Annotated in this window: 52 protein-coding genes and 1 tRNA gene (2 of these 53 cut by a window edge); 24 read left to right on the top strand and 29 right to left on the bottom strand. The window is 45.3% G+C overall.

What is annotated here, in order from left to right; translation table 11 throughout:
* The 10 genes in view from R7F67_RS13410 to R7F67_RS13365 are tightly spaced (at most 20 nt apart) and all read left to right on the top strand, a layout consistent with a single transcriptional unit that may run on beyond the window.
* A protein-coding gene (locus R7F67_RS13410) for a glycosyltransferase family 2 protein (protein ID WP_213965690.1) crosses the window boundary here: on the top strand, positions 1-1,384 show its 3' portion. Its footprint begins 323 nt before the window's first position; 1,384 of the gene's 1,707 nt are visible here — the last part of the coding sequence; its start codon lies beyond the left edge, outside the window; the stop codon is at positions 1,382-1,384.
* Complete coding sequence (gene hutH, locus R7F67_RS13405) at positions 1,368-2,921, top strand: histidine ammonia-lyase (protein WP_258629367.1); 1,554 nt, start codon at positions 1,368-1,370, stop codon at positions 2,919-2,921. The genes R7F67_RS13410 and hutH overlap by 17 nt, the downstream gene beginning before the upstream one ends.
* Positions 2,921-3,367 (top strand): acyl-CoA thioesterase, encoded by a 447-nt coding sequence (locus R7F67_RS13400; RefSeq protein ID WP_005388315.1) that lies wholly within the window; start codon positions 2,921-2,923, stop codon positions 3,365-3,367. Before hutH ends, R7F67_RS13400 begins: the two co-directional genes overlap by 1 nt.
* Positions 3,367-3,987, top strand: coding sequence for a LolA family protein (locus tag R7F67_RS13395; protein WP_025517803.1), 621 nt, complete (start codon positions 3,367-3,369; stop codon positions 3,985-3,987). The genes R7F67_RS13400 and R7F67_RS13395 overlap by 1 nt, the downstream gene beginning before the upstream one ends.
* Positions 3,959-6,301 (top strand): MMPL family transporter, encoded by a 2,343-nt coding sequence (locus tag R7F67_RS13390; RefSeq protein WP_318057216.1) that lies wholly within the window; start codon positions 3,959-3,961, stop codon positions 6,299-6,301. Before R7F67_RS13395 ends, R7F67_RS13390 begins: the two co-directional genes overlap by 29 nt.
* Entirely contained in the window at positions 6,298-6,909 is a 612-nt protein-coding gene (locus R7F67_RS13385; RefSeq protein ID WP_318057215.1) for a DUF3261 domain-containing protein, read from the top strand. The genes R7F67_RS13390 and R7F67_RS13385 overlap by 4 nt, the downstream gene beginning before the upstream one ends.
* A gap of 20 nt (positions 6,910-6,929) precedes the next feature.
* A complete protein-coding gene (locus tag R7F67_RS13380) occupies positions 6,930-8,117 on the top strand; it encodes a beta-ketoacyl-[acyl-carrier-protein] synthase family protein (protein WP_085569956.1) in 1,188 nt (395 codons plus the stop codon).
* Positions 8,110-8,574 (top strand): hotdog family protein, encoded by a 465-nt coding sequence (locus R7F67_RS13375; protein ID WP_005388322.1) that lies wholly within the window; start codon positions 8,110-8,112, stop codon positions 8,572-8,574. Before R7F67_RS13380 ends, R7F67_RS13375 begins: the two co-directional genes overlap by 8 nt.
* The gene (gene fabG / locus R7F67_RS13370; protein ID WP_206970922.1) at positions 8,571-9,296 is read left to right on the top strand and encodes a 3-oxoacyl-ACP reductase FabG; all 726 of its coding nucleotides are present in this window, start codon (positions 8,571-8,573) and stop codon (positions 9,294-9,296) included. The genes R7F67_RS13375 and fabG overlap by 4 nt, the downstream gene beginning before the upstream one ends.
* Complete coding sequence (locus tag R7F67_RS13365; protein ID WP_318057214.1) at positions 9,293-10,516, top strand: beta-ketoacyl-ACP synthase; 1,224 nt, start codon at positions 9,293-9,295, stop codon at positions 10,514-10,516. Before fabG ends, R7F67_RS13365 begins: the two co-directional genes overlap by 4 nt.
* Positions 10,517-10,701: 185 nt before the next feature.
* Here R7F67_RS13365 and R7F67_RS13360 read toward each other — a convergent pair.
* Positions 10,702-10,778: transfer RNA gene (locus R7F67_RS13360), tRNA-Arg, on the bottom strand.
* Positions 10,779-10,981: 203 nt separating this feature from the next.
* Between R7F67_RS13360 and folD the strand changes: the two genes are divergently transcribed.
* A complete protein-coding gene (folD, locus tag R7F67_RS13355) occupies positions 10,982-11,842 on the top strand; it encodes a bifunctional methylenetetrahydrofolate dehydrogenase/methenyltetrahydrofolate cyclohydrolase FolD (RefSeq protein WP_005382297.1) in 861 nt (286 codons plus the stop codon).
* Between the two features lie 67 nt (positions 11,843-11,909).
* On the opposite strand, the gene R7F67_RS13350 is transcribed toward folD, so the two are convergent.
* From R7F67_RS13350 to R7F67_RS13335, 4 genes are all read right to left on the bottom strand, one after another.
* On the bottom strand, positions 11,910-13,109 hold the full coding sequence (locus tag R7F67_RS13350; protein ID WP_318057213.1) for a NupC/NupG family nucleoside CNT transporter: 1,200 nt from the start codon (positions 13,107-13,109) through the stop codon (positions 11,910-11,912).
* A gap of 257 nt (positions 13,110-13,366) precedes the next feature.
* Positions 13,367-14,311: a LysR family transcriptional regulator gene (locus tag R7F67_RS13345; RefSeq protein WP_005382299.1), complete on the bottom strand. Its 945-nt coding sequence runs from the start codon at positions 14,309-14,311 to the stop codon at positions 13,367-13,369.
* 88 nt (positions 14,312-14,399) lie between these two features.
* A complete protein-coding gene (locus R7F67_RS13340; RefSeq protein ID WP_005388330.1) occupies positions 14,400-15,371 on the bottom strand; it encodes a lytic transglycosylase domain-containing protein in 972 nt (323 codons plus the stop codon).
* A 48-nt stretch (positions 15,372-15,419) separates the two neighbouring features.
* Positions 15,420-15,701 carry a YcgL domain-containing protein gene (locus tag R7F67_RS13335; protein ID WP_005382303.1) on the bottom strand — a complete coding sequence of 94 codons (282 nt, stop codon included), beginning with the start codon at positions 15,699-15,701 and terminating at the stop codon, positions 15,420-15,422.
* Positions 15,702-15,898: 197 nt separating this feature from the next.
* Here R7F67_RS13335 and minC point away from each other — a divergent pair, with 197 nt between their 5' ends.
* Genes minC through minE form a run of 3 tightly spaced genes read left to right on the top strand, consistent with a single transcriptional unit; the run spans position 15,899 to position 17,657 of the window.
* Positions 15,899-16,561, top strand: coding sequence for a septum site-determining protein MinC (gene minC, locus R7F67_RS13330; protein WP_054575214.1), 663 nt, complete (start codon positions 15,899-15,901; stop codon positions 16,559-16,561).
* A 17-nt stretch (positions 16,562-16,578) separates the two neighbouring features.
* The gene (gene minD, locus R7F67_RS13325) at positions 16,579-17,391 is read left to right on the top strand and encodes a septum site-determining protein MinD (RefSeq protein ID WP_005388331.1); all 813 of its coding nucleotides are present in this window, start codon (positions 16,579-16,581) and stop codon (positions 17,389-17,391) included.
* Between the two features lie 2 nt (positions 17,392-17,393).
* Complete coding sequence (gene minE, locus R7F67_RS13320; RefSeq protein ID WP_005388332.1) at positions 17,394-17,657, top strand: cell division topological specificity factor MinE; 264 nt, start codon at positions 17,394-17,396, stop codon at positions 17,655-17,657.
* A gap of 77 nt (positions 17,658-17,734) precedes the next feature.
* On the opposite strand, the gene rnd is transcribed toward minE, so the two are convergent.
* The 7 genes from rnd to R7F67_RS13285 form a co-directional block, all read right to left on the bottom strand.
* A complete protein-coding gene (rnd, locus tag R7F67_RS13315; protein ID WP_318057212.1) occupies positions 17,735-18,853 on the bottom strand; it encodes a ribonuclease D in 1,119 nt (372 codons plus the stop codon).
* A 79-nt stretch (positions 18,854-18,932) separates the two neighbouring features.
* Entirely contained in the window at positions 18,933-20,624 is a 1,692-nt protein-coding gene (gene fadD, locus R7F67_RS13310) for a long-chain-fatty-acid--CoA ligase FadD (protein ID WP_005382216.1), read from the bottom strand.
* A 106-nt stretch (positions 20,625-20,730) separates the two neighbouring features.
* Positions 20,731-21,585 carry an alpha/beta fold hydrolase gene (locus R7F67_RS13305; RefSeq protein WP_005382215.1) on the bottom strand — a complete coding sequence of 285 codons (855 nt, stop codon included), beginning with the start codon at positions 21,583-21,585 and terminating at the stop codon, positions 20,731-20,733.
* A gap of 6 nt (positions 21,586-21,591) precedes the next feature.
* Positions 21,592-22,149: a Slp family lipoprotein gene (locus R7F67_RS13300; protein ID WP_005382214.1), complete on the bottom strand. Its 558-nt coding sequence runs from the start codon at positions 22,147-22,149 to the stop codon at positions 21,592-21,594.
* Between the two features lie 41 nt (positions 22,150-22,190).
* On the bottom strand, positions 22,191-22,496 hold the full coding sequence (locus R7F67_RS13295; RefSeq protein ID WP_017819942.1) for a hypothetical protein: 306 nt from the start codon (positions 22,494-22,496) through the stop codon (positions 22,191-22,193).
* A 60-nt stretch (positions 22,497-22,556) separates the two neighbouring features.
* Positions 22,557-23,258 carry a tRNA (adenosine(37)-N6)-threonylcarbamoyltransferase complex dimerization subunit type 1 TsaB gene (gene tsaB / locus R7F67_RS13290; RefSeq protein WP_017819943.1) on the bottom strand — a complete coding sequence of 234 codons (702 nt, stop codon included), beginning with the start codon at positions 23,256-23,258 and terminating at the stop codon, positions 22,557-22,559.
* A 29-nt stretch (positions 23,259-23,287) separates the two neighbouring features.
* A complete protein-coding gene (locus R7F67_RS13285; protein ID WP_258476120.1) occupies positions 23,288-25,228 on the bottom strand; it encodes an ATP-dependent DNA helicase in 1,941 nt (646 codons plus the stop codon).
* 218 nt (positions 25,229-25,446) lie between these two features.
* Between R7F67_RS13285 and purU the strand changes: the two genes are divergently transcribed.
* From purU to R7F67_RS13270, 3 genes are all read left to right on the top strand, one after another.
* Positions 25,447-26,280, top strand: coding sequence for a formyltetrahydrofolate deformylase (gene purU, locus R7F67_RS13280; protein WP_005382206.1), 834 nt, complete (start codon positions 25,447-25,449; stop codon positions 26,278-26,280).
* 206 nt (positions 26,281-26,486) lie between these two features.
* A complete protein-coding gene (locus tag R7F67_RS13275) occupies positions 26,487-28,106 on the top strand; it encodes a S1 family peptidase (protein WP_005382202.1) in 1,620 nt (539 codons plus the stop codon).
* A 4-nt stretch (positions 28,107-28,110) separates the two neighbouring features.
* Positions 28,111-28,479, top strand: coding sequence for a hypothetical protein (locus tag R7F67_RS13270; RefSeq protein ID WP_005382200.1), 369 nt, complete (start codon positions 28,111-28,113; stop codon positions 28,477-28,479).
* A gap of 72 nt (positions 28,480-28,551) precedes the next feature.
* On the opposite strand, the gene R7F67_RS13265 is transcribed toward R7F67_RS13270, so the two are convergent.
* Positions 28,552-29,148, bottom strand: coding sequence for a VOC family protein (locus tag R7F67_RS13265; RefSeq protein WP_065274265.1), 597 nt, complete (start codon positions 29,146-29,148; stop codon positions 28,552-28,554).
* Positions 29,149-29,368: 220 nt separating this feature from the next.
* Here R7F67_RS13265 and argS point away from each other — a divergent pair, with 220 nt between their 5' ends.
* The 3 genes from argS (at position 29,369) to R7F67_RS13250 (ending at position 32,335) form a co-directional block, all read left to right on the top strand.
* Positions 29,369-31,102, top strand: a complete 1,734-nt coding sequence (gene argS, locus R7F67_RS13260) for an arginine--tRNA ligase (protein ID WP_005388349.1) — start codon at positions 29,369-29,371, stop codon at positions 31,100-31,102.
* Between the two features lie 132 nt (positions 31,103-31,234).
* Positions 31,235-31,663, top strand: coding sequence for an HIT family protein (locus R7F67_RS13255; protein WP_005446436.1), 429 nt, complete (start codon positions 31,235-31,237; stop codon positions 31,661-31,663).
* A 150-nt stretch (positions 31,664-31,813) separates the two neighbouring features.
* Positions 31,814-32,335 (top strand): YqhA family protein, encoded by a 522-nt coding sequence (locus R7F67_RS13250; protein WP_042523163.1) that lies wholly within the window; start codon positions 31,814-31,816, stop codon positions 32,333-32,335.
* 108 nt (positions 32,336-32,443) lie between these two features.
* Here R7F67_RS13250 and R7F67_RS13245 read toward each other — a convergent pair whose 3' ends face one another.
* The 5 genes from R7F67_RS13245 to znuA all read right to left on the bottom strand — a co-directional run bounded on the left by R7F67_RS13245 (position 32,444) and on the right by znuA (position 40,475).
* Positions 32,444-32,674, bottom strand: coding sequence for a FeoC-like transcriptional regulator (locus R7F67_RS13245; protein ID WP_005382192.1), 231 nt, complete (start codon positions 32,672-32,674; stop codon positions 32,444-32,446).
* A complete protein-coding gene (gene feoB / locus R7F67_RS13240; RefSeq protein ID WP_213871774.1) occupies positions 32,671-34,947 on the bottom strand; it encodes a Fe(2+) transporter permease subunit FeoB in 2,277 nt (758 codons plus the stop codon). Before feoB ends, R7F67_RS13245 begins: the two co-directional genes overlap by 4 nt.
* Positions 34,947-35,174 (bottom strand): ferrous iron transport protein A, encoded by a 228-nt coding sequence (locus R7F67_RS13235; RefSeq protein ID WP_005382190.1) that lies wholly within the window; start codon positions 35,172-35,174, stop codon positions 34,947-34,949. Before R7F67_RS13235 ends, feoB begins: the two co-directional genes overlap by 1 nt.
* A gap of 833 nt (positions 35,175-36,007) precedes the next feature.
* Positions 36,008-39,385, bottom strand: coding sequence for an AraC family transcriptional regulator (locus R7F67_RS13230; protein WP_054575218.1), 3,378 nt, complete (start codon positions 39,383-39,385; stop codon positions 36,008-36,010).
* Between the two features lie 202 nt (positions 39,386-39,587).
* Positions 39,588-40,475: a zinc ABC transporter substrate-binding protein ZnuA gene (gene znuA, locus R7F67_RS13225; protein ID WP_318057211.1), complete on the bottom strand. Its 888-nt coding sequence runs from the start codon at positions 40,473-40,475 to the stop codon at positions 39,588-39,590.
* 78 nt (positions 40,476-40,553) lie between these two features.
* Between znuA and znuC the strand changes: the two genes are divergently transcribed.
* Both znuC and znuB read left to right on the top strand, forming a co-directional pair.
* On the top strand, positions 40,554-41,342 hold the full coding sequence (znuC, locus tag R7F67_RS13220) for a zinc ABC transporter ATP-binding protein ZnuC (RefSeq protein ID WP_017634809.1): 789 nt from the start codon (positions 40,554-40,556) through the stop codon (positions 41,340-41,342).
* Positions 41,335-42,120 (top strand): zinc ABC transporter permease subunit ZnuB, encoded by a 786-nt coding sequence (znuB, locus tag R7F67_RS13215; RefSeq protein WP_005382183.1) that lies wholly within the window; start codon positions 41,335-41,337, stop codon positions 42,118-42,120. Before znuC ends, znuB begins: the two co-directional genes overlap by 8 nt.
* 119 nt (positions 42,121-42,239) lie before the next feature.
* Here znuB and sucD read toward each other — a convergent pair whose 3' ends face one another.
* The 8 genes from sucD to sdhC all read right to left on the bottom strand — a co-directional run bounded on the left by sucD (position 42,240) and on the right by sdhC (position 51,949).
* On the bottom strand, positions 42,240-43,112 hold the full coding sequence (gene sucD, locus R7F67_RS13210; protein ID WP_005382181.1) for a succinate--CoA ligase subunit alpha: 873 nt from the start codon (positions 43,110-43,112) through the stop codon (positions 42,240-42,242).
* The gene (sucC, locus tag R7F67_RS13205) at positions 43,112-44,278 is read right to left on the bottom strand and encodes an ADP-forming succinate--CoA ligase subunit beta (protein WP_005382179.1); all 1,167 of its coding nucleotides are present in this window, start codon (positions 44,276-44,278) and stop codon (positions 43,112-43,114) included. The genes sucD and sucC overlap by 1 nt, the downstream gene beginning before the upstream one ends.
* Before the next feature lie 213 nt (positions 44,279-44,491).
* Positions 44,492-45,700, bottom strand: coding sequence for a 2-oxoglutarate dehydrogenase complex dihydrolipoyllysine-residue succinyltransferase (gene odhB, locus R7F67_RS13200; protein WP_005382177.1), 1,209 nt, complete (start codon positions 45,698-45,700; stop codon positions 44,492-44,494).
* Positions 45,701-45,728: 28 nt separating this feature from the next.
* Positions 45,729-48,554: a 2-oxoglutarate dehydrogenase E1 component gene (gene sucA / locus R7F67_RS13195; protein WP_017634810.1), complete on the bottom strand. Its 2,826-nt coding sequence runs from the start codon at positions 48,552-48,554 to the stop codon at positions 45,729-45,731.
* Positions 48,555-48,725: 171 nt separating this feature from the next.
* Entirely contained in the window at positions 48,726-49,436 is a 711-nt protein-coding gene (locus R7F67_RS13190) for a succinate dehydrogenase iron-sulfur subunit (protein ID WP_005382174.1), read from the bottom strand.
* A 15-nt stretch (positions 49,437-49,451) separates the two neighbouring features.
* A complete protein-coding gene (gene sdhA / locus R7F67_RS13185; protein WP_005382172.1) occupies positions 49,452-51,218 on the bottom strand; it encodes a succinate dehydrogenase flavoprotein subunit in 1,767 nt (588 codons plus the stop codon).
* Positions 51,219-51,563: a succinate dehydrogenase, hydrophobic membrane anchor protein gene (sdhD, locus tag R7F67_RS13180; RefSeq protein ID WP_005382169.1), complete on the bottom strand. Its 345-nt coding sequence runs from the start codon at positions 51,561-51,563 to the stop codon at positions 51,219-51,221.
* Positions 51,557-51,949: a succinate dehydrogenase cytochrome b556 subunit gene (gene sdhC / locus R7F67_RS13175; RefSeq protein WP_017634811.1), complete on the bottom strand. Its 393-nt coding sequence runs from the start codon at positions 51,947-51,949 to the stop codon at positions 51,557-51,559. Before sdhC ends, sdhD begins: the two co-directional genes overlap by 7 nt.
* Positions 51,950-52,345: 396 nt before the next feature.
* Between sdhC and R7F67_RS13170 the strand changes: the two genes are divergently transcribed.
* Positions 52,346-53,635, top strand: a complete 1,290-nt coding sequence (locus R7F67_RS13170; protein ID WP_017819951.1) for a citrate synthase — start codon at positions 52,346-52,348, stop codon at positions 53,633-53,635.
* Positions 53,636-53,726: 91 nt separating this feature from the next.
* Here R7F67_RS13170 and R7F67_RS13165 read toward each other — a convergent pair whose 3' ends face one another.
* Positions 53,727-54,485, bottom strand: a complete 759-nt coding sequence (locus R7F67_RS13165) for a Nif3-like dinuclear metal center hexameric protein (protein WP_005382162.1) — start codon at positions 54,483-54,485, stop codon at positions 53,727-53,729.
* Positions 54,486-54,716: 231 nt separating this feature from the next.
* On the opposite strand from R7F67_RS13165, the gene R7F67_RS13160 reads away from it, so the two are divergent.
* A complete protein-coding gene (locus R7F67_RS13160) occupies positions 54,717-55,490 on the top strand; it encodes a DUF1853 family protein (protein ID WP_017819952.1) in 774 nt (257 codons plus the stop codon).
* 61 nt (positions 55,491-55,551) lie between these two features.
* Here R7F67_RS13160 and pgm read toward each other — a convergent pair whose 3' ends face one another.
* Complete coding sequence (gene pgm / locus R7F67_RS13155; RefSeq protein WP_005382154.1) at positions 55,552-57,198, bottom strand: phosphoglucomutase (alpha-D-glucose-1,6-bisphosphate-dependent); 1,647 nt, start codon at positions 57,196-57,198, stop codon at positions 55,552-55,554.
* 92 nt (positions 57,199-57,290) lie between these two features.
* On the bottom strand, positions 57,291-57,671 hold the 3' portion of the coding sequence (gene seqA, locus R7F67_RS13150; protein WP_005382149.1) for a replication initiation negative regulator SeqA. Its footprint extends 162 nt past the window's final position; 381 of the gene's 543 nt are visible here — the last part of the coding sequence; its start codon lies off the right edge, out of view — the gene reads right to left on this strand; it ends in the stop codon at positions 57,291-57,293.

The following is a 57,671-nucleotide window of genomic DNA, read 5'->3' as shown; positions in this document are numbered from 1 at the left end:
CGAAACAAAACCAGATAACCTGATTTCGGGCCAACCGATATACGACGAGAGCGTACCTAAATCCCGTTTGTATGGTCGCTACGCTACGCACGTGTGGGTGTGGATAGAAACCTTGTCACTGTCTATCAAAGACAGCATGTGCGGTTTTCGCGCCTACCCAGTGGCGAAAACGGTCGCCGTGTTGAACAAGTACAGTATCGGCAAACGCATGGATTTTGATATCGAAATTCTAGTGCGAATGTACTGGGAAGGCGTCGACATTGATTTTGTTCCAACGCGCGTGATCTACCCTGAAGGTGGCATTTCCCACTTCGACGCATTGTGGGATAACGTCAAGATAAGCTGGATGCACACTCGCCTATTTTTTGGCATGTTGCCGCGCATTCCTTCGCTACTCGCCAGAAAGCGCCAAAACACAGATGACAGTAATGCCCACTGGTCGAAACGAAAAGAACAAGGCACGATTTTAGGCATCAAAACCTTACTCGCGGTTTACCGCTTGTTCGGCAGAAAAGCGTTTGACCTGATTTTAAAATTAGTCATGCGCTACTACCACTTCACGGGTAAATCTGCCCGTGAAGCGTCTGAGATTTACCTGCAAAACTTGCAGTACTACGCAACGCAGCAGAGCATCGCACTACCAAAACAGTTGGACAGCTATCATCATCTGCTTTCTTTTGGGCGAACCATGCTCGACAAACTGGCAGCATGGCAAGGTGACTTTAACGTCGATAACCTAACCATTCACGGCCAGCATCATTTCGAAGAGATGGCGCAGAAAAAACAAGGCGTGCTCATTTTAGGCTCGCACCTTGGCAATATCGAACTCTGCCGTGCGCTTGGTCGTCGACACTCTCATGTCAAAATCAATGCCTTGGTATTTACCCAACACGCTGAACAATTTAATGCGGTAATGAAGGCGGTAAACCCAAATTCGGAACTGAATCTGATTCAAGTCAGCTCAATGGGACCAGACACCGCGATTCTGCTTCAACAAAAAATCGAGCAAGGCGAATGGGTGGTGATCGTTGGCGATCGCACTTCCACCAGCAAAGAAAATCGTGTCGTTTGGGCAGATTTTCTTGGTAAACCTGCACCATTCCCGCAAGGCCCATTCATGCTAGCCTCGGTATTAAAAGCGCCGGTTTACTTACTCTTCGGCCTACGCGACGATGAAGCGAACACTCCGCATTTTAATGTGTACTTTGAACACTTTAGTGACCAAGTCACGCTACCACGCAAGGAGCGTCAGCAGGCACTAGAACGCGTTGTTCAACAGTACGCACAAAGATTAGAACACCACACACTGCAAGCGCCGTTACAGTGGTACAACTTTTTTAACTTCTGGACTTTAAGTAATCAGCCACATGACAAACAACAATAATCACAACATCACTTTTGGTGCCCAATCTTTAACCATCGAAGATGTCGTTGCCATTGCTCAAGGTGCAAAGGCACACATGAACACCTCGCCAGAATTTACCGCGAAAATTGATCGTGGCGTGGCGTTTCTGGAACGATTACTGAAGGAAGAAGGCGTTATTTACGGCGTGACCACGGGTTACGGCGATTCATGTACTGTGGCGATTCCACCCGCTCTTGTGGATGAACTTCCGTTGCACCTTACACGCTTCCATGGTTGTGGCTTAGGTCAAATCCTTTCTCATGAGCAAGCTCGTGCGGTGTTGGCAACACGTTTATGTTCATTGTCGCAAGGCGTATCTGGCGTGTCTCACGATCTGTTGAACCAAATCGTTACGCTTATCAACCACGACATTGCGCCGCGTATTCCACAAGAGGGCTCGGTGGGCGCAAGTGGCGATTTAACGCCTCTGTCGTACCTAGCGGCGACCTTGATTGGCGAGCGTGAAGTGCTTTACAAAGGTGATGTGCGACCAACACAAGAAGTGTTTGCAGAGCTGGGCATTGAGCCAATTCGCCTAAAACCAAAAGAAGGTTTGGCGTTAATGAACGGTACATCCGTGATGACGGCCCTCGCCTGTCTTGCCTACAAACGCGCAGAATACCTAGCGCAGCTGTGCACCAAGATTACCGCAATGGTCTCTGTGGGTATGCAAGGTAACGATTTCCACTTTGATGAAGCGTTGTTTGCGGTAAAACCTCACCCTGGTCAACAGCAAGTTGCGGCTTGGCTGCGTGATGATCTCAATGCTGAGCGTCCGCCACGCAATAGCGACCGACTGCAAGATCGCTACTCGCTGCGTTGTGCACCACACGTAATTGGCATGGTGCAAGACTCACTGCCTTGGCTACGTCAATTGATTGAGAATGAACTAAATAGTGCCAACGACAATCCAATTATCGATGGCGACAACGAGCGCGTTCTGCACGGCGGTCACTTCTACGGTGGTCATATCGCAATGGCGATGGATACGTTGAAAGTGAACATTGCCAACTTAGCTGATTTGCTGGACCGTCAGATGGCGCAACTGATGGATTACAAGTTCAATAACGGCCTGCCGTTTAACTTAACCGGTGCAGAAGGCGAGCGTAAACCGATCAACCACGGCTTTAAAGCGGTTCAGATTGGTATCTCAGCTTGGACGGCAGAAGCGTTGAAAAACACCATGCCAGCGAGCGTTTTTTCTCGCTCAACCGAGTGTCACAACCAAGACAAAGTGAGCATGGGCACCATTGCGGCTCGTGATTGCTTACGCGTACTTGAGTTAACAGAGCAAGTTGCTGCGGCTTCACTCCTAGCAAGCGTTCAAGCGGTTGAGATTCGTCGCCGTCATAACGAATTGGACGAACACCACATGAGTCAGAGTTTGCGAGTAATTCGTGACGCCGTACTGAGCGAGTTTGAATTTGTGATTGAAGATCGCCCATTGGAACAAGATTTGCGTCATTTCATTGAACGCATTCAGCAACGTCATTGGCCACTCTACGTGGAGGTATAATGCAAGAGCAGGTTCTCTACCCATTAGAAGCGGAGGTGACTATGGTCACCTCTTTTCAAGATGCTGACCCGATGGGCGTGATTTATCACGGCAACTTCTTTCGATATTTTGAAGAAGCGCGTCGTGTGCTGATGGAGAAGATCCAATACAGCTATCGCGATATGCAAGACTCTGGGTACATGTGGCCGATCATCGACACGCGCGTTAAATACGTCAAGGCGATTCCGTTTAATCACACCATTCGTATTACCGCGCAACTCACTGAGTGGGAAAACCGCTTGCGTGTGGATTACGTGATTTACGACGCCGAAACGAATCAACGTATGTGCAAAGCGCATACAACGCAAGTCGCCGTATCCATTGAAAAGCAAGAGATGTGCTTTGTGTCTCCAGCAGTCTTTTTAGATAAAGTAGAGCAATGGCACAACCATGGGAGCCTGAACTAATGCAAAAGTGGTTACTCTCTTTTTTGTTGATATTTTCTGTTCCAGCACTGGCCACACCGACCGCAAACGTAACGGATTTGGCATCGCTTCAACAGCAGTTGTCTCAGCATGAAATCGTACGCGGAGATTTTACGCAGCAGCGTCATCTGGAAATGTTTAGTCAACCTTTAACCTCTAAAGGTCAGTTCACACTGAGCAAAACACATGGCTTGTTGTGGCAACAAACTGAACCTTTCGCAGTCAATTTGGTATTGACGGAAAACAAACTTCGTCAGACTTTTGCCGACCAAGCTCCGAAAACGATCTCTGCACAAGAAAACCCAATGGCGTTCTACTTTAGCCATGTGTTTTTATCCGTGTTCCACGGGGATACTTCTGCACTGCAAGAACAATTCACACTCGATTTTTCAGTTGAGAACAATCAATGGCAGCTCGTTTTAGTGCCAAAACAGTCGCCATTAAATGCGGTGTTTCAATCCATCACTCTTTCCGGTAAAACGCACATTGATCGCCTAACCCTACAAGAGCTGCGTGGCGATAAGACCGAAATCACGTTTACAAACCAGACCTCTCTACCTCAGGAACTCACGGATGCCGAAGACGCTCAATTCCGTTTCTAAACTCAGTCTCGGCACTCATACCTTTGCTCTGGTTTGGCTCAATCTCGTTGTTTTAGCGGGCGCGTTGCTACTCAAACAATGGGTTTGGAGTGCAGAATCTCCGATTGAGACCAACATTTTAAAACTGCTGCCGAAGAACCAACAAAACCCGGTGGCTGAGCAAGCCTTTGAGTCGGTCTCGGCAAGTATGAGCGACAAAGTCATTTTCGTGATCACAGCGCCGGACAAAAATGCCCTTTTTGCAGCGGCCGCTGAATTTGATAAGGGGTTACGCCAAAGTAATCATTTTCGCGATGTGGTAGGAAAAATCTCACCTCAAGAACAGCAAGCTTGGGCGAGTTACTACTTTAAGCACCGTTTCCAATTGCTGACGCCTGAACAACGAGAGCGTTTAAGCAAAAATCCAGAGCAGCAAGTGCAGCATGTAATTCAGTCTCTGTACAACCCGTTTTCTGGAGTGACCGGGCAAGAGTTACAAAATGACCCTTTCTTGTTATTTCGTGATTATTTAAGCCAAGTTACCCAGCAATCTTCCTCTTTCCGGTTGGATAACGGCTATCTATCCGTCGAAAAAGACGGTGCTCAATACTTGCTTATTACTGCTGAGCTAAAAGACTCGCCTTATAGCCTAACTGGGCAGCTTGCAGTCCCTGATATTCAAGCGCTAGAACAAAGCGTCGCTCAGAAATATGGCGCTGAAGTCGCACATACTGGCGTTCTATTTTACGCCGACTTTGGTACGCAAAGTGCCAAATCGGAGATCAGTACCATCGGTGTGTTCTCTCTGCTCGGTATCATTGCATTGTTCGTGTTGGTCTTTCGTAGTGTGATGCCACTGTCTCTGGCACTGCTTTCCATCACCATTGGTTTGCTCGTTGCGTTGTCCGTTACGACGTGGATTTTTGGAAAAGTCCATCTGTTCAGCTTAGTGTTTGGCGCAAGTTTAATCGGCGTGTCTATCGACTACGCATTCCACTACCTAACCGAACGCCTTGCGGCGGGAAATGAATGGGATAGCGAGCAAGGGTTAAAGCATATTTTCATAGCGATCACACTTGGCTTAATCACCAGTTTGATCGGCTATTTGGGCATGTTAGTGGCACCGTTTCCTGGTTTGCAGCAGCTTGCGCTGTTTTCATCCATTGGTCTGATTACCGCTTACATCACCGTGGTGGCTTGGTATCCGGTACTGGCTCGTAACCCATCGCGCTCCATTTCGAATTTACCGGGACAATCACTGTTGGCGAAATGGTTAACGCTTTGGAATCAACCTCGAATTAAAGTCGGATTACCGATGTTATGTGTGGTTGCGAGTGGCTTTTTCTTGCTGCAATTGAACTACGATGACGACATTCGTCTGCTGCAAACGATGCCGAAGGATCTCAAGCAACAAGAAACCTTGATTACGACGCTCAGTGGCATGCAATCTTCACAGCAAATGTTGGTCGTTACCGCCGACGATGACGAAAACCTAATGAAAAAGCTGGAGTCTTTGACGCCAACTTTAGAAGCGTGGAAAGCGGACAGCACCATCGAAAGCTACCAGAGTCTGAGCCGCTACTTGAGCTCAGTGGAACGTCAGCAACAAGACTATCAATTGATTCGCGATCTTTACGCGACACAATCCAGCCCACTTGCTTCCGGGCTGGGCTTAAGTAAAAAGCCCAAAATGGACGCCGACTTTATCCCTGTTACGGTTGAACAGTACTTGCAAAACCCGGTATCAGCGCCTGTACGTTTTCTTCATTTGGGTAAAATTAAAGAAAAATCAGCAACGGTTGTGGTGTTAAACCAATTGCAAGACTCCGCTGTTGTTAAGGCATTTGCCAAATCACAGTCTGATGTTGTCTACTTAAACAAAGCTGAAGAAATATCCGCCCTATTTGGTGAATACCGAATCAAAATCATGGAGCTATTGGCAGCCGCCGGTGCTTTGATCTTTCTGGTATTAATCAAGCGGTACGGTCTGCAACACAGTTGGCGAGTTTTACTGCCATCATTGATTGCTTGCGCCTGCGGTCTGGCAACTGCTGTCGCGATGGGAACAACATTAAACCTGTTCAACTTGCTTGGCTTGGTGCTCATTCTTGGTATCGGGATCGATTACACTCTGTTCTTTGCCGAGAAAGCCCGCAGTGTGAGTACACTATTGGCGATCACCCTTTCGGCAATGACCACTGTGTTGTCATTTGGGTTGCTGTCACTCAGCCAAACTCACGCGATTCACAGTTTCGGCATTACGGTATTAAGTGGTATTTTGGTCGCTTGGCTGCTCTCTCCGATTGCAATTAAAACAGAGGAAACGACGTCATGATTTTCAATCACGCCTTTCGCTACGCGACGTTCATCACACTGAGTCTGTTATTAAGTGCATGCAGCTTGGTACCTCACCAATCGACGCCTCAGGTCGACATTGACGAGCACACCCAAGTTAGCTTACCCACTCCCGCAAGCTTGGGCTATCAGTTGTCTGCCAGTCAGTTAATTACGGCTTCTTGGGCAATAGATGGTAAAACCACATCTGAGCAACTTCCGGTACAACTGCAAGTGACCAACAACGAAGTGGTGCTGGCAGGCTTCTCATCCTGGGGGACAAGAGTACTCTCACTGTCTTACGATGGAGAACAAATTCAAACCGAAGTGCTCAACGGTTTACAAGGTTCGCTACCGCAGCCAGAACAGGTATTATTTAACCTGATGATCACGCTCTGGCCGAGTTCCGCTTGGGAAGGATCGTTAAATGAGGTAAGGTGGCGAATTATTGATAAAAATAATTCTCGCGCCATCTTTGATAGCGACGGTGAAAAGATCATTGAGATTCAATACAGCTCTTCTAACAAGTTAGATGGTAAGATTGATTTTCACCACCTCAAGCATCAGTTTTCAATTTCTATTCAAACACTGCAACATCAGATTAATTAAGAACAATTTAGAATAACAATATGCCTATTCGCTCTTCTCAACCTTTGTATATTCAGGCCTGTGGCTTTCACTCTGCCATGGGACAAGATGATGCGCTCATCCACCAGTGTTTATCAGGAGCGAAGCCATCCAACATGGTGGTTGACCAAGATATTTTAAATTCAGGCCGCCAAACAGTAATCGGTCGAATCGCACAGGCGTTACCGCAATTACCACCCGTACTCAGCCAGTTTGATACGAGAAACAACCGCCTCGCACTTTCGGCTTTGCAGCAAATCGAAGGCGACGTGCGTGACGCCATTGCTAAATATGGTCGTGACCGTATCGCAGTCGTGATCGGCACCAGCACATCTGGCATTTCAGATGGCGAAATCGCATTTGGTGAAAAGCTGGCAAAGGGTAATTTTCCTGCCGACTACCATTACACCAAACAAGAGCTTGGCAACTGCAGCGATTTTATTGCCGCCTACTTTGATTTGAGCGGCCCACATTACTCAGTTTCAACCGCCTGCTCTTCTAGTGGTCGTGTTTTTTTAACCGCGCAACGCCTGATTCGCTCTGGCATTGTTGATGCGGTCATTGTGGGTGGTGTGGATACCATTTGTCGCCTAACACTAAACGGCTTTAACGGTTTAGAAGCTCTATCCGATACCCTTTGTAAGCCGTTTGACCAACATCGCAACGGCATCAATATCGGTGAAGCAGCAGCATTAATGTTGCTAAGCAAAACACCTGCGCCCGTTGCTCTTCTCGGAGCTGGCGACAGCTCAGACGCACACCATATTTCCGCACCACATCCAGAAGGGTTAGGCGCAGAAGAAGCGATGAAAAAAGCGTTGGCCAATGCAGGACTTACAGCGCAAGACATTGGTTACATCAACGCACATGGCACAGCAACGCCGTTAAACGATGCGATGGAAAGCAAAGCCATTCATCGCTGCTTTGGAGACTCCGTTCCCGTAAGCTCGACAAAGCCACTTACCGGACACACATTAGGCGCAGCAAGTGCTACGGAAGCCGCGATTGCTTGGCATATTCTCAAGTACAACCTTGATTTGCCAATACAACACTGCGAAACCAAAGCAGACGATATCCATATATCGTTAGTTGAGACGCCAACCAAACTGGGTAACAAAGCGATTCTCAGCAACTCTTTTGCTTTTGGTGGCAATAACATTAGTCTTATTTTTGGTTACGCTCATGACTAAACTTCCTCCCATCGAACAACTTTTGCCACACGACAAACCAATGATCTTGGTTGATCGTGCTTTGGATGTTCAACAAGATACGATTCACTGCCAGGTTGATATCGCAGAACACAACCCGTTCTTCGACTCGACCTCTCAAACCGTGCCAGCTTACGTTGGCATTGAGTTTATGGCGCAATCTGTCGCGGCGTGGTCTGGTTACCACGCATTAATGAAAGAACAAGCGCCACCGATTGGCTTTTTGCTTGGTAGCCGTCGATACACGTCTGAATGCGATACGTTTTCTCGCGGACAGGTGCTCGATGTGTATGCTGAAAAAGTTATGGAAGATAACGGTATGGCGGTTTTTTCAGCCCGTATTGAGCTACAAGGAACTGTTGTAGCGACTTGCCAATTGAACGTTTACGTTCCATCAGAAGAAAAATTACAAGAAATGAAAATCAGGAGTCAACAATGACCCGACAAGTCCTCGTTACAGGTGCCAGCAAAGGCATCGGCAAAGCCATTGCCGTTCAATTAGCCAAAGATGGTTTCCAAGTCATTGTCCATTACATGGGCGATCAACAAGGCGCGCAAGACACCCTAAACACCATCGAACAGCATGGTGGTAGCGGTCGTCTTATCCAATTCGACATCAGTGACCGTGCAGATTGTCGTGAGAAGCTAGAAGCCGATATCGCCGAACACGGCGCTTACTATGGCGTCGTAAACAACGCTGGCATCACAAAAGATACCGCTTTCCCTGCGATGACCGAAGAAGAATGGGATGGTGTGATTCATACCAACTTAGATAGCTTCTACAACGTTCTTCACCCTTGTGTTATGCCAATGGTGCAAAAGCGCAAAGGCGGCCGAATTGTTACGCTTGCATCAATCTCTGGCCTAATGGGGAATCGTGGTCAAACTAACTACAGCGCAGCGAAAGCGGGCGTAATTGGTGCAACAAAATCACTCGCGCTTGAACTGGCAAAACGCAAAATCACCGTCAACTGCGTTGCTCCAGGGCTTATCGACACAGGCATGGTAGACGAACACGTGAAAGAACACGCGATGCCGCAAATTCCTTTGCGCCGCATGGGAGAGCCAGAAGAAGTTGCTGGTTTAGTCAGTTACCTTATGTCTGACATCGCAGGCTATGTAACTCGCCAAGTCATTTCGGTAAACGGAGGCCTAGTATGAGCCATCGAGTTGTTGTAACCGGAATGTCAGGCGTGACTGCGTTTGGTAACGATTGGCAATCTGTCGAACCAAAACTGCGTGACTGCCAGAACGCGACGCAATACATGCCTTCTTACGAACAGTATGATGGTTTGAACACCAAGCTCGCGGCACCAATTTTAGATTTTGAACTGCCAAAGCACTACAAGCGCAAGCAAGTACGCGGCATGGGGCGTGTTTCCAAATTGGCGACCGTCGCAACAGAAAACGCACTGAGCCAAGCAGGTTTGATTGGTAACGACGTACTCACCAATGGTCAAACGGGTATCGCATACGGCTCATCAACAGGCAGTACTGATGCAATCGGTGCATTTGGTGTCATGCTGAATGAGAAAACCACCAAAGCGATCACCGCAACGACTTACGTGCAGATGATGCCGCATACCACAGCAGTGAACGTTGGTCTATTTTTCGGTTTGAAAGGCCGAGTGATCCCAACCAGCAGTGCATGTACCTCTGGCAGCCAAGCAATCGGCTACGCCTACGAAGCGATCAAACATGGCTACCAAACGGTAATGGTTGCTGGTGGCGCTGAAGAATTGTGCCCAACGGAATCCGCTGTCTTCGATACCCTTTTTGCCACCAGTCTGAAGAATGAAGACCCGAAAAGCACACCAAGACCTTATGACTCCGATCGCGATGGTTTGGTGATTGGTGAAGGTGCGGGAACGCTAGTTCTGGAAGAGTACGAACACGCCGTCGCTCGTGGCGCGAAAATCTATGCAGAAATCATCGGTTTTGCCAGCAACTGTGATGCCGCACACGTCACTCAACCACAGATGGAAACCATGCAAATCTGTATGGAAATGGCTTTGCAAAACGCGGGCATTCCTGCGGAGAAGATCGACTATGTATCTGCTCACGGCACTGCCACCGACCGCGGTGATATTGCAGAAAGCAACGCAACAGCGAATGCTCTGGGCAAAGTGCCAATCAGTTCACTCAAGAGCTACTTTGGCCACACACTAGGCGCGTGTGGCGCAATTGAAGCGTGGCTAGGTTTAGAAATGATGCACACAGGCTGGTTCAACCCAACGCTCAACCTAGAAAACCTCGACGAGCAATGTGGCGATTTAGACTACATCGCCGGACAAGGCCGAGAACTGGACGTGAAATATTTGATGAGTAACAACTTCGCCTTTGGCGGCATCAACACCTCCATCATCTTTAAAAAGGTGTAATGCCCTTAGTAAATGCAAAAGCGCTGGTTAACCAGCGCTTTTTTGTTGGTGGCTATCCAGATTGCTAGAAATTGCAATGGCTAGAATGCCATTCAAAAGTTGTAGATAGAGTGGCAATTACAGCCAAAAACCTAAAAACGACAAAGCCCCGACAACTCAAAGAGTTATCGAGGCTTTTGAATAAATGGCACGCCCTATTGGATTCGAACCAATGACCACATCCTTAGAAGGGACGTGCTCTATCCAGCTGAGCTAAGGGCGCGCTACAGGGACAGGATTATACGAGTTCAAACGGGTAAATCAACGGGTTTTCATAACATTCTGATCTGAATGCCTAAAAAAAGTCCATTAAAACGCTTAATGTTCAAAAACACCACAAAGCAAACGTTTGCGTATGGATGTTGATAAGAAATTCTGCGACAATGCGCCGCAGATAATCTGCCTTCTTAATTTATAAGGAAAGTCATGACTGCTCAAAATATAGACGGAACTCTCATTTCCCAAACTGTTCGATCCGAAGTGGCTGCACGTGTTAAAGCACGTGTTGAAGCTGGGCTACGTGCTCCTGGTTTAGCAGTGGTTCTAGTTGGTGAAGATCCTGCTTCTCAGGTTTATGTCGGTAGCAAACGCCGTGCATGTGAAGAAGTTGGGTTTGTTTCTAAGTCTTTTGACCTTCCTGCGTCTAGCTCAGAAGAAGAGTTACTAGCTCTGATTGATGAATTAAACAACGATGATGAAATTGACGGCATTCTAGTGCAATTACCCCTTCCTGCGGGCATAGACACAACACATGTTTTAGAGCGCATTCACCCAGAGAAGGACGTGGATGGCTTCCACCCTTATAACGTTGGCCGTCTTGCGCAACGTATTCCAAAGCTTCGCTCTTGCACGCCAAAGGGCATCATTACCCTACTCGACCGTTACAACATTGAGCTACGTGGTAAACATGCGGTTGTGGTTGGCGCATCAAACATTGTTGGTCGTCCAATGACACTTGAGCTGCTGCTTGCGGGCTGCACAACAACAACATGTCACCGTTTTACCAAAGACCTAGAGAGTCATGTGCGTCAAGCTGACGTTGTCGTGGTTGCGGTTGGTAAGCCTAACTTCATCCCTGGTGAGTGGATTAAAAAAGGCGCAGTGGTGGTCGATGTCGGTATTAACCGTCTTGATTCAGGCAAACTAGTTGGCGACGTGGAATACGACAAAGCACGTGAAAGTGCGAGCTTTATTACTCCTGTTCCTGGTGGCGTTGGCCCAATGACCGTCGCAAGTTTAATTGAGAACACGATGCTCGCTTGCGAACAGTTCCACACAGACAAATAACGTAAATTTCAGATACGAAAAAGGCTCCGCAAGGAGCCTTTTTGCTAATTGTTGATATCTATTTCAATTACAGACTTAAAATCACGCCCGCAATAGAAGCGCTCATTAAGTTCGCCATGACACCAGCGATAATCGCACGGAAACCATGCTTAGAAACAAATGCACGCTTTTCTGGTACCAAAGAGCCCAACCCACCAATCAGCATCGCCATGCTTGAGATATTTGCAAAGCCACACAAAGCAAACGTCACGATTGCTTGTGAGTGTTCACTAAGTTGAGACTTCACTTCTGCAAGCTGGATGAAAGCGACGAACTCATTCACCACAATCTTGTTACCAATCAGCGAGCCTGCTGTGGTTGCTTCTTGCCATGGTATACCCAACAACCAAGCGACTGGCGCAAACACAAAACCTAGGATGAGCTCAAAACTTAATGATGTCCCAATCAGATCACCTATCCAGCCTAACATGCCGTTTAGCATTGCAATGACACTAATAAACGCCAGTAACGTACCACCGACCGATACAGCAATGCGTACACCCGCCATGGCACCATCGGCTAATGCTTCTACTACGTTGGTTGCACGTGGAATTTCAACTTGGCTAATGTCGATATCTGCTGCTTTATCCGTATCTTCTGGCATTAAAATTTTTGCCATCAACAAGCCGGCAGGTGCTGACATAAATGCAGCAGCAATAAGATAGTTGAGATCGACACCCAGTGATGCGTAACCAACCAACGTTCCGCCAGCAACTGACGCTAAACCACCTGTCATAACTGCAAAGAACTGCGAGTCAGTCATGTGTTTTAGGTAAGGCTTTACCATTAATGGTGCTTCAATGGTGCCAACAAAGATATTCGCCGTAGCAGACAAAGACTCAGCACGACCGATACCTAGCAGCTTTTGAATACCACCACCGATAAAGTTAATGATTTTTGGCATCACACCAATGTGATAAAGACCTGAGATAAGAGAGGAGAAGAAAACGATGATACCCAGAACATTGATCGCAAAGGTGAAGCCCCCTGTCGCCAAATTACCGAATAAAAACGCAATGCCCTCTTGACCATAGTTGATCAAATTCGACACAACACTGCTCACTGAATTCAGCGCATCTCGTCCTGCTGGTACATATAAAACCAACAACGCAAACAGTACCTGCAAAGCAAACGCAAACGACACTGTTCTCAGCTTTATATTTTTTCTATTTGTAGAAAGTAGCCATGCTAGGAATAGTATGGCTACGATACCAATAATTGAGTTCATAAAATGAATCCGACAGAAGGGGGATATGGAAGGCACCGGATTGTATAGCGGACTCAAAATGCTGCAAGTTGAGGATGTTAACAGTGTGAAAAGTTTAAGCGACCAATAACTGACCAACAAAATAACCAATTGAATTTATTAAAGATAAACGTTTGCTTATTTTAATTATTTCCATATGGAAAATATGTTTCTGGTTCAGGAAAAATTTTTGTGAAGTGAATCACCTTATGTGTCGTTCTACAACGTCATTGATCCTGTTATTTAGGAATAGAGATGTAAGGCGCCAAACGTTGGTCCCAATGACAAGGGTTGCCGATCTTCTGTTTGATAAAGTTAATCACTGCGGATATTTTTTTTGGCATATGCTGCCGGCTTGGGTATACCGCATAAAACGGCATCGACTGGCTGGCTTTCCAGTCAGGTAACAGCTGTATTAACTTACCCGTTCTAAACTCATCCCCCAGCAAGTAAGTGGCAAGGTAGGCAATACCCCAACCTGCAATAGCCGCATCCCGAACGGCTTCTGCCAGATCCACTGAATAGTTACCCGAGACTTTTACGTTCAATTCTTGCTGATCTTTGGTAAACGCCCACCCCGTATAGTCACGCTCCCAGCTTCTGTATATGAGGCAGTTGTGAGCAGATAGGTCATCCGGTTCTGCTGGCGTGTCATGTTTCAATAAGTAATCTGGCGATGCCGCAACAACAAACTGGCAATCCGTCAAACGCTGCGCAATGTAACCTTCAGGCAAATGCTCGTTGTTGGTTACCCATAAATCGAGCCCTTCGGCTAACATATCGACCTTATAGTCAAACAGATGTACTTCCACTTGAAGTTGAGGATACAGTTCGCGTAACTCTTGAATCGCTGGAATAATGTGTAAGGTACCAAATGATTGCGACAACCCAAGACGTACCAAACCTGCTACTTCATCCCGCTGGGTTTCCATCTCTAATGTGGCGCTGCTCACCGCTTGTACCACTTGCTCACAGTGATGAAAAAAGGTTTTCCCTGCCTCAGTCGGCGTAAAGCTTCGCGTAGTGCGTTGAACAAGCTTGATACCAAGAGACGCTTCTAACTGACTTAACTGTTTACTCACATGAGACACCGACACGCCTAAGCTCTTTGCAGCAGCTGTGAAGCTTTTGTGTTTAAGAAGAGCGGAGAAAATCACCATTTGTGCGGCACGTTCAGATAACACGCTTTACCTCGATTTGGTTATAGAAAAAACAAAGGGCTCCGAAGAGCCCTTGTATTGAAGACTGGATGCCAAATTGTTTGATGGCAGATCAGTATTTAATGCGGTCAGCCAAGTGACTCACAGCAAGTGCGAAGTAGTAAGAGCGGTTCCACTTCATCAATACGTTGTAGTTATTGTAAACCAGATACGTACGACCATTCTCGTCGTCCGGCATGATCAACCATGCTTTGATGTCTTCATCCAGTTTTGGCAACGGGCTACCGTCATATTTTGTGATACCTAATTGGCTCCACTCTTGAAGGTATTTGCCTTTTTCAGCCGTGCGCCCTTCTAGACTGCGATCAATATTTTTAGGAACCTTAACTTGGCGACCCCAAGTATATTTATCATCCCAACCAGACTTGCTCAAATAGTTAGCGGTTGATGCAAACACGTCCGCTTCAGATTGCCATATGTCTTTTTTACCATCCCCGTTGCCGTCAGCAGCAAAACGAAGGAAAGAGCTTGGCATAAACTGGCATTGACCCATCGCACCAGCCCATGAGCCTTTAAAGTTCTCTAGCTCAATATGGCCTTGATCGAGGATCTGCAGTGCCGACATGGTCTCTTTACGGAAAAACTCTTCACGACGGCCTTCAAATGCCATTGTGGATAGTGCATCAATCACTTTAAAGTTGCCGGTAAACTTACCAAAGTTACTTTCAACTCCCCAAAGTGCCACAATAAAGCGCGGGTGGACACCGTACTCATCGCCTATACGCTTTAGCTCAGTGTAATGCTCTTTGTAGAGTTGTCTGGCTTGCTTCACCTTCCATTCAGGCACCGCGCGAGGAATGTACTCATCCAATGTCAGTTTCTTTTCTGGTTGGTTTCGGTCCGCTTTTACTGCTCGCGGCTTGTACTCAACATTAGCAAAAGCAGCACTAATGACCTGCTCTGAGATACCTTTATCACGAGCTTCAGCACGCAGCTTATTCAAGTATTCATCAAAACCCTCGCTACTTGCAAAAGCCGAGGTACACATACCAACGCTAAGCATGGTAGCCAGTATCTTTTTCATATTGCCCTCCTTGAGCAAGGCAGAAATCCCAGATGAAAAACGATGACGTTATTCGCCTTTCTGCTGGGCTTTTTGTTCTTTGTACTTTTCTAATAGGTTCTCCGGCGGCGGTGGAACCTGAAGAAAGAAGCCATCATTTTGTAATGAAGCCTTCACTTTTTCGATATCAACTTGTGCCAATTTACGGCCATCAAGTTTAATCGTCATGACAGCGATAGGCTTACCGAACATCTGCATTAAGGTGTCAGGAACCTGTGAAAAATCATCCTTTTTCGGAATATAGAGATAAGTACCTTCTTTTTTCGAGCTTTTATAAATAGAACAAAGCATGACACGCCTTTTATGCTGATTTAGCCGCGTTGAGTGCGGATTAGGTTGTAAACGTCAAATTCTCGCAAACTTAATAGCAAATTTGAGATTAATTCACCTATTTGCCCCCGAGAGAACTTGCTGCGTCAAAGGATGAAATATAACATGACATACCTAGTTTAAGGCAACGCTCTTTCAATAAAGGCAAGAAGTCCACGATGACCCATTCACCAGACCTTAAAGGTAGCAGTTTTACATTGTCAGTTTTACACCTTTCTGACAATGAGATCGCAAAGACTGTCGAATTTTTGCAAGAAAAAGTTTCTCAAGCACCTTCTTTTTTTGCATCCGCGCCTTTGGTAATCAATATAGCAAAAGTACAAGGCGACATTGATTTCCCTAAGCTTAAACAAGGCATCTCAGATGCTGGTTTTATTCCGGTCGGTGTAACGGGCTGTAAAGACAAGCGTGTACAAAACCTTGCTTCCGAAGCTGGCTTCGCCATTATGTCGGCGAGCAAATCACCAAGCCAAGCACCTGCCAAAATGGCACCAACGAAAGTAGTTCGTACGCCTGTCCGCTCAGGACAACAGATCTACGCAAAAGATGGTGATTTGGTGGTGCTAGCGCACGTCAGTGCAGGTGCTGAAGTCATTGCTGACGGCTCTATTCATATCCATGGCACACTTCGAGGTCGTGCGATTGCAGGAGCAAGTGGTCAGCAGGAAGCGCGTATTATTTGCCACGATTTACAAGCAGAACTGGTATCCATTGCGGGTAACTACTGGTTAAGCGATCAAATTGAAAGCGAGTACTGGCAAAAGAAAGTAATGATCAGTAAAGCCGATGAATCATTACATTTAGAAGTTCTCGCGATTTAATCTAAAAAGGAAAAAAAATGGCACGCATTATTGTAGTAACGTCTGGTAAAGGTGGCGTTGGTAAAACCACTTCAAGCGCAGCCATCGCCTCTGGTCTAGCTCTTAAGGGAAAAAAGACCGCGGTGATCGATTTTGACATCGGTTTGCGTAACCTCGATCTAATCATGGGCTGTGAGCGCCGCGTCGTGTATGACTTTGTGAACGTCATTAACGGTGAAGCGACATTAAACCAAGCGCTGATCAAAGATAAGCGCACGGACAACCTATTTATTCTTCCTGCTTCTCAAACTCGTGATAAAGACGCACTGACAAAAGATGGTGTTCAGCGCGTATTCGGCGAACTTGATGAAATGGGCTTTGATTTCATTATTTGTGATTCACCAGCAGGTATCGAGCAAGGCGCGTTAATGGCCTTGTACTATGCCGATGAAGCCATTGTCACAACGAACCCAGAAGTCTCTTCTGTACGTGACTCTGACCGCATTCTCGGTATTTTAGATTCTAAGTCACTGCGTGCAGAACAAGGGCTAGAGCCAGTAAAACAGCATCTGTTACTGACTCGCTACAACCCATCTCGCGTCACTCAAGGCGAAATGCTAAGCGTTGAAGACGTTGAGGAGATCTTACATATTCCACTACTGGGCGTGATTCCAGAAAGCCAAGCCGTGCTTAACGCGTCAAACAAAGGTGTGCCAGTCACTTTTGACGATAACACCGATGCGGGTATGGCTTATTCTGACACCGTTGATCGCTTATTAGGCAATCAGGTTGAATTTCGTTTCCTTACTGAGGAGAAGAAAGGACTCTTTAAACGACTCTTTGGAGGCTAGACATGTCATTATTAGAATTTTTCCGTCCACAGAAGAAAACTTCTGCGAATCTAGCTAAAGAGCGTTTGCAAATCATTGTCGCAGAGCGCCGCAGCCAAAATGATCCTGCGCCGTCTTACTTGCCTCAATTAAAAGAAGACATCTTGAAGGTGATCAGCAAGTACGTGGCAATTGATCCAAATATGGTTGACTTAACATTTGAGCACAAAGACGACGATATCTCAGTTCTTGAGCTAAATGTGAAGCTACCAGACGAAGAAAAGTAATCAGTTTCTCTCGCAAGACGAATACTCTAATTAGAACGAAAAAGGTTGGCATCGAGGCCAACCTTTTTCATCTTTCATTACTTTAATGCTTTGTTCATCTTGTCGCCGAGTAAATCCAAACGCCACCCTTGCATCAAATCAGGCAATACTTCTGGGTCACGATCTTTTTTCCAAACCCAACTGATCAACTGATTGATCTGCTTTTTAGAGGCAAGGAACTCCGTGGCTAAACCTGACTTCTGCGAAGCCGATTTCACCAAGTCTTTCATATTTTTGAAGACCTGCTTGTAACCCGGATAGTCCATTAAACGCTCAATTTTCGCAGGATACTCTTCAGAAGGTGTTTGCTTCGCTTGCTTAACAATCGCGGCAATCTTCGCGCCATGGCGGTTAATCGCTCGGATATCAATATCTTCTGCTTCCATCTTCTTAAAGTTCGTTAAACCAAGACGAGCGACCGTTAATAGATCACCTTCTTTGAAGATAAAGTTCAGCGCTAAATCTCGTTTGATTGCTTCACGATAACGCCACGTCGCCAATGGCTTTAAAGTCGCCAGCTCAGAAGGTTTTAATTGCCAAGCGCCCTTAATATCAAGGTAGGCATTCTCTTCATTGGTTACGCGAATACGTTTCGAAACGAGTAAATCACTTTCTTGCTGTACAGCTTCCCACCAACCTGCTTGCGTCACCTTATCGAACAGCTTTTCGTATAAGGGTAACAAGTAATGAACATCTGCGGCAGCATAATCTAATTGCTTTTGTGTCAGTGGACGAGCCATCCAGTCGGTACGTGATTCACTTTTGTCGAGCTCTACGCCTAAATATTCTTCCACCAGCGATGCGAAGCCTGTCGATAGGCCGTGACCGAGAAAAGCGGCCATCAGCTGCGTATCCACCATAGGGAATGGTGTACAACCAAAAGCGTTTTGGAAAACTTCTAAATCTTCACCACATGCGTGCAGCACTTTTAGCACAGAAGTATCTTTTAATAGCGCTACAAACGGCGTCATATCCGTTAATTCAGTCGGATCAATCAGCGAGAGGCGATTACCATCGAAAAGCTGAATCAGACCTAACTGCGGGTAGAAAGTGCGAATACGAACGAATTCGGTATCCAGCATCACTACGTCTGCCTCTCGGGCATGAGTGCAAACATCTTCTAGGTCTTTGTTTTTAGTAATAATTTGATAGTTCACATACTTCTCGCTATAAAAAATGCCAGCAAAACGCTGGCATTCTATCATTTTTTAAATCTCTCGACTCGACGAAATCGGCTTATGCGCTTTTCTTCGCAAGTTCAGCGTCATTCTCTTCGCGTAAAACACGACGCAAGATCTTACCGACATTGGTTTTAGGTAAGTCTTCGCGGAATTCAACCAACTTCGGAACTTTGTAGCCAGTTAGGTGTTCTCGACAATGCGCGATCACTTCGTCTTTGGTCAAGCTCGGATCGCGTTTCACGACATAAATCTTCACTAATTCACCAGACACTTCATGCGGCTGACCAATAGCAGCAACTTCAAGTACTTTGCCGTGTAGTGCTACAACGTCTTCGATTTCGTTCGGGTAAACATTAAAGCCTGATACTAAGATCATGTCTTTCTTACGGTCAACGATATGCAGGAAGCCTTCGTCATCGAACTTAACGATGTCGCCAGTTGATAGCCAGCCGTCTTCGTTAATCGTATCTTTCGTTGCTTCAGGTCGTTGCCAGTAACCTTGCATAACCTGAGGACCACGAACTTGAAGTTCACCAGTTTCAGTATTCGCAAGAGCGTTGCCTTCTTCGTCCACGATACGAACTTCTGTTGATGGTACCGGCAGACCAATAGAGCCATTGTATTCAACAAGATCATGCGGATATGCCGCCACCAACGGAGAACACTCTGTTAGACCGTAACCTTCGAGCAAGTAGCAACCCGTGGTCTTTTGCCATCTTTCTGCCACTGAGCGCTGCACTGCCATGCCGCCGCCAACAGCTAAACGTAGATTACTGAAATCCAACTCGTGGAAATCTTCATTATTGACCAATGCATTAAATAAGGTATTCACGCCCGTAATCGCAGTAAACGGATGCTTTTGTAGCTCTTTCACGAACCCTGGAATATCTCTAGGGTTGGTAATAAGTAAGTTACGACCACCCATTTCGACAAACAGCAGACAGTTTACGGTAAGAGCAAATACGTGATACAGCGGTAACGCTGTTACGACTAATTCACGCCCCGGAGATAAAACCGGTCCGTACGCGCCTTTTGCCTGTAGAACGTTCGCAATCATGTTGCGGTGAGTCAGAATCGCACCTTTCGCGACACCTGTCGTCCCCCCCGTATATTGCAGGAATGCAATGTCATCCCCAGACATAAACGGTTTAACGTATTGTAGACGACGACCTTTACGTAGAGCCTGACGCATTGAGATAGCACCAGGTAAATCGTACTTAGGCACCATGCCCTTAACGTACTTCACGACAAAATCGACAATCGTACCTTTCGCTCGTGGCAGCATTTGACCAAGACTGGTTAACACTACGTGTTTGACTGGTGTTTTATCGACGATTTGTTCTAGCGTATTCGCAAAGTTAGACACAATCACAATCGTCGTCGCACCTGAGTCATTCAATTGGTGTTCAAGTTCACGAGGAGTGTAAAGTGGGTTAACGTTTACGGCGATACAACCTGCACGCAAAATACCAAACAACGCCACTGGGTATTGCAGTAGGTTTGGCATCATCAGAGCAACACGGTCACCCTTTTGCAGTTTTAACTCGTTTTGCAGATACGCTGCGAATGCGCGACTACGCTCTTCCAATTTACGGAAGGTCATAACCGAGCCCATGTTCATGAATGCTGGTTGGTCTGCATATTTTTGTACAGACTGTTCAAACATTTCTACCAAAGACTCATATTGCTCTGGATTAATGGTTTCAGGTACGTCACTTGGATAACGTGAAAGCCATGGTTTATCCACGATGTTACTCCTCGTTTATAACTGGCTAAAAAATAGCGTCCTTTTTATTTTGAAAGCTATTACAGCACAGCGAACGTGCTTGAGCACGCAACTCTCAAACACTTGTTTAAATTTTGTTAACTACACCAAGAATTCGCGTTGCGACCTCGAGTATTTGCTCTAAATGACAGTGATGACCACCCTTGACAGAAACCACTTGCGGTGGGTTCTCTCCCCAATCAGCTTGGTTAGATGGTAAATTCTGAAATCCTTGATCGCCTAATACAATCAAATGAGGACAACGTATTTGGCTGGTAATCGAGTTAGCATGCGCTTGCGCCATTCGGTAAAGCGACGCACATTTTAACTTGGCGTCATGCCGCCAATACCATTTATCTCCTCGCTGCTCTGTTCCACGCTCTACTATCGGTAGAAGCTGCTCAGCGGTTAATTGGTTGGCTTGCATGCGTAATTTTAACGCCAGATCGAAGGAGGCAATGGCTCGCTCTGGCTTGTTTTGCTGTCTTATTCGACTTAAAACGCCATCGCGAAGACGAGGCAAACTGTTAGTAGGATCCTCATGAAGAGGTCCTGCTCCCTCAATTTGCACAAGAGCTTCGACCTGCTCTGGAAACGCTGCACTATAGCAACTTGCGATTAAAGCACCAAGTGAATGCCCTACTAATATCAGTCTGTTTGGTGATAATTCGTCCAAAAACTGATACAAATCGGCAATATAGTCGTGAAAGGGGTAATAATTATCGTGAGATTTATGACTCGATAAACCGTGACCAAAATGATCGATGGCTAGGAGGTGTAAGTGAGGATTAAGTTGATTCAACTGCTCCATGAGCGCTTTAAAGCTGCCCGCATTATCTAACCACCCATGAAGAAAAACGACTGACAAGTCAGCCGTTTTCTCGTTCCCTATCTCAAGGGCTGCCATTTTGCCGGCAGGAAGCTCGAATTGACGCTCATGCATCGCAGATTATTTGACCTGTTTTATCACTTTACCGTCTTGCGGGAAATCATTACGCCACATGCGGCAGTTAATCGAGTAACATGGGTAAAAGTAGGTTGGCGAGTCATACATGCGTACACGTTCTTCAATTTTCCATAAACGGTACCCTTCCCCCTTAATTACTGGGAAGATGTAACCGTGCTCACCGATCTTTCCTTCTTCTTCCCCTGCTCCTTTGCCTACAACCGTCACCAAACGGCCTTCACTAAAGGCGACAGGCTCTAAATAGCCATCAAAATAGGCGACAAAACGCCCCGTAGGCTCTTCATCAATATCAGGTTTACCAGACTTACTGATAGGAAGGTTTACAATCTCTAGACGCGTTTTATCTTTAAAGTTATCCACTTTAGCGATGATTCCACCAAGGCGAACATCTTCACTCACTTGCCCCTGAGACTCAGCAAAAGCTTTATAGTCTGTAACGACCAACTCTGTGCTTGCATTTAGCTCCTCTGGCAACGAGCTACACGCAGACAAACCAACCGTAGCAAATAATGCGAGAAAAAACCGTCCAAAAACCTTCATAAACCACCTTTCAATATTAGTAACCCCAAGCTGGGGAGATCTCACACGTAAATATCGACACCAAGTAATTGAGCCAGTTCCTCTTTTTTAGCTCGATTCATGACATCCATGTACTGCTCCATTGCTTTACGTGCGCCCCCTTCAGGAAGGTCATATTGCACTTGAGCTCGGTGAATTTGGGACTCATCCACGTGTTTTATGGAGTGCGCCACGGCGTTAGCAACCTTTGAAGGCTGACCTACAGGCTGCTTTGTTTGTGATTTATTTACCTGCTTCTTTTGACTGGCTTTATGAGTGCGATTTGCACCGGGAATCAAAGAAGGAGGCAAGCCATTAATCGACGCCATAGCACTCCATAAAAATACAGGGCAAACGCCCTGCTTTTTGTCAGGTTAATGAAAAACGGACTATTCGCGACCAGGAAGTTTTTTCCATGTCACATTATCACGTAAATAAACAGGGCTCGAATCTTCGACCGGCACGGTATTACCCTTTTTAAATTCTTGTTCAGCAAGAATCACAATGTCTTGTGAATCAGGGTACAGAACGTCACTATGCGTCAAATTAAACGGTAGGTCTGCTAATACTTCTTGGTAAGCATCCCAACCAGTACCTGCTGTCGTCCACGTTTTGTCGTCTGCTTGTGCTTCTTCAACTAGACGTGCTGGTGGAATTACGCACTCTGCATCCATCTCTGCCCACTCACCGTTTGCTTGGCGAGTGTAACGTGCCCAGTAAACTTCACCCATACGTGCATCAATGGCCACAGCGACATCGGTCACACCATGTAAGCGATAGCTACCTTGAGCCATTGCAGCCAGCGTTGAAACGCCGATCATAGGTAAGTCAGCACCGAACGCCAAACCTTGTGCGATACCAATACCGATACGAACGCCAGTAAAGCTACCTGGACCACGTCCAAACGCTAACGCATCCAGCTCTTGTAGAGTCAGGCCAGCTTCTTTGAGTACTTCATCAACCATTGGCAGTACTTTTTTGGTGTGATCGCGTGGTGCAACCGCGCTACGTGAAATCACTTGATCATTAGCCAACAACGCAACTGAACAGTTTTCAGTCGCTGTATCGATAGCAAGAATTTTTGCGCTCATTTAACTCTCTACAACTCTCATTTATTGGGTTATGCCTCAGCACTTGCGTCTGTGACAGATTGTTCTGCTTTCAGGAATGCTTTGATTCCATCTAAGTCTCGCGTCCTTGGGATAGGTGGTAGGCTTCCGAGGAAAATACCACCATAGTCTCGCGTGACAAGGCGATTATCACAAATGATCAACGCACCGTGATCCTTCTGATCTCGAATTAATCGCCCGACTCCCTGCTTTAACGTAATCACTGCATCCGGGATTTGTACTTCAGCAAATGGTTCACCGCCACGTAATCGACAATCCTCGATACGGGCTTTGAGTAACGGATCGTCAGGGGCGGTAAACGGTAATTTGTCGATAATAACACAGCTCAGCGCATCACCTCTAACATCAATCCCTTCCCAGAAGGCGCCTGTCGCCACGAGTAAAGCGTTACCCAGTTCCATAAACTCCGCCAAGGTTTTCTGCTTACTCATCTCCCCTTGCATTAACACAGGCAGCTCAAGTACTTCTCGGAACTTCTCACCTAGTTCACGCATCATGCTGTGCGAGGTACATAAAAAGAAGCAGCGACCATCATTTTCTTCAATCACCGGAGCAAGCATTCGGACTAACTTATCCGCTAAGCCGTTACTGTTTGGCTCTGGCAAATACCTTGGCACACAAAGGCGCGCTTGTTTTTGATAATCAAAGGGGGACGGCAGAGAAAATTGCTTTGTAGGCTTGAGGCCAAGGCGATCAGTAAAGTGCTTGAAGTCGCCCGATACGGCTAGGGTTGCTGACGTGAAAATCCACGCGCCTTGTTTAATCTCTATTTGCTCATGGAACTTGTCCGCGACAGAAAGAGGCGTAATGTGCAGAGCGAAATGACGAGGCGAGGTATCGTACCAGTATGAGTAACCGGTAATATCGACATCACATACCCGGTCGATACGGCCTTTGATCAAATTGGCTCGTTCAAAGGCGGTATCCAGTAATTGACTGCGCCCTAAGGCTATTTTGAGTACATCAATCGCCAATTCGAGGCTGTCAGTTAAGCGCAATAATTCTCGCTTAATAGAACCTGATTGCAACGCCTCACGCCAGTTGCCACGAAAGCCTGGCTCACCCAATACAATCCGCATGTCCATTGCGCTTTGCATGAGTTTGTCGCCCACTTTTTGCAATTGACGCATATCTTTGGCTTCGGTGCGATAGGCTATTTCAATGTCTTTGGCAAGATCGTGAATTTGGCGGCTTGAAACTGACTGGCCGAAATATTCGCTCGCAATATCTGGCAACTGATGAGCTTCATCAAAAATAAACACATCGGCTTCTGGAATCAGTTCACCAAATCCTGTTTCTTTAATCGCTAAATCAGCAAGAAACAAGTGATGGTTCACTACAACAATGTCGGAATCCATGGCTCGCTTACGCGCTTTCAATACAAAGCAATCAGTGTAGCTCGGACATTCTTTACCTAAACAGTTATCATTGGTTGAGGTGATGGTCGGAATGATCATGCTGTCTTCTGGCAGATCATCACAATCCCCAAGGTCACCTGTTTTGGTTTCTGATGACCAAGCACGCACTTTAACCAGTTGAGTTAATAACGTCGGGTCAGATTCATTAGTGTGGCTTTCGACCATTTGGCGGCTCAAACGATCCAAACACAGATAATTAGAACGCCCTTTTAATAACGCCACTTGGCCATAAAAACCAAGCGCATTGACCATGAGCGGTAAGTCACGATGGTACAACTGCTCTTGCAAGTTTTTCGAGCCTGTACTGATGATCACTTTTTTACCGCTTAACAGCGCAGGGACTAAGTAGGCGAAGGTCTTACCGGTTCCGGTTCCTGCCTCCACCACCAACTGGGTTTGATCTTTGATCGCACTGCTGACGGCTTCCGCCATATCGATTTGTGGCTGACGAGCTTGAAAGCCAGGAATGGCCTTACCTAACGCGCCATCAGAGGAAAAAGTTTTTGCGATCATGCTTGGTATTGAGTTTGAAAAATTATCGAGAGTATATCAGAGGAATAGGAGTGACATCAGCCCACAATCTGACCAGCTTGCGGCGACACGCGGATATTTTGTTGAAACCAACGTAAGAATAGATTATTTATGGTGAAACATGGCAGTACAGTTACACCCGCCAGGGAATAATAACAAATTCGTACGCTAAAATATTAATGCATGGAAGTACCTGATTTATGGAAAAGAAAACACTGTTGACCCACTGTTCTGACGCCCCGGGTCTCATCTCGAAAATTACTAATATCTGTTACAAGCACCAACTCAACATCGTTCACAATAACGAATTTGTTGATAATACCAGTGGCCACTTTTTCATGAGAACGGAGTTGGAGGGGTACTTCAACGATCAAACGTTTCTTGCCGACTTGGACCAAGCTCTCCCGCAAGGTGCTAAGCGTAAATTGGTTGGCTCTCGCCGTAAGCGCATCGTCATTCTCGTCACAAAAGAAGCGCATTGTTTAGGCGATATTCTGATGAAAACCTACGATGGAAGCCTAGATGTTGAGATCGCCGCTGTGGTGGGGAATTACGACAAACTGCAAACTCTCACTGAACGCTTCGACATTCCTTACCACCATGTGACCCATGAAAACCTTAGCCGTGAAGAACACGAGCAGAAGATGCTAGAAGTGATCGATCAATACGATGCTGACTTTTTGGTGCTAGCTAAATACATGCGCGTATTAACGCCGACGTTTGTTGAGAAATATCACCACAAAATCATTAATATTCATCACAGCTTCTTACCTGCTTTTATTGGCGCGAAGCCATATCAACAAGCTTACGATCGCGGTGTGAAAATCATCGGTGCAACAGCACACTTCGTGACTAATGATTTAGATGAAGGGCCGATCATCAAGCAAGACGTAATTCCTGTCGACCATACATTCAATGCCCAAGATATGGCGCAAGCGGGACGCGATGTAGAGAAGAACGTATTGAGTAAGGCTTTGAATAAAGTGATCAATGACCACGTCTTTGTTTATGGGAATAAGACAGTGATCCTGTAATCCCTCCGTACTAGTTACAACGATAGTGAAACCCGTCCAACTTGGCGGGTTTCATCTTTTCAGAAGATCCCCCCTCCAATTCTAACCATCAAAGTTAAACCGATACGTTATAATTTTTCATTTCTCCACAACTATTTACTGAGAGAATGATTCCGTTTATCATTTGCCCTCCTTATAATAAACCACGTTAATATTACGGAATTAAAATGAAAAAAACGTTAGTGGCTTTTCTGATTGGGCTGACTTTACCAGCAACCACAATCGCAGATACTCTTGAGCCTGTTCAGAATGATGTATCCACTCGCATTATCGGCGGCGAACCTGCCAACACTTCCGACTGGAAATTTATTGCTTCACTGGTACGTAAAGGACAACCTACATCTATTGGTCACTTTTGTGGTGGCAGTTTCCTAGGTGGAAAATACGTATTAACTGCTGCGCACTGTGTGGAAGGTCTTAATGCGGACGATCTGGATATCGTTCTTGGTCTTTATGACAAAAACAGAGAGTCTCAAGCACAGCGCATCGCCATTAAAAATATCTATTCACATGATGAATATAACAACATAACAACGAACAATGACATCGCTCTTATTGAATTAGAACGCAATATCGATAGCGCAACTATTGACCTGGCAACGCCAGAACTTTTAGATAGCGTACGCGTAGGAGACAAGTTGCACGTGGCTGGATGGGGAAATACGTCCACGACAGACCGAATATACCCAACCGTTTTACAACAAGTAGATTTGGAATACGTAGATCGAGCTACCTGCCAAAACCTACCAGGAAACTACTCTAATGTATCAGATGACGGTATTTGCGCCGGATACTATTGGGGAGGTAAAGATAGCTGCCAAGGAGATAGCGGCGGTCCACTCATCGTTGATGATAACGGTATCAACAAATTGCTAGGCGTGGTCAGCTGGGGGGATGGATGTGCTCAACCAAACGCTTATGGTGTTTACGCCAACGTCGCTCATTTTCAACACAATGGATGGATAGATAGCCATCGCAATACTATCAGCTTCACTAAGTACCGAGATCTTCGTTTCGTTGAGCGAAAAGCGCAGCAAGAGACCTTTACTATTCGTAATGACGATACTATCCCATTCAACATCTACCAAAGCACAATATCATACGGAAGTACCATCGAGAAAAGCACTTGTACTGGTACCTTAAAGCCTTCGCAAAGCTGTCAAATTACCGTCGGCTACCAACCTAGCTATTCGGGATCAGAAACAACGATAGAGCTCTTTACCGATCATCCGAAACTGTCCAGACTCACAACAACTTTCGAGTATTCAGGTGTAGATAAAGCAAGCAGATCAGTGCGTAATGCCATTCCGCTAGCAGACGCAAATGTTTATACCGGTCAAAACGCTTGGACGGCTGAAAATGGTGAACTGCAATCAGCGGATATGGGAGCTTATCCTGGTGTATCTGAGCTGGTTTTGACCGATCTTCCGAAGGGCAAACTTACCATGGATCTCAAAGTAATGTCCGATGGTTTTGATTACTTGTTCATCTTAGTTAATGGTGAAATTTACGATAGCACCAACCAACTCCTCGATTATAAAGAGATCCAGATCGATCTTTACAAAGCATCTAATACGATAACGTTTGAATACGTCCAACACCCGTTTTCAAGTGGCATTTACAGCGCGCAAGCATTTGTTCGCAACATAAATATGTCAGTCAGCACAGATAATACGGGCGATGCTGGTAACGACGTTAATAAAAAGTCTAGTTCAGGCGGCAGTTTATCTATTGGCCTACTGGTGTTAATGGCTGCAGGTTCATTCGTACGACGCAAAAAAAGGTAACGAGATGAAACATAGACTCAAGATATTCCTACTTGGTTTGGGCACTATCAGTTTAACTGCATGTTCAGCAAACGCAGGACTGCAAACAAACCAGACGTCTGAGCACCAAGCAATGATGGTAGAGACTTATAGGACAAGTGAGAGTCAAATTTCATTTATCACAGAGTCTAACGGCTGCAGTAAGAACGATGATTTTAGCCTAAAAATAGAGCAAAGCTCACAGACAGAAGCTCTTATTACTATCGTTAGAGACAAGGCGGATCATTGTAAACGAATGCCGTTTGCCAAAACTTTTACACTGCCTTTAGATGAAGAGTTGAAAGGCAAAAAACTTTCCATTACCAACCCAAAAAGCAAGTCACTGGCTAAATAGTGATTCGCTTACGAAAGGGAGCCTCGGCTCCCTTTTTGCCTATCGCAACTCAGCAATTCTCACCCTAGCGTTTTACGCCTGCTCAGACTCCACAATACGCTTAAGTGAATGCGGGTGCAGTTTGATACAAATGCCTTGGTACTTAAACGCCACTGTTGGGTTATTCAAGCGTTCGCCATCCCCTTTCGGGCTCGACAGTTTGATCTTCACACCCAGCTCTTCTAACTCATTAAAGCGTGCGCCAAACGCTGGATAAGTGTGTCTCAAATCAGCAAGAAACTCATCTGCGGTTTCGGCATGAGACGGAATCACAAACTCCACATGTTCCCAGCTTTCAGTTGGGTAGATTTTGCCTTCCGCAGGGTATGGCAGCTCCAGACACTCAATCTTCCAGCCACGACTTTCCAACGCTTTATCGAACTCAATAACAATAATTGGGCGACCGTTGATTTTCGCTTGTGAAATCACCTTACCGTATTGATTCCATGCTTCATGCGCGGCTTTTGCTGTTTCAGTATCATTAATTCGCAGCGCAATATGGTCAGCTTGAGCAAAGCTCAGATCCAGTTTTAACAGGGATGCAAGCTCTTCAATCTTCGCCATAAATGCATCCAGATCTTGGATCATCAATTTAGGCGCTAGGCGTTTTTCAACTAGTTGAGTCGTCATTGTGGTTCTCTTTTGGGGCGATTTATCTCATTACTCTGAGCGCAATAGTAAACGCAAACCAAACCACATTTCCATTCAATCGAAAAAGTATAAATTTCCCCAATTCCTCTCTGTATGAAAAGCAATAAAGTTGTTATCATTAGCCCCATTTTTGTGAACTCCAACAGAACTCGGCACTTACTTCGCCGAGTTCTTCGTCCTTGAATTGAAGGAAACGCGTGTGAATATCCAAGCACTTATTAATGACAAAGTATCTCAGGCTCTAGAAGCCGCTGGCGCACCTGCAGGCAGTCCTGCGGCAGTACGCCAATCAGCAAAGCCACAATTTGGTGACTACCAAGCAAACGGCGTAATGGGCGTTGCTAAAAAACTGGGTACTAACCCACGAGAATTTGCACAGAAAGTACTGGATGTTCTAGACCTAGATGGTATTGCAAGCAAGACAGAAATCGCTGGTCCTGGTTTCATCAACATTTTCCTAAGCGAAGAGTTCCTAGCAAAACAAGCGGAAGCAGCACTGGCTGACTCACGTCTTGGCGTTGCAGCAGACGAAGCTCAAACTATCGTTGCTGACTACTCTGCACCAAACGTAGCTAAAGAAATGCACGTTGGTCACCTACGTTCAACCATCATCGGTGATGCGGTGGTACGTACTCTTGAGTTCCTAGGTCACAAAGTGATCCGTGCGAACCACATCGGCGACTGGGGTACTCAGTTCGGTATGCTTATCGCAAACCTTGAACGTGTACAACAAGAGTCTGGCGAAGTTTCTATGGAGCTTGCGGACCTTGAAGGCTTCTACCGCGAATCGAAAAAGCTGTACGATGAAGATGAAGACTTCGCAGTAAAGGCGCGAAACTACGTTGTGAAACTGCAAAGCGGTGACGAGTACTGTGCAGAAATGTGGAAAAAACTCGTTGATGTAACCATGATCCAAAACCAGCGCAACTACGACCGTCTAAACGTGTCACTGACTCGTGACGACGTGATGGGCGAGAGCATGTACAACGACATGCTTCCTAAGATCGTTGCAGACCTAAAAGAACAAGGTCTTGCCGTTGAAGATGATGGCGCGCAAGTTGTATTCCTAGATGAATACAAGAACAAAGATGGCGAACCAATGGGCGTTATCGTTCAAAAACGCGATGGCGGTTTCCTATACACAACAACAGACATCGCATGTGCAAAATATCGTTATGAAGAGCTAAGCGCAGACCGTGTGCTTTACTTCATCGACTCACGTCAACACCAGCACCTAATGCAAGCTTGGACAATTGTTCGTAAGGCAGGCTACGTACCTGAGTCAGTATCTCTTGAGCACCACGCGTTCGGCATGATGCTTGGTAAAGATGGTAAGCCATTCAAGACTCGTGCGGGTGGTACCGTTCGCCTTGCCGACCTTCTAGATGAAGCAGAAGTTCGTGCAGCACAACTGATCGAATCTAAAAACCCTGAGCTAGATGCGGAAGAAAAAGAGAAGATCTCTAAAACAGTTGCAATGGCAGCGGTTAAATACTCTGACTTATCTAAACACCGTACGACTGACTACGTGTTCGATTGGGACAACATGTTAGCGTTTGAAGGTAACACAGCACCATACATGCAATATGCATACACTCGCGTAGCTTCTATTTTCGCTAAAGCTGGTGTTGCTATGGACGCTCTCCAAGGCGACATCAAAATCACTGATGAGAAAGAGAAAGCACTTATTGCTAAACTTATGCAGTTCGAAGAAGCGGTTCAATCTGTCGCTCGCGAAGGCCAACCGCACATCATGTGTAGCTACCTATTCGAACTAGCAGGTCAGTTCTCTAGTTTCTACGAAGCGTGCCCTATCCTAGTTGCTGAAGACGAAGCTGTGAAACAAAGCCGTCTGAAACTAGCTGCGCTAACAGCGAAGACCATCAAGCAAGGTCTGTCTCTACTAGGTATTGATACTCTAGAGCGTATGTAAGCGATTCGAGAATCGAGAATCGAGAATCGAGAATCGAGAATCGATATGATTTCAAAAGGTTGGCGTGAAAGCGTCAACCTTTTGTTTTATCTGGCGTATACTGATGTCATTCAATTCAAATCGGATAATATAATGAGTTTTGAACTGCACCCTCAATTGGCAAAAGACACTACCGTTATCGGTCACTTCCCACTGTGTGTGGCACTTCTGCATAAAGACAATGCCGTGCCATGGGTTATTTTGGTACCTAAACGTGCAAACCTAAAAGAGCTTCACCACTTGCCAATGAAAGAACAGCAACAGTTTTTGCTAGAATCTCAGGCAGTAAGCCAAGCACTGGAAGCAACATTCCGTCCAGACAAGTTAAACCTTGGCGCACTAGGTAACATGGTGCCACAGCTGCACATTCACCATATTGCTCGCTTCAAAGATGACGTCGCATGGCCGGGACCGGTTTGGGGTAACACCAAAGGTGAATTCCGTACAGAAGAAGAGCAAAACGAATTACTTGGTCGCATTAAAAACGTGTTGTCACTGAGCTCTATTTTCCAAAAAGCATAAGAACTGCAAGCGAAAATAATTCGCCTTTGAATACGGCTGAAATAGACAGAGAAAGATTAATACGTATTTGTAACAATCTTTCTCATTTTTCTGGGATTATCACTAAAATAAAACTTGTTTAGACTACCAGCTCAGTTAGAGAGGGTCATCATGAAACAAGTCTTCAACACATTCCGATACGTCAGCTGGATCGCCATCATCTGTTCCATGGCTGCTTCATTCTTGCTTTTTCTTATGGGTGCAGCAAAAACCTATTCGGCATTTGCGGTCTTCATTCTCAATCAAACACCTCCAGAAGCACTCGCACATTTAGATAAAGCAGACATCGCGATCGCTTATTTGATCAAGTCACTGGATACGTTTCTTGTCGCACTAGTTTTGTTCATCTTTGCTCACGGCATCTACACACTATTTATTTCCAACAAAGCTAAAGCGAAAACACAAGAGCAGTCGGTTTTGCATTGGATCAGAACCCCGAACATCGGCCATCTAAAAAACATTTTGGCTGAAGTCATCATCGTGATCTTGTTTGTGAAGTTCTTAGAGCTCGTGCTGATTAACTTCGACAGCTTAGATTGGACGATCTTAACATTACCTATTTCGATTTTAGTTTTAAGTCTTGGTTTGAAGTTCCTAGGGTTAGGCGCGACTAAACACTCTGAAGAACATTAATTTCGCTGTATTCACAAACAATAACCAGCAAAATAAAAGCCGCATCATTGCTGATGCGGCTTTGTCGTTTTTACGTGATAATTTTTAGGTGACTAATTTTGATAGTCGCTACATGGTGACTGTCAGAGACAAACCATCTTGTTTAGTCACTGAGTAGCGAACACGAGTCACGTCATGAGCTTTATTAGTGTCGACTAGGCGGCTAATTTTGCCCTTCTTAATCCACACGTTTAACATCGCGTCGGCGCCATCTTCACTCATCCCAAACTGTTTAGCCAGATCTGACTGGGAGACGGTTCCTTTGTCTGCAATGTATTGATAAAGCTCTTTTAAAATCATGCTACTTGCGCCTCTAATGCACCGTTTTGTTTCTTACCAACTTGTTTGAACACACGGTAGGTACCAAAGAAGATAGCAACGATCACAGCCATCCAAATGCCACTTGTCACTGGGCTATCTGCGAAATGCGTCAATTGGTTGTAGAACGTCGCACATAGGTAAGCCAAGCCCATTGTCCAAACCGCAATAAAGCGTGCGAACTTATGACCAAACTCACGTACGTAAGCCCCCATCGCCGCCACACAAGGTGTGTACAGTAGGATAAAGATTAGGTAAGCAAATGCGGCATTGCCAGAAGCAAACTGAGATTTAATGTTACCGAAGATAGAAGCATCGACTTCTTGTTCTTCGGCAACGGCATTTGAGTCAGTTAAGTCACCCACTTCAATGCCTAGTGGATCTGAGTAGCTCAAACCGGCTAAGTTTTCAGGGATACTCATTACTGCCTCTTCTAGGCTGCCCATTAGATCAAATTCTGCGTCTTCACCGTCGCTTGGCGTGGTGTACAGGCTGTTAAGCGTACCAACTACCGCCTCTTTTGCGAAGATACCGGTAATGATACCAACCGTCGCTGGCCAGTTATCTTCTTGAACACCGATTGGCGCGAATACTGGAGTTACAACTTGCGCAGCTTTAGAAAGCACCGAGTTTTCGCTGTCTTCATTACCAAAACTGCCATCAGTACCCAATGAGTTGAAGAAACTCAGAATAGCAACAACGATAACGATGGTTTTACCTGCACCAAGTACGAAGCGCTTTAGCTTTTGCCAAGTTTTGATCACCACGTTTTGTAGCGTCGGAAGCTCATAGTCTGGCATTTCCATTACTAGGCTATCACTGCTACCTGGGTAAAGCGTATGCTTAAGGAAAAGACCTGTGAAGATCGCTGCCACAATACCAAGTAGGTAAAGTGCGAATACAATGTTCTGGCCAGAACCTGGGAAGAATGCCGCAGCGAATAGCGCGTATACAGGCAGACGAGCACCACATGACATAAATGGCGCCATAGATGCAGCCAGTTTACGCTCACGTTCTTGGTCTAGAGTACGAGTTGCCATGATTGACGGTACGTTACAGCCAAAACCAAGAACCAACGGTACAAATGCTTTGCCCGGTAGGCCGATCTTCTGCATCACTTTATCTAGTACGAATGCTGCACGAGCCATGTAACCTGAGCTCTCAAGTACCGCTAGGAAGAGGTACAAACACGCGATAACCGGAATGAAGGTTGCAACCGTCTGGATACCACCACCGATACCATCAGCAAGAACCGTCACTAACCACACAGGCAAATGACCGTCTAACAAGTGATGCCCACCATCAACCAACAATGCGCCCACACCAATGTCAAAAAAGTCGATAAATGCACTACCGATGTTAATCGAGAACATAAACATCAGGTACATAACAACAAAGAAGAAAGGAATTCCAATCCACTTGTTCAAAATAAACTGGTCGAGTCCTTCAGTCACACTACGACTTAACTTGCCTTCGCTTCGGCGAACTTTTTTACACTGTTCATGCAGATGCGTGTACTTAGTATCCGCGACATGCAAATCGATATCCAAATCTAACGTCGTAATGACTTCCAATACTTTGCTTCTATCAATATCAGAAAGACTATTGAGCACCATTGTGTCTTTTTCAAGCGCACGAATCGCTAGTGCACGATGAGCGACGGTTTGGTCGTTAAAAAGTGCGGAAACCGTTTGAATTGCCGACTCCATCTTCTCACCGTAATGCAAAGACAATTCCTTAAGTGGCACTCCTTGAACGATGGATTTATGAAGCTTTTCTTTAAACTCTGCCACTTGAGTTTTATTGGTTGCAGATAAACTGACAACCGGACAACCTAACGTTTTCTCAAGCTCTGCAACGTTAATCATCTGACGTTCACGCTTTAGCGCATCCATCTTGTTGAGGACAACAATCATAGGGCGACCAAGTTCGCGAAGTTGCAGCGTCATATATAAGCTGCGCTCTAAACTTGTAGCATCCACCACGTTAATAATGAGATCAGCAGGATGAGTTAGAACCGCACGCGATGCGATGGATTCATCAATACTATTACTATCATTACCACTGTCTAATGAGTAAATACCCGGAAGGTCAGTGAGCAAAAACTCATCCCCAGCATGCTTGAATTGTCCTGTTTTCTTTTCAACCGTGACGCCTGCCCAGTTACCAACTTGCTGTTTTGCGCCAGTTAAACCATTAAATAGCGTCGTTTTACCACTATTAGGGTTACCTACGGTTAGCACTTGATATTGCATTACACTCGCTCCACTTCAATTTTCTGAGCAATTGTTTCTCGCAATGCGACAGACACACCACGGACTTCGACTTGTAAAGGATCGCCCATTGGCGCACGTCGAATCACTTTGACTTCTGTATTGGGAAGCAGCCCCATTACCATGAGTTTCTTTCTGATATCTGATGAAAGACCATCTAACAACCGAATCGTCACCGTATCGCCAGGATTAATCTCTGATAACTTCATAGTGGCCCTTAAGAGTATTGCTAATGAGAAATATTATTATTTAATAAGTTTAGGTTGCCAATATTACTCCCCTATACCCCTTCAATCCTTGTGTGAAATCAAAGATTCCGTAAATGTTTTCACGCTTTCAAACGTCAACTTCGTAAATTTCCTCTCGTTATTTACGTCAAAATTAACAATTAAAAATGACACCTAACGAAACAAAAATGTCACAAACCAAGATAGAAAACAAAAAATGCAAATTAAAACAGTGGGTTAATTAAAAAACAAAACGTTGTCGCTTTTCTCATATAAACATGGCGTTATTTTTATAAGAAAAATAAGTAACCTCTCGTATAGTTACTCCATCGAGAGGGCAACCTCTCTAATAAATTCCAGAGGTGGCATGGCAACATGTCACTCCGGCAGCAAGCGAAGGTGTCCTTGACACCCGTGGTATAGTCCCCCCGGCTATACCACGATATTTTTTTTCACCTCTTTCAAAACTTCTTTACCTTATTCATCTTTTCAACACAGTTTTCGTTTTCACGAATGTCGCACACCATCATTCACCCAAATGAACCACGCTCTTTTGATACAGCAATACAACTGTCATTTATTTGTTGCAACTATTAGTAAATCATTCTCTTGAAGCCATTTATGCTTATTGCTATGAACATCGCGACTAACAGATAGAACGTGATCGTGCTTACGTGTTGAGAATGGATTTGTAGGCTAGATGTGATGAAGAAACAATGAAACTCACTGCGTTAGCAACTGCAGCAATAATAGAGCACTGTATGCAGCTCCCCAGCATCTTAACTATTAACTAGGGAGCTTATAATGAAGGTTTTCTAGTTAATTTCTTGGCTTTCTTGAGTCAAAGCAAACTTGGAAGGGGGCAAACCAAAATGCAGCTTAAACTTTTGGCTAAAGTAAGATGGATCATTAAAGCCACAGTTAAAGGCGACTTCACTGATTTTCTCACCCGCCAATAACTTTTCACACGCCGTTTCCAAACGAACCTCTGTGACATAGTCTTTTAACGTTCTTGACGAGGCAGATTTAAAACGTCTCTGCAAAGAGCGTTCAGACATATACAGCATTTTAGCGGCTGACGCAGTGCCAAATTCAGGATCATGGTAATGCTCTGCCACTAATTGATAGACTTTTTGCAACCACTCTTTCTCTGGTGTGACTTGATCTTCTGCAATAGTTACAGGATTGAGTTCTTGCTGCGGTTCATCCAGATAACTCCTTTCCTTCGCAGATGGCCATGTAATCTCGACTTTGTTTTGAGCATCAGAAGAGAAGACAGCCAAATAACCACCACTCGTTGTCACTAGTTGGGCAAGGTGGTCAATACTCAACTCAGAGTGATTTAAGTTAGATGGAAGCCCAGTCGCGACTTTATTAGGTAATTGCGTCCCGTAATCAAGAAAGCTCAATGACACAATATCATGCCCCTCTTCTAGCATAATTCTAACCGTTTGACCTCGGAAAGAGCGCTTGATGATATTGGCAAAAATGCTATTGAAAATAACATCAAGATTAAAGCTTTCCAGAGCAACCCGGCTCTGCTTACTCTCATCTTCTAGCTCTACCAAAATACCCGCTTTTGCAAAGTCATCTTGCCATACATCAACCACTGACTGAGTTATCTGACTCAAGTTGTAGTTCTGACTCCCACCACTTACATCACTTGGAACGCTTTTGAGTTCATTTAACTGCCAATTCGTTTTAGCCAAATGATCCTCCGTCGCAGTATCGAGAGGCATAGGTAGTTTCGCCACAATAAAGTCGACGCTTGATTTTATGGATAGAGCTACATGGTCTACGAGTAGGTTTCTAACTTGAATCTGTTTACGTAATTGCTGGTTGCTCGTAAGCAACACTCTACTTTGATGTCTTAACTGATTCGTTTTGAGAGTCACTTGAGCTGCTAGATCACGGTTAGCCTGTACAACGTAGCGCGAGCGCCAGAATACGAGTACTGCAACGACCGCAATACTAGCTACGACAAAGCCTAAAATAGCAAATCGCGATAGATACCAAGGATGAAGGACGATAAAGTGAGATTCTAAACCAACGACTCCAGCGGCAACTTGAGACTCATTACTGACCTGCAAGTGATATTCACCGGAACTAAGGTGCTCGAGTGTCAGTTGGCCCCCCTCTAACGTTTGCCATGGGTCATCGTTGTTCAATCGATAGTACAAGTTTTGACTGTCTGGTTTTGGCATCACACCGAATAAAAAACTCAGCGAAGATCCATATGGCAGTGTGAGCCCATTCAGATCGGCACTACCAACTTGCAGAACTTCATTTTCAAGCACAACTTGGCTAACAATAAACTTAGACTCTGGGGGATTAGATACAAGCAGCTTGGATGCTTCTGCTTTTACGAGTCCGTACTTCGACCCCAGAACAAGCTCTCGCTCACCAACTTCTGTCTGCTGTATAACGCTACAAATACCAGGGAGGAACTCATTGTTCATTAAGCCTGATGACGATGAGTAATGTTTCACTAACTCACCCGAAAGGTGGTAATAGCTTAAACCGACAGAGGAAGCTAACCATACACCTTGCCTGTCTCTGATCAAGCAAGCAGGTCTGGCGTTGGGCTCACTCATTTCAACAACACGTTTTTCATCGCTTCGTGTATCAGTTTTAAACACACCATAAGATGAAGCAAACCACTGGCTGCCATCAACCGCCGTGGTCATGTCTAATGATTCACCAAACTTTTCTGAAAAACGGATAAACTGGATGTTGTCATTACTGTATTGGTATACGCCATGATCGGTGCCTATTAATAGGGCATCTTCAGTATCATATAGGCGCGTAACCTTAGCAGGCAAATACTGACTTACTAGCCACTCACTTCCAAAGTTTCGTACGCTTCGTGCAGCAGTATCAACATTGTAAAGATGGTATCCGCTTGATACCCAAAGACGGTCATCACCATCAACGGTCACATGCTCTACGGCATGTCCGGCCATAACCTGTAAATAAGGATATGTAATCTTGTTGAGACCATTTAGCTCAAATATTTCCAGCCCTTTTGAGGTCGCAAGCCAAAGCATACCGTTTTGAAACGCAAATTCATTGATCTGCGACTCCAACTCTAAGACTTGGTTAATCCCACTCTTTCCTGAACGATAAATCTTTCGGTCATCAGCAAACCAAAGCGCACCATCAGGACCTTCAATAGTTTGCCGAATTCGTCCTGACAGGGTGTGTGAGTCATAACTACTAAAGGTCACTCGTTCAAATTTTTTACTAAATAGCGAGTAATAACGAATACCTTGGTTAGTCGCAATCCACATCCCTCCCATATTGTCGCTCAACAACGAATAAATCTTCGTGTTATCTAACTCTAACTCAAGAAAACTTGCAGGCGCGACTTCGGTGACCTCACCTGAAAAAAATGAGTACAAATAAAGGCCATGCTCTGTCCCCACCCAATACTCTTGATTTGTCTCTGCGAATGTCAAAACATGTGAGCCGCCAATTCTAATCACTTCTTTATCAGGCTGGTAAATGTTGAAAATTAAAGCGCCACGCAATGTACCTATCAAAATTTCTCTTCGCGTGTGTGAATAATAGACTTTCTCAATGTAGTTTTGACCTGAGGCAGCGACATGGTCAAACTTATCACCTTCAGAAAGATAGAAGCCGGAAGTCGTTGCTAGTGCCCACTTCGTTTCAACTAGCACCGCATCATTAATGTAAACGTAGCTATTATTACTATGTTGATAGAGCTGCAATAGAGAGAAAGAGTTTAACTCGCTAGTGTCGATATTGTAGGTATAGAAATGCGCGCCATCACTCACCCAAATATAGTTCTTTGAAGACCCTATTTTTCTTATTTGTGAGCCTGGATTTAAACTAAAGACTAAACGTCGCTCCTGATTTGGATAAGTTCGATAGACCTCATTTTCAATAAAGGTCCAAAAAGCACCTTTATGATAGGCCAACTGCTTGGCCGACGTTTGTAGGAAGCTACCTGATTTAGGCAATATAGTTTGACCATCGTAAAACAGGACTCTCCCGTGTACGTCATGAATCCACAAACCGCCCTTTTCACCCAAGAACAACTTTTTAGCCGCGATAAAAGTACCCTTTGCCTGAGTTGGCAAAGGGTAAAAGATTGCATTTGCATTATGAAGCGCAAATGCTTGGTAGGATAAGACAAAGCCCAACAGAGCAAGGGCTAATTGGCGTAGCAAGACGAAAACCTTTTGTATCAATTTGTGCTCTGAAAGTGACCGTTCATCGTTTGTAAAACATGGATTGATACGGTTATTTTGAGCTGATAATTATTGGTAATGATATCTCAATTACTTTCTGAGAAAAGGCTCGCCTTACCAAAGGTTGTAATTCTTACTACTGGATCACGTTAAAAAGACTACTCCTACATTACGACAGCACTTAATCTGACTTTTTGTTCAAGCATTGCTCAAAACTATTCGCCATATTGTTGAGAAAAGTAAAGTAACTGCCAGGTTTTGCTTCAATTGTACTCCCTAACGGGTCAAGCTCGCCTTTAGCGACGTCACTGCCTCTCATTACGCTCTGAACGACAGCCGGGGTAAACTGAGGTTCAGAAAATACACAAGCCACATCTCCACCATTTAGCTTTTGACGAATTTGAATTAAGGTCTTCGCTCCTGGCTTTCGTTCTGGGCTCACAGTAAAATGCCCCATTTGATTTAGTTCATAACGATCTTCGAAATAACCGTAAGCATCATGGAATACAAAGTAACCTTTGTTTTTTACTGGTGCCAGCTTCTGCTTTATCTGTTGGTCAGTGTCTTTTAGCTCGAGTTCAAACTTTTTGAGGTTCGCTTGATATTGAGCTGCATTTTCCGGATCAAGTGATACAAGTTGATTCACAACAGCCTTGGCCACTTGTTGTGCTTGGCTTACACCTAGCCAAAAGTGCGGATCATGTGAGCCATGATCGTGCCCATCATGGTCATGGTTGTGCTCACTATCAAATTCACGCAATTCTAGATTTGGAATTTGACTAATAGTCAAAGTATTCGATCTATCCGAAACAACTTTCTCTAGAAACGGTTCAAGATCATGTCCGTACCAAATAACCAAATCAGCCGAAGCGACCTTTTTAACATCCGATGGACGCAAAGCATAGTCATGGGGTGATGTGTTAGACTGCAATAGCACGTCTGGTGAAGTTACTCCTTGAGTAAGCTCTGTTACTAACAACTGAATAGGTTTGATACTCGTCAGTACCGTTACTGCCTGTGCTGGAAGTGTTAACATTGCTGAGGCAGCAAGAATTAATGCTCTTTTCATAGTTTTACTTGGGATATGGCGTGGAAAGTGAGATAATGTTACATTATAACATTATTGATTTGCAAATGAGTTTCATTCATGTCTTCCTTAGTCCATCTTGAGCAGTTATGCGTCGAGTTCGATGGCCGCAGAGTTCTCGATAACATTAGTATGGAATTAGAAAAGGGCAAAATAACTACCCTAATTGGTCCCAATGGAGCGGGAAAATCAACGTTAGTCAAAGTTATCTTAGGTCTTCAAAAGCCAACTAGCGGCAAGTTGAACCGACAAAGAAAACTGAAAATTGGTTACGTTCCTCAAAAGTTGAAGCTCAATGACTCCCTTCCATTGAATGTAACCCGCTTCCTAAATTTAGCAGGAAAATACAGTAAGCAGGAGTGCATTGATGCATTAAGGCTTGTTGGCGCTGAACATTTACTTAATAGTAATATGCATCGCTTATCCGGTGGTGAAAACCAACGAGTGTTACTGGCGCGCGCTCTGCTTCAGCGTCCTCAGCTGTTGGTATTAGACGAACCAGCTCAGGGTGTGGATATCCAAGGTCAAATCGATCTCTATGACTTAATTGAGAGCATTCGTCACCGCTTTGATTGTGGCGTATTTATGGTGTCGCATGACTTACATTTAGTGATGGCGAAAACGGACGATGTTATTTGTCTGCATCACCATGTTTGCTGCTCAGGTTCACCTGCCACTATTACTCAGCACCCTTCTTACATCGCACTATTTGGCAATGCTGCGAGAGAGTCTCTCGCGTTTTATCATCACGACCATGAGCATCATCATCACGATTTATCCGGAACGCCAGTAAGCGGTGATGCGATATCATGCTCCCACCATAAACACGGACATCACCATCATGATTGAGTTTCTCCTACCTTCTATTCTTGCTGGTATTGGTATCGCGATCATTGCCGGTCCGCTTGGGTCATTTGTCGTTTGGCGTAAAATGGCTTACTTCGGAGATACCCTAGCTCATGCATCATTAATGGGCCTAGCGCTGGGTTTTTTGCTCAATGTAAATCTCTACCTTGCCCTACTCGTCTGCTGTTTAGCTCTGGCCGTTTTGCTTGTCACTCTGCAAAAGCAACAACTTGTGGCTACAGACACGTTGTTAGGTATCTTGGCACACAGTGCACTCTCTATCGGTTTAGTATCGGTTAGCTTTTTGGAAAACGTGCGCGTCGATTTAATGAGCTACCTATTTGGGGACTTACTTGCCGTCTCTCCACAAGATCTGATGTTTATTTACGCAGGTGTTGTTGCGGTAAGTGCGTGTTTGTACGTCTTCTGGCGCCCACTGCTTTCTAGTACTGTTAGTGAAGAACTTGCCGCTGTTGAGGGCGTGAATACAGACTTAGTTAGATTGGTGTTAATGCTAATGGTGGGTGTAGTAATCGCAGTAGGTATGAAGTTCGTTGGCGCGTTGATCATGACTTCGCTCCTAATTATCCCAGCAGCAACAGCACGTAAAGTCTCTTCATCACCAGAGCAAATGGCATTGTTCGCATCCATTATTGGCTCAGTGGCAGTACTGATGGGGCTTAGCCTATCATGGCACTTCGATACACCGGCCGGCCCTTCCGTAGTGATCAGCGCAACATCCTTATTTATGCTGAGCCAGCTGATTAAAAGCAAAGCATAATCGCATTGAGCATTAAACGCGAAAGACCTTGCTAACAACAAACATAAATCCACGGAAACGGAAAAAGAAAAGCCTGCGAAATCGCAGGCTTTTTAATACTTATTAAGTAGTGTGGTCGATTACCAACCCGTCACTTCACGTAGACCTTGGCCAATCTCTGCTAGAGATTTCACAGTTTTAACGCCAGCCGCTTCTAGTGCAGCAAATTTGTCTTCAGCAGTACCTTTACCACCAGAGATAATCGCACCAGCATGGCCCATACGCTTACCAGGAGGCGCAGTTACACCAGCAATGTAAGAAACCACTGGCTTCGTTACATTTTCTTTAATGTATGCTGCTGCTTCTTCTTCTGCAGTACCACCGATCTCACCGATCATAACGATCGCTTCTGTCTCAGGGTCTTCTTGGAACAGTTTTAGGATATCAATGAAGTTTGAACCCGGGATTGGGTCACCACCGATACCAACACAAGTAGACTGGCCGAAACCTTCGTCAGTGGTTTGTTTAACTGCTTCGTAAGTTAGAGTACCGCTACGAGATACAATACCTACTTTGCCTTTCTTGTGGATGTGACCAGGCATGATACCGATCTTACACTCATCAGGAGTGATAACGCCCGGACAGTTAGGACCAATCATGCGAACGCCAGTTTCTTCTAGCTTCACTTTTACGTCGATCATATCTGTAGTAGGGATACCTTCAGTAATCGTTACGATTAGCTCGATACCCGCGTCAATCGCTTCTAGGATTGCATCTTTACAGAAAGGTGCTGGTACGTAGATGACTGTCGCTGTTGCGCCAGTCGCTTCTACTGCTTCACGAACTGTGTTGAATACAGGAAGACCTAGGTGAGTTTGGCCACCTTTACCTGGAGACACACCGCCAACCATTTGCGTACCGTATGCGATAGCTTGCTCTGAGTGGAAAGTACCTTGACCACCAGTGAACCCCTGACAGATTACTTTAGTGTCTTTGTTAATTAATACAGACATTATTTAGCCTCCGCAGCAGCAACAACTTTCTGAGCAGCATCAGTTAGCGACTCAGCAGCAATGATATCAACATCAGAATTAGCAAGAACTTCGCGACCTAGGTCAGCGTTAGTGCCTTCAAGACGAACAACAACAGGTACGCTTACGCCTACCTCTTTAACCGCGCCGATAATACCTTCTGCGATCATGTCACAACGTACAATACCACCGAAGATGTTAACAAGTACCGCTTTCACATTGTCATCAGATAGGATGATCTTGAATGCTTCAGCAACACGCTCTTTCGTCGCGCCGCCACCTACATCTAAGAAGTTAGCTGGTTTGCCGCCGTGTAGGTTTACGATATCCATCGTACCCATTGCTAGGCCTGCACCGTTAACCATACAGCCAACGTTACCGTCTAGTGCTACGTAGTTCAGCTCCCACTGAGCTGCGTGTGCTTCACGCTCATCTTCTTGTGAAGGATCGTGCATTTCACGAAGCTTAGGCTGACGATACAGTGCGTTTGAGTCGATGTTGATCTTACCGTCAAGACATAGCAAGTTGCCTTCACCAGTAATCACAAGTGGGTTGATCTCTAGCAGAGCAAGATCGTACTGAGAAAACATAGTGCCAAGACCCATAAAGATCTTAACGAATTGTTTGATTTGGTCGCCTTCAAGACCAAGTTTGAACGCTAGCTCACGACCTTGGTAAGCTTGTGGACCTACTAGTGGGTCAATTGCTGCTTTGTGGATGAGTTCCGGCGTTTCTTCCGCAACTTTTTCAATTTCCACACCACCTTCGGTAGAAGCCATGAAAACGATCTTACGGCTAGCACGGTCAACTACCGCACCTAGGTATAGTTCGTTCGCAATATTTGAAGCTTCTTCAACAAGGATTTTTGTTACTGGCTGACCGTTAGCGTCAGTTTGGTAAGTCACTAGGTTTTTACCTAACCACTTCTGTGCAAACTCTTTAACGCCTTCTTTTGTATCGTGTAGCTCTACGCCACCCGCTTTACCACGGCCACCAGCGTGAACCTGACATTTAACTACTTTCTTGGCTGTACTAATACGGCCTGCGGCTTCAAAAGCTTCTTGTGGTGTATCACACGCGTAGCCTTCTGGCACAGGCAAACCGAATTCTGCAAACAGCTGTTTGGCTTGGTATTCATGCAAATTCATTTCGATATTCCGTTTGTTTTTCCCTTAAGGGATTTATTATTTCCATAACGCTGCAGTCTTGGCTGCTTGTACGTCTGTAGGGTCTTCTCAAATCAATCCTTCATCATGAGTTCTCATACTGAAGGATTCAAATGAAGGCCAAACGTTGAGCTAGTCTAGCCATTGAAATTTTTAACGTCTAGCTACCTACGATAACTAGACGTTTTAGCGATATTAAACGTCTAATAGGAGACGTGCTGGGTCCTCTAGTAACTCTTTAATCGTTACTAGGAAGCCAACTGATTCACGACCATCAATTAGGCGGTGATCGTAAGATAACGCTAGGTACATCATCGGCAAGATTTCAACTTTGCCATCCACTGCCATCGGACGCTCTTGGATCTTATGCATACCAAGAATCGCTGATTGAGGTGGGTTGATGATTGGTGTAGACATTAGTGAACCGAACACACCACCGTTTGTGATAGTGAAGTTACCGCCCATTAGCTCGTCTACCGTTAGCTTGCCATCACGACCTTTAATAGCCAGCTCTTTGATGCCTTTTTCAACATCAGCGAAACCAAGCTTGTCACAGTCTTTTAGGACAGGTGTAACTAGACCACGTGGAGTTGATACCGCCATGCTAATGTCGAAGTAGTTGTGGTAAACAATGTCATCGCCATCAATCGAAGCATTTACTTCTGGGTAACGCTTAAGCGCTTCTGTTACTGCTTTCACGTAGAAAGACATGAAGCCCAAACGAATACCGTGACGCTCTTCGAACTGATCTTTGTACTGCTTACGAAGGTCCATGATTGGTTTCATGTTCACTTCGTTAAACGTCGTTAGCATTGCCGTGTTGTTCTTCGCTTCTAGCAGACGGTTAGCGACTGTCTTACGAAGGCGAGTCATTGGAACACGCTTCTGACTGCGAGCCGCTGCCGGCACGTCAACCACTGCTGGCGAGTCTTCTTTTGACGCAGATTTAGCGTTCGCAAGATGCGCTTCAATATCTTCGCGCGTAATACGACCACCAACACCAGTGCCTTTCACTTGGCTTGCTTCTAAGCCATGTTCAGCCAATAAACGGCGCACTGCTGGGCTTAGTGCGTCATTACTTTCTTCGCTAAGCGCAGCTTTGTGACGCTTATCAGGAGATGCTTCAGTACCTTCTGTTTTGTCTGCAGTTGGTTCACCTGCAACTGCGCCTGGCTTCAATTTAGCAATGATTTGTTTAGAAAGTACTGTCGCACCTTCTGCTTCAACAATAGCTTCTAAAACGCCAGCTTCCGGAGCTGGAACTTCTAGCACAACTTTGTCTGTTTCGATGTCAACCAAAACCTCGTCACGCTCTACTGCGTCGCCCGGTTGTTTGTGCCATGTCGCTACGGTTGCATCAGCAACTGATTCAGGTAAATCTGGAACCAGAATTTCAATTGTCATATCTGTTTCTTCCTTTAACTTCTAGTTCTTAATTCGAAGTTTTTGAGTTCACGTTCAGAGCGTCTTCAACCAACGCTTTTTGTTGTTTCAAGTGCACCGACATGTAGCCAACTGCTGGCGAAGCAGAAGCTGGGCGACCTGCGTATTTAAGATTTGCACCTGCAGGAATAGCGGCACGGAAGTTATGTTGGCTACAGTACCAAGCACCTTGGTTCTGAGGTTCTTCCTGACACCACACGAAGTCTTCAACGTTAGTGTATTGAGCAATTGCTGTTTGTACTTCTTCCATTGGGAATGGGTAAAGCTGTTCAATACGCACGATAGCAACATCGTCTTGCTCGTTGTTACGGCGCTGCTCTAGTAGGTCAAAGTAAACCTTACCAGCACAGAACACGACACGTTTCACTTTGCTTGGTTCTAAATCATCTACTTCTGGAATTGCAGATTGGAATGTACCATCCGCCAAGTCTTCAATCGTTGAAGTACATAGAGGGTGGCGCAGCAAAGATTTCGGTGACATAACAATGAGAGGTCGACGCATTGGGCGTACAACCTGACGACGAATCATGTGGTACACCTGAGCCGGTGTTGAAGGAACCACAACCTGCATATTTTGCTCAGCACAAAGCTGAAGGTAACGCTCTAAACGTGCAGATGAGTGCTCAGGACCTTGACCTTCATAACCATGAGGTAGAAGCATAGTAAGACCGCACAAACGCGCCCACTTTTGCTCGCCTGACGAGATAAACTGGTCGATAACAACTTGTGCACCGTTGGCAAAATCACCAAACTGTGCTTCCCAGATAGTTAAACCACCTGGTTCGGCTGTTGCGTAACCGTATTCAAACGCCAACACAGCTTCTTCTGACAATACTGAGTCAAAGACTTGGAATGGCCCTTGGTTGTCATGAATATTCGCTAATGGAATGTAAGTGCTTGCATCGGTTTGGTTATGAAGAACCGAGTGACGGTGGAAGAAAGTACCACGACCCGAGTCCTGACCAGAAAGACGAATACGCTTGCCATCGTCAACCAATGTAGCATATGCCAATGTTTCAGCCATACCCCAGTCAATAGCTTTTTCACCGGTCATCATTGCTAGACGATCGTTGTATAGCTTATTAACACGGCTTTGCAGTTTATGGCTTTCTGGGTACTGACACAGACGATTGCCTAGCTCAATAAGGCGTGTCTTGTCGTATTTTGAATCCCACTCCATATCCCATTCGTGCCCTAAGTAAGGGGACCAGTCTACAGAGTGCAACGCCATTGGACGCCATTCTTTAACAACCACTTCACCGCGATCTAATGCATCGCGATACTCATTGACTAACTGAGTCGCTGTCTCGATATCTGATTCATTTTTATCGATCAGAACATCTGCATACAATTTGCGTGGTGTAGGATGCTTTTTGATTTTCTGGTACATCAAAGGCTGAGTCGCATTTGGCTCATCCGCCTCATTGTGACCGTGGCGACGGTAACATACAAGATCGATCACGACATCGCGCTTGAACTCGTTACGGTAATCCAATGCAATGCGAGTAACAAAAGCAACTGCTTCTGGGTCATCGGCATTTACATGGAAAATTGGCGCCTGCACCATCTTCGCGATATCGGTACAGTACATCGTAGAACGCGTGTCACGAGGATTAGACGTCGTAAAGCCTACTTGGTTGTTGATGACGATACGTACCGTACCACCAACTTGGAACCCACGAGCAAGAGACATGTTGAACGTTTCGGCAACCACACCCTGACCAGCGATTGCTGAATCACCGTGGATGGTGATAGGAAGCACTTTGCTACCTTGATTATCACCCAAGCGGTCTTGACGTGCTCGAACTGAGCCCATGACTACCGGGTTTACGATTTCTAGGTGTGATGGGTTAAATGCAAGCGCTAAGTGAACATCACCGCCTGGAGTCGCAAAATCAGCAGAGAAACCTTGGTGATATTTCACATCACCCGTCCCCCAAGTTTCGTCGTGTTTACCGGCGAACTCATCAAACAGGTCTTGAGGTTTCTTACCAAGTACGTTCACCAGCATGTTCAAACGACCGCGGTGAGCCATACCGATAACCACTTCACGCATTCCACTTGTACCCGCATGACGAATCAACTCTTTCGTCATCGGAATCAACGCATCACCACCTTCTAAAGAGAAACGTTTTGCACCTGGGAATTTCGCCCCGAGGTAACGCTCCAAACCTTCAGCGGCTGTTAGCTCTTCTAGGAATGTGCGCTTCTCATCTTTGTTGAATGATGGCTGGCCTACGACAGACTCAAGGCGTTGCTGAATCCAACGCTTTTGCTCTGTGTCAGTCATGTGCATGTATTCAGCACCGATGGAACCGCAATAAGTTTTGTTGAGGGCTTCATAGATATCTTTCAACTTCATGGTTTCTTGCCCAACAGCAAAAGAACCTACGTTGAAAGTTTCTTCGAAGTCATCTTCGGTAAGATTATGAAAAGCAGGGTCTAACTCCGCCACTGTTGGGCGTTGCCATAGACCTAGTGGGTCTAATTCTGCAGCTTCATGCCCGCGGAAACGGTATGCGTTGATTAGCTGTAGAACTTTTACTTGTTTTGCATCGACATCTGGGTCACTAACTTGGACATTGTAATGCTTTGTTTCTCTAGCGAGTCGTCGGAAGTAGTCACGGACACGTGAATGTGGTTGTTCTGCCACTTCTTCTGATGGCTTAGGTAAGCCTTCAAAAACACGTTTCCACTCCTCACTTACCAGATCGGGATCACTTAGATACAGTTCGTAGAGGTCCTCTACATACGTTGCATTGGCGCCAGCCAAGTGTGAAGACTCGAGCCATGCCTTCATCACGCCGTTGTGCATATTTTCCCTTAACCAGTAGTTTTCACGTTTGCTTCGGTCTTTGCCGAGCTATAAGAGCCGACTAAAAATACGGTCGGCAATTTTTGTATTCTTTACTCGAATATTACTGAAGCAGTGAAGCGGTCATATCGGGTGATCCGCAACACTGCGACACTCCTAAGAGCGAGTAAATTAAACCGAACGATTAACCAACATCGACTTAATGTGACCGATGGCTTTCGTCGGATTTAATCCCTTAGGACAAACACTTACACAATTCATGATGCCATGGCAACGAAAAACGCTAAATGCATCATCAAGATCAGACAAACGTTCATCTGTTGCCGTATCGCGGCTATCAATTAGCCAACGGTACGCTGCGAGAAGACCAGCTGGGCCGATGAATTTATCAGGGTTCCACCAGAATGATGGGCAAGACGTTGTACAACATGCACACATGATACATTCGTACAATCCATCTAAATGCGCACGATCATCAGGCGATTGTAGGTTCTCACGTGATGGTGGTAATGCACCATCATCAATCAAGAATGGTTTAACTTTCGCATAGTTATCATAGAACTGCGTCATGTCAACGATAAGATCGCGCACGACAGGTAACCCTGGTAGTGGACGAATAACTATCTTATCGCCTTGTAGAGCAGATAACGGTGTGATACACGCTAGGCCGTTTTTACCATTCATATTCAAACCATCAGAACCACACACCCCTTCACGGCATGAGCGACGGAAAGCGATGCTTGGATCTTGCTCTTTTAGCAGAATCAATGCATCAAGCACCATCATGTCTGAGCCTTCGTCTACCTCAAGGGTATACTCTTTCATGTAAGGCTTAGTATCCACATCCGGATTGTAACGGTATAAAGAGAAGTTTAATTTCATAGTCGTATCCTCCCTTTAGTATGTACGTACTTTCGGCGGGAAAGCTTCACGATGCGTTGGCGTCATGTTTACATCACGCTTAGTCATCGCTTCTGTTTCCGGATTGTAGATAGAGTGACATAGCCAGTTCTCATCATCACGCTCAGGGAAATCGAAACGAGCATGTGCGCCACGACTCTCTGTACGGTAGTTCGCTGCAACGGCAGTTGAAAACGCGGTTTCCATCAGGTTATCAAGTTCTAGACACTCGATACGCTGCGTGTTGAACTCTGAAGACTTGTCCGCTAGATGCGCGTCTTTCAAACGTTCGCGAATCACTTTCAACTCTTCTAGACCGGTTGCCATCGCATCGCCTTCACGGAATACCGAGAAGCTGTTTTGCATGCATGCTTGTAGGTCTTTACGAATCTGAACTGGATCTTCACCACCAGTGCTGTTTTCCCAACGCATAGTACGCGCTAGAGACGCTTCAATATCAGATTCTGTTGCAGGACGAGCTTCTGCTTGCGCTGCTAGCGTTTCGCCAAGGTGCAAGCCAGTGGCACGACCAAATACGACCAAGTCTAGTAATGAGTTGCCACCCAGACGGTTAGCACCGTGTACCGATACAGAAGCAATCTCACCACATGCGTAAAGGCCTTGTACTTCCATCTCGCTACCGTCGGCCTTCTGCTTAATTGCTTGGCCAGAGACTTGAGTAGGTACACCACCCATCATGTAGTGACAAGTTGGAATTACTGGAATTGGCTCTTTCACTGGGTCAACGTGTGCAAATGTACGAGACAGTTCACAGATACCTGGTAGACGTGATTCAAGTACTTCTTTACCAAGGTGATCAAGTTTCAACTTGATATGTGGACCCCAAGGACCATCACAGCCGCGGCCTTCACGAATTTCAATCATCATTGAACGAGCAACCACGTCACGACCAGCAAGGTCTTTCGCGTTTGGTGCGTAGCGCTCCATGAAGCGTTCACCATCTTTATTTAGAAGGTAACCACCTTCACCACGACAACCTTCCGTCACTAGAACACCCGCGCCAGCAATACCTGTTGGGTGGAACTGCCACATTTCCATGTCTTGCATTGGAACGCCTGCGCGAAGTGCCATACCAACGCCATCACCCGTGTTGATGTGCGCGTTAGTGGTCGATGCGTAAATACGACCTGCACCACCTGTAGCTAGAATGGTTGCTTTTGATTTGAAGTAACAGATTTCACCCGTTTCCATACAAATCGCAGTACAACCCATGATTGCGCCGTCTTGGTTTTTCACAAGATCTAAAGCGTACCACTCCGAGAAGATGGTTGTTTTGTGTTTTACGTTTTGCTGGTAAAGCGTGTGAAGAAGTGCGTGACCAGTACGGTCTGCAGCAGCGGCTGTACGAGCAGCCTGCTCACCACCAAACTCTTTAGATTGACCACCGAATGGACGTTGGTAGATGGTACCGTTATCGAAACGAGAGAATGGCAGACCCATTTTTTCAAGCTCGATAACTGACTCAGGACCATTTTTACACATGTATTCAATCGCGTTCTGGTCACCGATGTAGTCGGAACCTTTAACGGTATCGTACATGTGCCATTGCCAATCGTCTTTGTGCGAGTTACCCAGAGCAACAGTAATGCCACCCTGTGCAGACACAGTATGAGAACGTGTTGGAAATACTTTTGACAACAAAGCACATGATAGGCCTTGTTCTGAAATTTGTAGTGCAGCGCGCATACCTGCACCACCAGCGCCGATTACTACGGCATCAAACTCACGAACTGGAATAGACACTTACGCACCCCACAGAATAAATAGACCAGAGAAGACATAGCCGAATAGCACGGCAATAACACCAAGTTGTAGTGCGCCACGTAGTTTCGCGCACTTAATGTAATCAGTTAATACCTGCCACAAACCAACCCAAGCGTGAATCAGGATCGAGACAAGTGCCAACATGGTGAATACTTTAGTGAAGGTACCACCAAAGAATTGGGTCCAAGATGCGTAAGAGATATCTGAAAATGCACAGAAGCTAATCAGATAAATCGTGTATAGCGTCATAATGATTGCAGTTGCACGAATTAGTAGGAAATCGTGTACACCATTACGACCAAATGAAGATACGTGTTTTACCATACCAAGATCCCCGCCAATAATGATAATACTGCTGTTGCACCAAACGCGACTTTAGCGCTCATCGTGCCTGAATCTAGTTCTTCAAAGTGACCTAGATCCATCAATAAGTGACGGATACCACCTGCGATGTGGTAGGCAAGTGCAGTAAGAATTCCCCACAGGATGAATTTTACGAAGAAGCTATCGACGATGTCAGCGGCTTCCATAAAACCCATTGGGGATGACAGAGAAATGGATAGTAACCACAGTAATATACCCACCGCAACAAACGTAATTACCCCAGACACACGGTGTAGGATGGATGCGATTGCTGTGATAGGAAAGTGGATGGTCTGTAAATCTAAATTAACAGGTCTTGACTTTCTTTCTTTCACGGGCTTGCTCACTCAGCTCCATTGAGCATTTATTGTTATAACCAATTTCAGCTTCCAAACGTACAAAAGTTAACATCTACTTAACAAATATCGCGAGTAACCACCCAGATAATTGTAAACGATTTGTTAACAAACGGAATCCAGCAACAAACCTCACTCTTTGTTTCTAGCCCCGAATTTATAAGGATTTAACTAAAATTTTCTTTGCCAATATACGGCGAGCAACATTCTAATACAATTGGTGTAACAAATTATGCTACATAGAACAGATTTTTAACGATTTTCATGAGAAAAATCATAACAAGTGCACACAAAGATGGAGAAAAATTGACTTTAAGCTTTAACAACAGTACAAAAATGGCACATAAACATCCTGGACGGATTAAATAATAAACAAAGGAGATTGTTATGGCGGATAAGAAAGCGACCCTTCATGTTGAAGGTCAAGCGCCAATCGAACTGCCAATTATGGACGGTACGCTAGGTACACCTGTAATTGACGTTCGTAAGCTGGGAGCCAATGGTTACTTTACTTTTGACCCAGGTTTTCTTGCCACTGCATCTTGTGAATCATCAATCACGTACATCGATGGCGGCAAAGGTATTCTTTTGCACCGCGGTTTCCCGATTGATCAATTAGCCAATAACGCAGATTACTTAGAAGTATGTTACATCCTTCTTTATGGTGAAGCCCCTACCCGAGAACAATACGAGCAATTCAAAACGACCGTTACTCGTCACACAATGGTACACGAGCAAATCGCAAGCTTTTTCCATGGCTTCCGACGCGATGCTCACCCAATGGCGGTAATGTGTGGTGTAGTTGGAGCACTTGCAGCCTTCTATCACGACTCTCTTGACATTAACAACGACGAACACCGCGAAATTGCAGCGTACCGCCTGCTGTCAAAAATGCCAACACTGGCGGCGATGTGTTACAAATATTCTATCGGTCAGCCATTTATTTACCCTCGTAACGACCTTAGCTACGCAGAGAACTTCTTGCATATGATGTTCGCAAACCCTTGCGAAGAGTATGAAGTAAATCCTGTGGTTGCCCGTGCGATGGATAAGATTTTCACTCTACACGCGGATCACGAACAGAATGCGTCGACATCAACTGTACGTCTAGCTGGCTCTTCTGGTGCGAACCCATTTGCATGTATTGCCGCTGGTATTGCATCCCTTTGGGGACCTGCTCACGGTGGTGCGAACGAAGCCTGCTTGAGAATGCTAGAAGAGATTGGCAGCGTCGATAAGATCCCTGAATATGTAGACCGCGCGAAAGACAAAGATGACCCATTCCGCTTAATGGGCTTTGGTCACCGCGTTTACAAGAACTACGACCCACGTGCGACAGTAATGCGCGAAACGTGTCATGAAGTTCTCAAAGAGCTAAACATTCAAGACCCTCTGCTAGACGTTGCAATGGAACTTGAGCGCATTGCGCTTTCTGATGAGTACTTCGTGTCTAAGAAGCTGTACCCGAACGTAGACTTCTACTCAGGTATCATTCTTAAAGCGATTGGTATTCCAGTTTCTATGTTTACGGTTATCTTCGCGATTTCTCGTACCATCGGCTGGATTGCTCACTGGAACGAAATGCATAGCGATCCACTGAACCGCATTGGTCGTCCTCGTCAGCTATACACTGGCGAAACACAACGTGAGTTTTCTCCACTTCACGAACGTGAATGATCTTTTAGTACGAAGATAGACAAACAAAAGGGTTGAGATTTTCGTCTCAACCCTTTTTCTTTTCAGCACTTAACGTTACGAATAGCGAACGTTAAACCGGATTATCTATATCGATAAACTCCACATGTAGGCCGTATTCATCCGCTAGCCATTTGCCTAAGGCCTGAACACCATAACGCTCAGTAGCATGATGACCTGCAGCAAAGTAATGAATGTCCATTTCACGAGCGGTATAAGTGGTGCGCTCTGAAATTTCTCCAGAGATAAATGCATCCAGCCCGTGCTGTACAGCAAGTTCAATGAAATCCTGCCCTCCACCAGTGCACCAGCCGACTGTCTCAATCATCTTATCAGTATTCTCTGGAGCGATATGCAGAGGCTCTCTTTCAAGAACTTGGTTGATCTTACTCGCAAATTCAACACCAGACATCGGCTTTTTCAAGCGCCCAAACATAGCAACTGACTGAGGGTGCCCTTCAAGCCCACCTTCTACTTCGATTTCAAGTAAGCGAGCTAATTCAGCGTTGTTGCCTAGCTCTGGATGAATATCTAGAGGAAGGTGATAACCATATAAGTTGATATCATTTTTGATCAGGCTACGAATTCGTTTACCTTTCATGCCACGAATTGGCTCAGGCTCACCTTTCCAAAAATAGCCATGATGAACAAGCAATGCGTCTGCATTAAGCTCAATCGCTTTATCGATTAAGGCTTGAGAGGCGGTTACGCCAGTGATAACACGCTTTACCGCTGATTTCCCTTCTACCTGTAACCCATTTGGTGCGTAATCTTTAATTAACTGCGGTGACAGTTTGTCATTAAGAATCTGTTCTAACTTTAAGTTATTCATTATTACTTCCAATTTCTAGCGCATGTAAACCTAAATAACCTCTCGATGGAATCAGACGAAAGAGTGCAACCTAGTTGATACAACAACGTTTTGACATCTGGCACCTTGATATCATTTAGGTCTTTAAAGTGTATCTCGAACCCTAATATCGATGCTAGCCACCCTACCCTCAAAAGCAAATTTAGTTACAATAACAAAGCTTGTCGCCTCACCATAAATTTAGGGATACGGATGAACCAACTGCAACGCTTTTACCAATGGATCGCCACTTCACCTCCGCTTTTCAAGTTAACCCCTCCGTTTGCAACCTTAGAAGATGTCTCGGTCAAACCTTTGAATAGCTCAGAACAATACAATGGTAATCCGAGGCTGGGTTTTTTATATCAGCACCTATGCACTGCGGCTCTTTCTAATTCAGAACGATATCAGATTATTGCCGAAGAAATTCAGTTAAACGACGCGGAAGGTAAGACCATTGGTGCTGTCGATTTGGTGTTGCGGAATACAGAATCAAATCAAATAGAACACTGGGAAGTGGCGATTAAGTTTTATCTTCTTTATAACGGCGTTTGGTATGGTCCGAATGCTCACGACCAGCTGCATACAAAACTGAATAGAATGCTTACTCATCAATTGAAAATGAGCGATCGCCCGGAATTTCAAAAAATAATTCCGTTAAACGACGCCCCACAAGAGCGCCTAATGATGCAAGGACGACTCTATATCAATCCGTTTACTCCAGAGCCACCCCCTAAGGAGTGCTTGGGTTATGAATTAAATCCAAGTCAGATTAGTGGTTACTGGTGCTATCAAAGTCAATGGGATTTAATTGGTAAACCCCTTTATCATTTACATAAACCATGCTGGGCGATCGGTACAGACGATTTCTCTCAACCTATTGAAAAGCCTTTAGATCGATTCATACACGCACAAACGGAAGACGGTCAATTCTGGTTTGTGGTACCAGATTCATGGCCCGGAGATAAAGCGGTTCGGGGCACTTAAACATGAAAGGGTTGATGTTTTCACATCAACCCTTTGCTAGATACATTGACCATTGGATGTTTTACAAACCAGCGGCTGCAAACACTTGATTAACGATCTCTTGTGCTTCAGCTTCGATTTGTTTCAGATGTTCTTCACCTTTGAAGCTTTCACAGTAAATCTTGTAGATGTCCTCTGTGCCTGATGGACGAGCAGCGAACCAACCGTTAGCTGTCGTTACTTTAAGGCCACCAATCGCAGCACCATTGCCTGGTGCATGCGTTAGACGAGCAGTGATCTCATCACCTGCTAGAGTTTCAGCCGCAACCATTTCTGGTGACAACTTCTTCAATACGTCTTTTTGTGGGCCATTTGCTACAGCTTGAATACGGTTGTACTTCGACTCACCGTGCTTCGCCGCTAGCTCTTCATAGTAATCTTGTGGGTTCTTACCCGTTACCGCAGTGATCTCTGCTGCTAGAAGGCATAGCAAGATGCCATCTTTGTCTGTTGACCAAGGCGTGCCATCTTTACGAAGGAAAGACGCACCAGCACTTTCTTCGCCGCCGAAACCAAACTTACCAGTGTACAGACCGTCTACAAACCATTTGAAACCAACAGGCACTTCACATAGCTCACGACCTAGATCCGCAACAACACGGTCAATCAGCGCACTTGAAACTAGTGTTTTACCAACAGCGACATCTTTACCCCACTCGTCACGATGACGGTACAAGTAGTCAATACAAACGGCTAAGAAGTGGTTCGGGTTCATCAAACCTTTTGGCGTAACGATACCGTGACGGTCGTAGTCAGGATCGTTACCAAATGCTAAATCGTATTCGTCTTTCAGTGCCAATAGACCCGCCATTGCGTAAGGAGAAGAACAGTCCATACGCACAACGCCGTCTTTATCTAGCGACATGAATTGGAAAGAAGGATCGATAGATTCACTTACTAGCGTTAGGTCTAGGTTGTATGCCTGACCAATTTGACGCCAGTAATCGATACCGCTGCCACCCAATGGATCTACACCAATCTTCAGGTTCGCTTTTTGGATTGCTTCCATATCGATAACGTTCACCAGGTCATCAATGTATGGCTTCACCAAGTCCATCTCTACAAACAGATCCGATGCTTTTGCTTCTGCTAGTGGTAGGCGTTTAACACCTTGTAAACCTTCAGCAATCAATTCGTTCGCACGATCTTCGATAGCTTGAGTCAACTCAGCTTCTGCAGGACCACCATGTGTCGGATTGTATTTGATACCGCCGTCTTGTGGTGGGTTATGTGATGGGGTAATAACGATACCGTCTGCTTTTTCATCGTGTTTGATGTTGTAAGTCAGAATCGCGTGTGAAATACCCGGTGTTGGCGTGTAACCGTTGTCTTGTTGGACAATCACTTTCACACCGTTTGCAATCAGTACTTCAATCACACTTGAGAAAGCAGGCTCAGATAGCGCATGCGTGTCTTTACCCACAAACAACGGGCCAATTGTGCCTTGCTCAGCACGAACTTCTGCTACCGCTTGAGCGATCGCTAAAATGTGGTTTTCGTTAAAAGTGTGCTTGTCTGCAGTACCGCGGTGGCCAGAAGTACCAAATTGAACTTTGTGTTCTGCGTTTGCCGCGTCTGGTTGAAGTAAGAAGTAGTTAGCAACGAGTGCTGGGATATTGTGAAGATCTTCCTGCTGCGCTTTTTGCCCAGCACGAGGGTGCATAGCCATGTTTGACATCCTTTCTTTCAATACAAATAAAATTAAAAAAGCCTCATAATATCCGCTCACTGCGACGCATTATGAGGCTTCTATCAGGTTTCTTAGATTGAACCTGTTACTTTTTCTATTAAGTCAGGTTGGAACCCCATGTGTGCCATCACTTGTTCAACCATCTGTCTTTTACGACTTGTATTGTTATTCGTGATAACCCAAAACGGTGTGCCAGGAATGGCTTTTGGCTTGGTCGTATTACCGTTTGCTAGCAAGGTTTCTTCATTATCTGCAAAGTACACGCGTTTGCGTCCTTTTACATTCGTAGCCTGGGCGAAACCTTCTGGATTCAATTTATGTAAGGTCGATAATACCAACATAAAGCGATCAATCGCTTTTTTTAGACCGGCAAACTCATCAGAAATAAGCAGCGAACGCATTTCTTTCACTACATCAACAGATTCCGTTTTACCCGCATCTTTACTTACTAC

The sequence above is a fragment of the Vibrio sp. YT-17 genome, assembly GCF_033337375.1.
GTDB classification, from domain to species: Bacteria; Pseudomonadota; Gammaproteobacteria; order Enterobacterales; family Vibrionaceae; genus Vibrio; species Vibrio alginolyticus.
This window is presented reverse-complemented; position numbering and strand designations above follow the sequence as displayed.

Bases quoted from the DNA above. Each gene is read 5' to 3' on its own strand.
- hutH (WP_258629367.1), top strand. From the start codon at position 1,368: ATGACAAACAACAATAATCACAACATCACTTTTGGTGCCCAATCTTTA.
- R7F67_RS13400 (WP_005388315.1), top strand. From the start codon at position 2,921: ATGCAAGAGCAGGTTCTCTACCCATTAGAAGCGGAGGTGACTATGGTC.
- R7F67_RS13395 (WP_025517803.1), top strand. From the start codon at position 3,367: ATGCAAAAGTGGTTACTCTCTTTTTTGTTGATATTTTCTGTTCCAGCA.
- R7F67_RS13390 (WP_318057216.1), top strand. From the start codon at position 3,959: ATGCCGAAGACGCTCAATTCCGTTTCTAAACTCAGTCTCGGCACTCAT.
- R7F67_RS13385 (WP_318057215.1), top strand. From the start codon at position 6,298: ATGATTTTCAATCACGCCTTTCGCTACGCGACGTTCATCACACTGAGT.
- R7F67_RS13380 (WP_085569956.1), top strand. From the start codon at position 6,930: ATGCCTATTCGCTCTTCTCAACCTTTGTATATTCAGGCCTGTGGCTTT.
- R7F67_RS13375 (WP_005388322.1), top strand. From the start codon at position 8,110: ATGACTAAACTTCCTCCCATCGAACAACTTTTGCCACACGACAAACCA.
- fabG (WP_206970922.1), top strand. From the start codon at position 8,571: ATGACCCGACAAGTCCTCGTTACAGGTGCCAGCAAAGGCATCGGCAAA.
- R7F67_RS13365 (WP_318057214.1), top strand. From the start codon at position 9,293: ATGAGCCATCGAGTTGTTGTAACCGGAATGTCAGGCGTGACTGCGTTT.
- folD (WP_005382297.1), top strand. From the start codon at position 10,982: ATGACTGCTCAAAATATAGACGGAACTCTCATTTCCCAAACTGTTCGA.
- R7F67_RS13350 (WP_318057213.1), bottom strand. From the start codon at position 13,109: ATGAACTCAATTATTGGTATCGTAGCCATACTATTCCTAGCATGGCTA.
- R7F67_RS13340 (WP_005388330.1), bottom strand. From the start codon at position 15,371: ATGAAAAAGATACTGGCTACCATGCTTAGCGTTGGTATGTGTACCTCG.
- R7F67_RS13335 (WP_005382303.1), bottom strand. From the start codon at position 15,701: ATGCTTTGTTCTATTTATAAAAGCTCGAAAAAAGAAGGTACTTATCTC.
- minC (WP_054575214.1), top strand. From the start codon at position 15,899: ATGACCCATTCACCAGACCTTAAAGGTAGCAGTTTTACATTGTCAGTT.
- minD (WP_005388331.1), top strand. From the start codon at position 16,579: ATGGCACGCATTATTGTAGTAACGTCTGGTAAAGGTGGCGTTGGTAAA.
- minE (WP_005388332.1), top strand. From the start codon at position 17,394: ATGTCATTATTAGAATTTTTCCGTCCACAGAAGAAAACTTCTGCGAAT.
- R7F67_RS13305 (WP_005382215.1), bottom strand. From the start codon at position 21,585: ATGCATGAGCGTCAATTCGAGCTTCCTGCCGGCAAAATGGCAGCCCTT.
- R7F67_RS13300 (WP_005382214.1), bottom strand. From the start codon at position 22,149: ATGAAGGTTTTTGGACGGTTTTTTCTCGCATTATTTGCTACGGTTGGT.
- R7F67_RS13295 (WP_017819942.1), bottom strand. From the start codon at position 22,496: ATGGCGTCGATTAATGGCTTGCCTCCTTCTTTGATTCCCGGTGCAAAT.
- tsaB (WP_017819943.1), bottom strand. From the start codon at position 23,258: ATGAGCGCAAAAATTCTTGCTATCGATACAGCGACTGAAAACTGTTCA.
- R7F67_RS13285 (WP_258476120.1), bottom strand. From the start codon at position 25,228: ATGATCGCAAAAACTTTTTCCTCTGATGGCGCGTTAGGTAAGGCCATT.
- purU (WP_005382206.1), top strand. From the start codon at position 25,447: ATGGAAAAGAAAACACTGTTGACCCACTGTTCTGACGCCCCGGGTCTC.
- R7F67_RS13275 (WP_005382202.1), top strand. From the start codon at position 26,487: ATGAAAAAAACGTTAGTGGCTTTTCTGATTGGGCTGACTTTACCAGCA.
- R7F67_RS13270 (WP_005382200.1), top strand. From the start codon at position 28,111: ATGAAACATAGACTCAAGATATTCCTACTTGGTTTGGGCACTATCAGT.
- R7F67_RS13265 (WP_065274265.1), bottom strand. From the start codon at position 29,148: ATGACGACTCAACTAGTTGAAAAACGCCTAGCGCCTAAATTGATGATC.
- R7F67_RS13255 (WP_005446436.1), top strand. From the start codon at position 31,235: ATGAGTTTTGAACTGCACCCTCAATTGGCAAAAGACACTACCGTTATC.
- R7F67_RS13250 (WP_042523163.1), top strand. From the start codon at position 31,814: ATGAAACAAGTCTTCAACACATTCCGATACGTCAGCTGGATCGCCATC.
- R7F67_RS13245 (WP_005382192.1), bottom strand. From the start codon at position 32,674: ATGATTTTAAAAGAGCTTTATCAATACATTGCAGACAAAGGAACCGTC.
- feoB (WP_213871774.1), bottom strand. From the start codon at position 34,947: ATGCAATATCAAGTGCTAACCGTAGGTAACCCTAATAGTGGTAAAACG.
- R7F67_RS13235 (WP_005382190.1), bottom strand. From the start codon at position 35,174: ATGAAGTTATCAGAGATTAATCCTGGCGATACGGTGACGATTCGGTTG.
- znuA (WP_318057211.1), bottom strand. From the start codon at position 40,475: ATGAAAAGAGCATTAATTCTTGCTGCCTCAGCAATGTTAACACTTCCA.
- znuC (WP_017634809.1), top strand. From the start codon at position 40,554: ATGTCTTCCTTAGTCCATCTTGAGCAGTTATGCGTCGAGTTCGATGGC.
- znuB (WP_005382183.1), top strand. From the start codon at position 41,335: ATGATTGAGTTTCTCCTACCTTCTATTCTTGCTGGTATTGGTATCGCG.
- sucD (WP_005382181.1), bottom strand. From the start codon at position 43,112: ATGTCTGTATTAATTAACAAAGACACTAAAGTAATCTGTCAGGGGTTC.
- sucC (WP_005382179.1), bottom strand. From the start codon at position 44,278: ATGAATTTGCATGAATACCAAGCCAAACAGCTGTTTGCAGAATTCGGT.
- odhB (WP_005382177.1), bottom strand. From the start codon at position 45,700: ATGACAATTGAAATTCTGGTTCCAGATTTACCTGAATCAGTTGCTGAT.
- sucA (WP_017634810.1), bottom strand. From the start codon at position 48,554: ATGCACAACGGCGTGATGAAGGCATGGCTCGAGTCTTCACACTTGGCT.
- R7F67_RS13190 (WP_005382174.1), bottom strand. From the start codon at position 49,436: ATGAAATTAAACTTCTCTTTATACCGTTACAATCCGGATGTGGATACT.
- sdhD (WP_005382169.1), bottom strand. From the start codon at position 51,563: ATGGTAAAACACGTATCTTCATTTGGTCGTAATGGTGTACACGATTTC.
- R7F67_RS13170 (WP_017819951.1), top strand. From the start codon at position 52,346: ATGGCGGATAAGAAAGCGACCCTTCATGTTGAAGGTCAAGCGCCAATC.
- R7F67_RS13165 (WP_005382162.1), bottom strand. From the start codon at position 54,485: ATGAATAACTTAAAGTTAGAACAGATTCTTAATGACAAACTGTCACCG.
- R7F67_RS13160 (WP_017819952.1), top strand. From the start codon at position 54,717: ATGAACCAACTGCAACGCTTTTACCAATGGATCGCCACTTCACCTCCG.
- pgm (WP_005382154.1), bottom strand. From the start codon at position 57,198: ATGGCTATGCACCCTCGTGCTGGGCAAAAAGCGCAGCAGGAAGATCTT.